Raw genomic sequence first — 55,925 nt, forward strand, 5'->3', positions numbered from 1 at the left:
GCTGAACCGCGAGAAGATCAGCTCCCTGCCGGATCTGCTGCCGCTGCTGGAGAAGATCGCGGAGTCGGGCAAGCCGGTCGTCATCATCGCCGAGGACGTCGACGGCGAGGCGCTGTCCACCCTGGTGGTCAACGCGATTCGCAAGACCCTCAAGGTCGTCGCCGTGAAGGCCCCGTTCTTCGGTGACCGCCGCAAGGCGTTCCTGGACGACCTGGCCATCGTCACCGGCGGCACCGTGGTCAACCCGGACCTGGGCATCACCCTGCGTGAGGCCGGCCTGGACGTGCTGGGCAAGGCCCGCCGCGTCGTGGTCACCAAGGACGAGACCACCATCGTCGAGGGCGCCGGCGCGCAGTCCGACATCGACGGGCGAGTTGCCCAGCTGCGCAAGGAGATCGAGAACACCGACTCCGACTGGGACCGCGAGAAGCTGGAAGAGCGCCTGGCCAAGCTGGCCGGCGGCGTCGCCGTCATCAAGGTCGGCGCGGCCACCGAGACCGAGCTCAAGGAGCGCAAGTACCGCGTCGAGGACGCCGTCGCGTCCGCCAAGGCCGCGGTCGCCGAGGGCATCGTCCCCGGTGGTGGCACCGCCCTGGTGCAGGCCGCGTCCACGCTGAACGCCCTGCGCGACTCGCTCTCCGGTGACGAGGCGGTCGGCGTCGAGGTCGTGCGTCAGGCCCTGCTGTCGCCGCTGTTCTGGATCGCCAGCAACGCCGGCGTCGACGGCGCGGTCGTCGTGTCCAAGGTGTCCGACGGCAAGCACGGCTTCAACGCCGCCACCCTCACCTACGGCGACCTGGTCGCCGAGGGCGTCATCGACCCGGTGAAGGTGACCCGTTCCGCGGTGGAGAACGCCACCTCGGTGGCGCGCATGGTGCTCACCACGGAGTCCGCGATCGTCGACAAGCCGGTCGAAGAGCCCGCCAACGCGCACCACGGCCACGCCCACTGACCCAGCCCCGCTGACGTCAGCTCAGGCCCCCGGACAGCCCGCTGTCCGGGGGCCTCGCCGTCTCCGAACCCTTACCGCGCCACCCGACTTCCTCCGGCGCGATCCGGCCGTCGGCGCGACTGCGCCACGCCCCGCACCGCCATGGTGACGCCCGCACCGCCATGGTCCCGCCCGCTGCCATGGTGACGCCCCGCTTGCTGTGGTCTCGCCCGGACTGCATTGCGCCACTGTCATTTTCGGGCCGCCGCGCCGTGTCCACCGAGGCAGTGCCGGCCTCGCTCGATGAAAGTTCCAATGCCCGAACGGAATCCGACCGCCGCGAGGTATCGGTCCGGGTATGCGGGCCCGCATTGGTTTTCGGATCCGCGCGGGAGTCAGCGCGCCGGGGAGTTCGTCAGCGTGGGCCCGGGGTAGGAGTCGGTCGGTGACGGCGTCAGCCAATTCGGGCCCAGCGGCCCGGAGACGGGCGGGAGTGGGATGGCGGGGGATGGGTCCCGGAGATCGCCCGAATGGGAGTCGGTGAAGGCATAGAGACCCCCGATGACGAGGGTGACAGCGGCCAGTCCCGCGAGGCCACGGCGGTAGGAGCGAATGAGGATGCTGAGGAGTCGCATACGAATCGGTCTTTACCGGCAAAGCATGCAGCCGAAACTGGTCAGGCGACCTGAATCGGCGGCAGGCAATGGGGCCTCGCGGGCGTGACGGGTTCGGGACCTCGTACTTCGGGAAATGAGCTCTCAGTCGTGGATCGGACTGGGGGAGCGGCCGTTTCCGTGGTGGAGACCGGGGTGGGAGCGGTGGATCGTGTTCGGCGGTGCCTGGTCTGTGGCTATCGCGGCGAGAAGGCGATCGCGGAGCGCGGGCGGTGGCGGTACGGCCACCGCGGACGCGGCCAGCATGATGGCTTCTCGGGTCTGCTGCACTTCCTGGGTGAAGGCGGCGCGCAGTACGGCGTCGTCGGTATCCAAAAGGTCCGCCACTGCGCGCTGATCTTCGTCGCCGATCGATCCGAGCGCGACAGTGTGCGCGAGATCGATCTGGCTTTCTTTCATCTCACGTCACTCCCAAACTTTTCTTGAGTCGTGTCAATCCATCCCGTATACGGGACTTGACGGTCGGCAACCCCACGCCCAGATGGGCTGCGACTTCGGCGTACGTGCGTCCGCCGAAGTACGCGAGGGAGATGGCTTCCCGCTGCGTCTCCGTCAACGTCGCCAGGCCGGCGAGCACCGCCTGCTGTTCCAGCCGACGCCCGACCTCCTCGGTGACTTCGTCGAATTCGTTGCCGAGGGTGCTGGTGCCGTACGCGACCTCGCGCAGGGCGTGCGCCTGCTCGGCTCGAACCCGGTCGACCGCGCGCCGATGGGCCAGCGTCATCAACCAGGTGACGGCCGAACCCTTGGACGGGTCGAAGTTGGCTGCCGTGCGCCAGATCTGGAGATAGACCTCCTGCGTGGTCTCCTCCGCATAGCCCGGATCATGTAGCACGCGTAGAACCAGGCCGAACACTCTCGCGCTGGTGCGGTCGTACAGCTCGGCGAACGCCTGCTGATCCGACTGCCCGCAACGCTCGAGGAGTGCGGCTAGTTCCAGACTTTCGGCTGCGCGCGCCGTCACCGCAGAGTCCACGCTGGGCGTTTCCGCCCCTCCGTCCCTCGAACTCTGGAACGAGTTGCCCTCTGCGGCAGGCGGCCGCGCTGTCACAACGCTCCGTTCTGTGTCATCGGCCACGAGGGTAGCGTGCCGCTATAACCTCCTCTCGCGTGGGGGTATCGGCAAAGAGACTGTGGCAGAGTGGCTTTCCAGTTGACCGAACCGTCGCATACATGACATTCGAGACATGCCGTGACGCCGGTCGTCGCCGACCCTCTCGAGCGGTGCCGGGTGTTTGCTAGACATTCGGCACGCCATCGCTGTCGGATGGGAGGAATCTCGAGCGCACCCGGTCGCCGGCCTCAGTGATACCGCTGGTGAACACCAGTCACGCGAGTTTGCCTGGAGCGCAGAACAGGTGGGTCAGGCGACGATGCGCCGGCGGTTGCGGCGGGCGTGTAGCTCGCGCTCGGTCTCGGACATGCCGCCCCAGATGCCGTAGGGCTCGCTGACCTTCAGCGCGTGCGACCGGCACTGCAGCAGCACCGGGCAGGACTTGCAGATCTCCTTGGCGCGTAGCTCGCGCTGGGCCCGGGCGCGGCCGCGTTCGCCGTCCGGGTGGAAGAACACCGCGGAGTCCTGGCCGCGGCAGGATCCGCGCATCTGCCAATCCCAGACATCGGCGTTCGGACCTGGGAGGTGGGTCGGCATAGGCATGGTGAACTCCTCATGGTGCGAGCTCGTCGGCATTGTCGAGCGGTGCTGGTGGCAAACAGGTGGCCGCATCGCCGTGGCCCGGCGATCGCACTTCGTCGGCTCCGCAATTCGACACGACGCCAACGACGGCGATGACGTACGTTAGGTCGGACAACGAATTCGAGTCAATAGCTTCATTCGACTCGAGCCGAATACGTGCACATTAGAGAATTAACATCCTCGCTATTTACAAAACCGCCTACCTGTGGTGATACTGATCGGTTGCCCAGCGCCGTGACCAACCCGTGATAGCCCATCTGTCTGGTCGAAGTGCCTGGTAGCAGCAGCTTTTCGAGGGTCGATACCTGTCACTCGATCTATGCAAGAGTCTCGATCAGAGTGATCTCAGCCATTGGACATCTCGCGCTGAGTAGGGTAGAGATGGCCGATTCGCGGCCGTCAGGTTAATAGCGCGAAACGCTATACGAATTCCTTACGGGCGTGCTGGGCGATAGCGAGAACAGATTTACGGAGTGGAAACACAAAGGCGCTGGTGAATGCTGATCGATAGCTGGGGGCCTATGGTATGGCAGCTGCCCGCACTTGCCCCGGCACTGGTTACAGTGCGGCTGTGCCTGTGCTCGAAGTGAACTCCGAACTCGCCGACGCCGCTTTCGGCGCCACGCCAGAACGCGCTGCCACCGGTTTGCCCGCGGCCGCCGACGCCGCCGAATCCTGGATGCGAGCAGTCTCGCTCAGTGGAATCGGACACTACGCCGCCGCGCGCGCCGAGCTCGCCCGCGCCCGCCGCGCCACCACCGACCCCGCGCTGCTGTCGCTCACCCACAGCACCGAGGCTTCGTTGCTGCGCCAGCTCGGCTGGCACGGCGACGCCGCCGTGGCCGACGGCCGCGCGGCCGCCCTCGCCCTGCCCGCCGTCGCCGGCGATCGTGCTCCCGTGGCCGCGCCCGCCGCGACCCCGGCGGAAATCAGGCGCGCCGAAGCGGTTTGCGATGCGTTGACCGGACTCGCCGCCGATGCTCTCGGCACCCTCCGCCCGGCGCTTGCCGCCCGGCTGCTGGATCGTTGCCATGAACACCTCGACGTTCATCTGACCGATGCCCCGAGTGCGTGGCGCCCGCGTGTCCGTCTGCACTGGGTGGCTGCCGAGACGGCGCTGTCGGCCCCCGGCTCCGGTTTGATCTCCGTTCCCGCGGCCGAGCTCGCGGCCGGCGGTCGCCCGGCTCCGGCCGATCCCGCCCTGGCCCACGCCGAGGCCGCCCTCGCCCTCGCGGAAAACTCGCCCTCGCTGCGGCATCGAGTGAAATCCCGGCTACTGCTGGCCGCCGCCAGCGCCGCCGCCGGCGACCTCGACCGATCCCGGGCTCTCGCAACCGAAGTCGATCGCGCCTGCGCCGAACATGAGCTACTGCCGCTGCGCTGGGCCTGCGCCATGCTGCGCTCCGGCGTCGAACCCGGAGGTGACGGCGCGATCGTGGCCGCCGAGTGCGCGCGGTTGCTGGCCGCTCGCGGCGGGCGATTGCGTTCGGCCAGCGGCCTTCTCGGCCATCCCTGAGCGCCCTCCGGGACTTCCCTGAGTCGTCCCGGAGAAGGACCCCGTAACAGCTGGCATCAATGCGCCAGCCGCTATTGTTGGACCGTTCCGCCCCCATCGGCGGAAGCACCGGCTCTCCCGCCGCCGTGCCACTCTCGAAAACGCCAGGAACAGCTCTGACGATGAACAACACGGGTGAGGAGTTGGATCCCGCAGTCGTCGCTGCCGCAGCGCAGGGCGACCGGGCGGCCCTTTCCCAGGTACTGGTGAGCATCCGCCCCCTCGTGGTGCGGTATTGCCGTGCGCGCATCGGATCGGCCGAACGTGGCCAGCTCTCCGCTGACGACGTCGCGCAGGAGGTTTGTCTGGCCGTCATGACCGCCCTCCCCAGGTACCAGGATCAGGGTCGGCCGTTCATGGCTTTCGTCTACGGCATCGCCTCGCACAAGGTCGCAGACGCCCACAGAAATTCCGCCCGTAACAAGGCGGACGCCATGGCCGAAGTACCGGATGTCATATCCACCGACCAGGGACCGGAGCAGCGAGCTCTCGAATCCGAAACGAGCCGGCAGATGAACGCTCTGCTGGCGACCTTGCCGGAAAAGCATCGAGAAATCCTGATCCTTCGCCTGGTCATGGGTCTGTCGGCTGAAGAAACTGCAGTCGCCGTGGGCAGTACGGCGGGTGCTATACGAGTCGCCCAGCACCGGGCACTCGCGAAACTCAAGTCTCAAGTGGCGAGGGCAGGTGAAATGTATGGCTAGGGATGGCGAGCGCGGTCGGGGCGACTGGAAGGCGCGACCTGGATCGCAGAACAGCGGTCCCTACGCCGAGGCGTCCGGTGATACCGGGCCGGTGGACATTGCCGCGGTGCGACGCGACGATGCACTGATCGACGCCATCTCCGGCGACGGCCCCGTGCAGACGGGTACTTCGGAGGAGTATCAGCTCGCCGCTTTGCTGGCGGACTGGCGCGCGGAGATCGTGGCCGAGCCGTTGCCGGCCGGACCGGACCTGGATGCCATTGTCGCCGCGGTCAACCAGGAGATCGGCGCACGGCAGGCCAGAATCGGCGCGTCGAATCGCGGGCGACTAAGGCTCGTCCGGCCCATCCTGGGTGCGGCGGCGGCCATGGCGCTCGTCATCGGAGGTCTGACGGCGTTCTCCTACAACGCGAGTCCCGGCGATCCGCTCTGGCGGGTCAAGGAGGTCGTGTTCAGCGAACAGGCCCAATCAACGGTTGTCTCGCGGGCGGACAGTGATCTGGTGCAGGCGCAGCAGCTCATCGCGCAGGGCAAGGCCGACGAGGCCAAGCCGCTGATGGAGCGTGCCGCCGACAATGCCTCCCAGGTCAACGACTCCGGCAAGAAGGACAACCTGACCGACCGCTGGCAGCAGCTGTACGCGGTGCTGCAGCAGAAGGCGCCCGAGGTGGCCAGCTCGCTGGCGTCGATCGCCCCGACCAGCAGCACCACCAAGGTGCCGGCCGTGACGACCACGCCGAATCAGCCGGTGCCGCCGGTGAATCCGCCGACCAAGACGGATGGCAGCCCGTCGACGACCGTCGATTCGCGGCCGCTCGAAACCGTGCCGAGCCCGAATCCGGGCGCCGGAGGCGGAATTTCGACGGTGCCGACCGTTCCGCCGGTGACCACCGTGCCCTCCCTGCCGCAGGAATCCGAACCGCCGGTGGTGCCGCCGACCGGTGGCGGCGGGAACCCGACGTCGGTCGTGGTTCCGAGCGGAGGCAATACCGGAGGCGGTACGACGGGTGGCGGTCCGACGAGTGGCGGTACGACGGGTGGCGGCCTGCAGCCGCCGCCGGTCGAAAAGCCCTCGCCCGTCGCGCCCGTCCCGTCCACGATCGTCCTGCCGACCGGCGGCGGCCTGCTGCCGCCGGTTCCGTTGCCGGGGACGCACTAGGACACCCGCTTCACCCGATCGTCGTGCGCCGATCGGGTTTTCACGTCAGCGGGGCGGAACGGCCTTCGCGGGACATGCGAAAAGGGCCTGCATCCTTGGGATGCAGGCCCTTTTCGAGGAATCAGACGTCGAACCCGTCGAATCCGTCGCCGTGCAGTGCCTCGTTCATGGAAGCGTCCGCGTAACCGCGGCAGTAGTCCCAGGTGACGTAGGCCTCGGGCGTCGGGTCGTAGGCGGGCTCGTGCGGTCGCACCGTGCCGTCCACCAGTAGCTGGAGGAGGTTGGCGCGCAACATGTCCCAGTCGTGGTAGTGATCCTGCCGGCAGTCCTCACAGCTGACCACGAGACCGCGGATGCCGCGGTGGGCCAGCAGCGCCTCGTAGACCGCGAGGTCGGCGAGATCCTCTTCGACCGCTAGGCGCTCGTGAGGATCCAGCGGCTCCCCCGGCTCGATGGCATCGAGCGCGGCCGACGGGTCGGAGGGGTCTCCGGCGAACGGATCCGGCGGCAAGCCAGGTGGTAGATGGTCACGCACAGTCCCACGGTACGCAGAACCACCCCATGTGCGCCAGCGCTGAAGGGGATTTGCCCTCACTTCGCTGGTGGTGCGGCGCACAGTGCGCTCTCGGTGTGGCGCGCGGTGTTGTCCTGGGCAGGCACAGTGGTTGTCCTGGGCAGGTGTCGTGATGTCGTGGCTGCCGACACAGTAATGGCACGGCCGGCAAACCGCAGCGGATGTGCTCGTCGATACGGTGCTGTCAGGCCCACTGACGCGGGGTCGGGCGGGGTGCGGCGTGGAATTGTCGAGCCGATACCATGGTTGACCAAAGGCCGGGTAGCAAACGCCGGCATTGCCATTCATCCACGCGTCCATCGGTGCCCGGTCCGGTGGATGTTGCCGAGGTCCAGGAGGGGTCGATCCGAATGAGCAGTCCCGTGACGGGCGAACGAAACACTGGCCGCCCCCATACGGGCGGCGACGATCCCGACAAGATCGCCATGCTCGGTCTCACCTTCGACGACGTGCTGTTGTTGCCCGCGGCCTCGGATCTGATTCCGAGCTCGGTCGACACCTCGAGCAAGCTGACGCGTGAGATCTCGCTGCGCACCCCGCTGGTGAGTTCGGCCATGGACACCGTCACCGAGGCGCGCATGGCCATCGCCATGGCGCGCGCGGGCGGTATGGGCGTGCTGCACCGCAATCTGTCGGTGGAGGCGCAGGCCGCGCAGGCCGAGACGGTGAAGCGGTCCGAGGCGGGCATGGTGACCGATCCGGTGACCTGTCGCCCCGATGACACGCTGGCCGAGGTCGACGCCATGTGCGCCCGCTTCCGCATCTCCGGTCTGCCGGTGGTGGACGAGCGCGGCATGCTGGTCGGCATCATCACCAACCGCGATATGCGGTTCGAGGTCGATCAGGACCGCAAGGTCGCCGAGGTGATGACCAAGGCGCCGCTGATCACCGCCCAGGAGGGCGTCACCGCCGAGGCCGCGCTGGGCCTGCTGCGCCGCCACAAGATCGAGAAGCTCCCGATCGTGGACGGCAGCGGCAAGCTGCGCGGCCTGATCACGGTGAAGGACTTCGTCAAGACCGAGCAGTACCCGAACGCCACCAAGGACCGTGACGGCCGCCTGCTGGTCGGCGCCGCAGTCGGTGTCGGCGAGGACGCCTGGGTCCGGGCCATGACGCTGGCCGAGGTCGGCGTGGACGTGCTGGTGGTCGACACGGCGCACGGTCACCAGTCGGGCGTGCTGCAGATGGTCTCCAAGGTCAAGGCCGAGGTCGGCGACCGGGTGCAGATCGTCGGCGGCAATGTCGCCACCCGCGCGGGCGCCCTGGCGCTGGTCGAGGCGGGCGTGGACGCGGTGAAGGTGGGTGTGGGCCCCGGCTCCATCTGCACCACGCGCGTGGTCGCCGGTGTCGGCGCGCCGCAGATCACCGCGATCCTGGAGGCCGTGGCGGCGTGCAAGCCGCACGGTGTGCCGGTCATCGCCGACGGTGGTGTGCAGTACTCCGGTGACATCGCCAAGGCCATCGCGGCCGGCGCCTCGACCGTCATGCTCGGTTCGCTGCTGGCCGGTACCGCCGAGTCGCCCGGCGATCTGATCCTGGTGGGCGGCAAGCAGTTCAAGAGCTACCGCGGTATGGGTTCGCTGGGCGCCATGCAGGGTCGCGGCGAGGCCAAGTCGTACTCCAAGGACCGCTACTTCCAAGACGACGTGCTCTCGGAGAAGAAGCTGGTGCCCGAGGGCATCGAGGGCCGGGTGCCGTTCCGCGGCCCGCTGGATCAGGTCATCCACCAGCTGGTGGGCGGTCTGCGCGCGGCCATGGGCTACACCGGTTCACAGAGCATCACCGATCTGCAGGCGGCGCAGTTCGTGCAGATCACGGCGGCGGGCCTGAAGGAGTCGCACCCGCACGACATCACCATGACCGTCGAGGCTCCCAACTACACCACCCGTTCGTAGCCGGACATAACCGGCAAATACCAACGCCCACAAGGTTCGCGGCGCGTCTCGTTCTGGACTGACGGAGCGGGGGAGCGAAGCGGAGGAGCGGAGAAGGGAAGAACGAGACTTCCAGCGCCGCGAACCCGCCCGGAGCGAAGCGGAGGGCAAATCAGACACAGGAGGACTGACGATGCGCGATATGGTCGAGATCGGCATGGGCCGGACCGCCCGGCGCACCTACGAACTGGACGATATCGACATCGTGCCGTCCCGTCGGACCCGCTCGTCCAAGCAGGTGTCGCTGTCCTGGCAGCTGGACGCCTACCGCTTCGAGATCCCGTTCCTGGCGCATCCCACCGACGCGCTGGTGTCGCCGGAGTTCGCCATCGAGCTGGGTAAGGCCGGCGGTCTGGGCGTCATCAATGGTGAGGGCCTGTGGGCCCGGCACACCGATGTGGCCGCCAAGATCCAGCAGCTGACCGAGGTCGGCGAGAAGGAGGGCACCGAGGCCGCAGTGGCGCTGCTGCAGGAGCTGCACGCCGCCCCGATGCAGCCGGATCTGCTGGCCGCCGCGGTCGCGCAGGTGCGTGCGGCCGGTATCACCACCGCGGTGCGGGTGAGCCCGCAGAACGCGCGAGCGCTGACCCCGGCGCTGGTGCAGGCGGGCATCGACCTGCTGGTGGTGCACGGCACCATCATCTCGGCCGAGCACGTGGGCGACGGTGAGCCGTTGAACATGAAGACCTTCATCGCCGAGCTGGATGTGCCGGTGGTGGCGGGCGGCGTGTCCGATCACCGCACCGCGCTGCACCTGATGCGCACCGGCGCGGCGGGCGTCATCGTCGGCTACGGCTCCATGCAGGGCGCCACCACCACGGGTGAGGTGCTCGGCATCGGGGTTCCGATGGCCACCGCCATCGCCGACGCCGCGGCCGCGCGTCGCGACTACCTGGACGAGACCGGCGGGCGCTACGTGCACGTCATCGCCGACGGCGAGACGCTGACCTCGGGCCACATCGCCAAGGCGATCGCCTGTGGCGCGGACGCGGTCATGCTGGGCGTGCCGCTGGCCATGGCCCGGGAGACCCCGGGCAACGGCTGGTACTGGCCGTCGGCCGCCGCGCACCCGTCGGTGCCGCGCGGCGCCGTGCTGCCGTACGCCGTCGACGAGGAGCGCGTCCCGCTGGACCAGGTCCTCTACGGCCCCTCCAACGACCCGTTCGGTTCGCTGAATCTGGTTGGCGGCCTGCGTCGTTCGATGGCGAAGACCGGCTACAGCGACCTCAAGGAATTCCAGAAGGTCGGTTTGAACATCCGCGCCTGACCACAGAGCACGGCCTCGCGCCCTTGTACATTCACCCGAATGTGCAAGGGCGCGAACTGTATCCGACGTCCGTGCCACCGGTTGACCTCGGCCGCTGTCGAAGTCCTGGATCGGTCTCCGCCGCCTCCCCGTGCCTTCAGCGCCCGGCTCGGGAGCCGTCGACGGTCGTGCATGCGTGCCGGCGGTCGGGTGCCGAAACGATTTTGGACGTACCCGACGAGTTACCCGGATCGGTACGAAATCAGTTGTCACCTTTGCGAACGGAGTCAACGGCTCCCGAGCTGGGCGCTGAAAGCGCGGGGCGGCGGGGGAGTCAAGTCGCGGAGGAATTCTCGGACCGCGGTGTTGACGGCCACGGGGTGGGTCATGTTCACCGTTTGCCGGGCGCCTTCGATTTCGAGGTAGTGGGCATTGGGGAGGCGGTCGGCGAGTTCGCGGGCGTGGGAGCGGGGGACGCCGGAGCGGGTGGGGTGGATGACCAAAGCGGGGCAGGTGATTTCGGATAGTCGGTCCAGGACCGAGTCGCGGCCCAGCAGAGCGCCGGCGGCCACCTCGGTGGCAGTGGGGTCGCGGGCGAGCCAGCGTTTCACCCAGACGGCGCGGTACCAGTCGTCGTCGCCGATGAGCCAGCGGGCCAGGTATTCGGCGAGGGCCGGGCGGGGCCCGTCCTCATACCATTTGTCGAGGAACCTACGGGCGTTGGCGAGTTCGGCCGGGGTGGGTTCGTGCGCCTCGCTGGAGAGCAGGACGAGGGCGGCGACGCGACCCGGGGCCAGCAGCGCGGTGCGGAGGGCGATGAAGCCGCCCTGCGAAATCCCGCCCACCACGGCGCGTTCCGCGCCGAGCTGATCCAGTACGGTCAGCGCGTCCCGGGCGGAGGTCCAGTACGTGAACGGCAGCCCCTCGTCGCGGGTGCGGCCGTGCCCGCGCGCATCCCAGGTCACGATCCGGAACTCTGGTGTCAGCGCCGCCTGTTGCGATGCGAACATCGTTCGGTCCATGAGGAATTCGTGCCCCAACAGCACCACCGGGCCTCCGCCCCCGCTGTCCTCGTAGTGGATCTCGGCATCGATCGCACGGGCGAATGGCACGAGGTAGAGGATAGCCAGCACCGGTGACAATCCGGCGAGCTTTCCTGCGCACCGCGACGCTCGGTGCGACGGGTCGGCCGTGTCCCGACGCGACTGGCCGAGGTTCGCGAGGAATGGGCCGGAAGTCCCTATCGGTGACCCACCCGACGCGAATACCGTCCCGATGCCACCACTTCCGGGCCGGGCGCGGCCGCCGCTGCCGAGGCCGCGGCGGACTTCGGCCCGGGGTGGAGGTCCATTCCGCCTCCCCGAGACTTAGGCGGGCGGCTCGGTGCCGTTGACTGCCACGCACCCGGGCCGGCGGCTGGGTGCCGAACCGAATTTGGACGTACCCGGTGAGTTACCCGCCTCTCACAAGATCAGTTGCCACCTACCGATCCGCAGGTATATCCAGCGGATACCAAAGGCCGGGGAGGCGTGGTCAATGTGATGTGTATCGCTCACTAGACTATGGCCGTGGCAGAAACCCAGCGACCAGTCCTTGTCGTCGACTTCGGCGCGCAGTACGCGCAGTTGATCGCGCGCCGGGTGCGCGAAGCGAGTGTGTATTCCGAGGTGGTTCCGCACACGATCACCGTGGAGGAGATCGCGGAGAAGAACCCCCTCGCGGTGATTCTCTCCGGCGGGCCGAGCAGCGTGTACACCGAGGGCGCGCCGCAGCTGGACGCGCGGCTGTTCGATCTGGAGTTGCCGGTCTTCGGTATCTGCTACGGATTCCAGGCCATGGCGCAGGCGCTCGGCGGGACGGTGGCGCACACCGGGACTCGCGAATACGGCCGCACCGAGCTGAGCGTGGACGGCGGCATCCTGCACGGCGGCCTGCCGACCCGGCAGCCGGTGTGGATGAGCCACGGCGATGCCGTCACCGATGCCCCCGCCGGGTTCGAGGTGACCGCGACCTCCGCGGGCGCACCGGTCGCCGCGTTCGAGGACCGGGCGCGCAAGCTGGCGGGTGTGCAGTACCACCCGGAGGTGCTGCATTCGCCGCACGGTCAGCAGGTGCTGAGCCGGTTCCTGCACGAGATCGCCGAGATTCCGGGCGCGTGGACGCCCGCCAATATCGCCGACGCGCTGATCGCCCAGGTGCGCGAGCAGGTCGGGGACGGGCACGCCATCTGCGGGTTGTCCGGCGGCGTGGACTCCGCGGTGGCGGCGGCGCTGGTGCAGCGGGCCATCGGTGATCGCCTCACCTGCGTGTTCGTCGATCACGGTCTGCTGCGCGCGGGTGAGCGTGAGCAGGTGCAGCGTGATTTCGTCGCCGCGACCGGGGCCAAGCTGGTCACCGTCGACGCGGTGGAGAAGTTCCTGGGTGAGCTGAAGGGCATCACCGATCCGGAGGAGAAGCGCAAGATCATCGGCCGGGAGTTCATCCGGTCGTTCGAGGACGCGGTCTCCGAGGTGGTCGGCGAGCAGGGCGAGACCAAGGTCGAGTTCCTGGTGCAGGGCACGCTGTACCCCGACGTCGTGGAGTCCGGCGGCGGTGCGGGCACCGCGAACATCAAGAGCCACCACAATGTCGGCGGTCTGCCCGACGATCTGGAGTTCGCGCTCGTCGAGCCGCTGCGGCTGCTGTTCAAGGACGAGGTGCGCGCGGTCGGCCGCGAGCTGGGCCTGCCGGAGGAAATCGTTGCGCGCCAGCCGTTCCCGGGTCCGGGTCTGGCGATCCGCATCATCGGTGAGGTGACCCACGACCGGCTGGAGCTGCTGCGCCAGGCGGATGCCATTGCGCGCGAGGAGCTTACGGCCGCCGGTCTGGACAAGTCGATCTGGCAGTGCCCGGTGGTGTTGCTGGCCGATGTCCGCAGCGTGGGCGTGCAGGGCGACGGCCGCACCTACGGCCACCCGATCGTGCTGCGCCCGGTCTCCAGCGAGGACGCCATGACGGCCGACTGGACCCGCCTGCCCTACGACGTGCTGGAGCGCATCTCCACCCGCATCACCAATGAGGTGGCGGAGGTCAACCGCGTGGTGCTCGACGTGACGAGCAAGCCGCCGGGGACCATCGAATGGGAGTGAGTGTCTCCCATTGACACGCGAAGGCCCCGCACCCGGAAGGGTGCGGGGCCTTCGGCCTTCTCGGAAGGGCAGTTCCTTGAAGGAACGTGCGCTACCCCGGCGAGGGGAAGGGGCAGCGCGGTCGGCTCGCTAGTCCCGGTTCTTCCTCGGGGTGAGAACCAGGACGATGCCGACGACTATGGCGGCGATCACCACGATCCAGCCCAGGGACAGTCCGCCGGAGACGGGCCAGAAGTGGGGGCCGACGAAGGCCCACACGCTCACGCCCAGGCCCAGCAGGCCGGCCAGCAGGAGTCCGAACGAGGGACGACGGTTCTTGTTCTGGTTCTCAGCCACGGTTCACCTCCGCATTTCCCATCTGCACATCGACGGTCAGGTTCAGGACGGGACCCGTCGCCGGGCCGGACATTCCGCTCAGGCAATTCGAATCGCCTATGCGGACAGTGCATGTCGTATTGACGCGCAGGTTGGGCGGTAGCACCACGCGGGCGTCGCCCATGCGGACCTTCACCGCGACGTCGCGGTCCTCGGTCAGCTGCAGCCTGCTCAGGTCGAGGGTGCCCGAACCCATGCTGACGTGGTACTCGGGCAGGAGCTCGGAAGCCGTTGCGGCGGCCCACCGGTGGTCGCCCATCGCGCCCTGATCGAATTCGATGGGACCCACCAGCGAGGCCAGGATGACGAATCCGGCCAGCGGGGCGAGGAGCACCATGAGGCCGTGGCCGCGGCGCAGGAACGCGCCGATGATCAGACCGAGCGCGATCACCGCGAGCGCCGCGGACCCGATCCGGGCCGGGGTCATCCAGTCCACGCCCGAGGCGGCCACGGAACCCGCTGCGGCGGCGGCCAGGATCGCGAGGCCGATGGTGACCGCGGTCAGCCGGGAGCGCGGCCGGCGCGGGGGCGCCTGCACGGCGGTCTGCTGCAGCGGCATGCCCGGCTCGGGGAGCTCCCAGGCCAGCGGGGCCACGCCGAGCGGATCCCAGCCGGGCGGGGTGGGCCCGAAGTCGGGGGAGATGGGCGCGGGCCCGAATCCGGCCCGGGGGCGATCGGTGGCCGACGGAATCTGGTGCAGCACACGGGGTTCGCCGATCTGGGGGAGGGCGGGCGTCTCGTTTCCGCCGGTGTTCCAGTCGTCGGTCGGTGCGGGGTTGTTCGGGGCAGGCGTGGCAGGGGATCCGGGCTTGCTCATGTCGACCGGTGCGGCCGGACCTGTGCTGCCGGGCTGCCCGGAATCCGCCCGCTGGTTCCCGGCCGGGCCCTGATCCGGGGTCCCGGTCCGGGCGGCGTCGGCCGGCTCTCCGGAAGTGCCCGGGCCCGAGGGGGATCCGGACTTCTGTAGCACCACGGTGTCGGCCACGGAGGATGCTGGGGCGTAGCGCGTATCGAGCACCTCGGTTACCGCGGCGTCCGGAAGATGCTGCGGGGTAGGCGATTCCGGGTGCAGGACGGCGGTGCCGGCGTCGGGCGGGTTGGCGCGGAGTACCGCTGTGCCGGCGTCGCCGCCCAGGGCGGGCTGCTGTTCCGTGCCGGGCGGCGACATGGGCTGGGCGGCAGCGGATTCCGGCGCGGGCGCCTGGTTCGGATCGGGCTCGTAGTGGTCCGGGAGGGTGGTGTACGGGCCGTAGGTCTGGAAGGTGACGGCGTTGGCGCCCGGGTAGCCGGTCCAGTACGGGTTGGTGGTACCGGGGTAGCCGGTGTTGAGGAGGCTGTCGGCGGCCGTCTGGTCGAAATAGGCGGCGGGCGGCTGGGTTTGGCGCTGGTAGAGCAGCCACCAGCCGGCCAGCATGAGCGCGAAGCTGATGACGCCGGACCCGCCGAGCCCGACGCCGACGGGTCCCATCGTGCTCACGGCGATCCCCAACGCCACCATGAGCACGATGGTCCGGGACGAGTTCTGCGAGGACTGGCCGCGGCCGAACAGCGATTCCGCCGGCGAGGACTGGTCGCCCGCCTGCGGGAGCAGCAGCCAGCCGAGCAGGTAGAGCACGATGCCCGCGCCGCCGAACAGCGCCGACACCACGAACGCCACCCGCACCAGGACGGGGTCCACGTTGTAGCGGCGGCCGAAGCCGACGGCCACGCCCGCGAGCGGTCCGTCCTTCGGGAAGCGCATCGGCCGGGTCTGCCACAGATCGTGAAGCTGATCGGAGAAGCCGGTACGCCCGGCGCTCTTGGACCAGTCGCTCGTTCTCGTCATGGCTTCCATCGTGCTGTTCGGCGTTGTCCGGGCGCATCGGGGATCACCCTGAATGGGTACCTGAACTTCGGCCCGGAGCCGTGCCCTACCGGCGGCGTTGGGTGCGGTCCCGGGCCCTACAGGGTGATGGGGTCGCCGTAGACCGCGCCGCTGCCGCCGTCGGGTCCGGAGTCGGCGCTGATGAGCGTGTAGGGCCGGATGGTGAGTGGTCCGCCGCAGTCGCCGACCATGAGGTGGAAGTCCTGGATCAGCAGTGTTCCGGTGCCGCCGTTGCCCGGCAGGTCCTTCTCCCCGGCGACCACGTCGGCGATCTTGCCCGGGGCGATGGAGATGTCGACGCCGACGCCGCCGGTGACCGTGGGTCCGACGCTGAGGTCGACGCCGGCGTGCGGGCCGAGCGAGGTGTCGAGCCCGGCAGTGGCGGTGACGGTCGGGTTGAGGTCGAGTTCCGGGTCGATGTGCAACTTGGCGTCGATGTCCGCCTGGCAGGCCACGTAGTACCCGGTCTTCAGATGTCCGGTGGCTCCCGCGGGCACGGTCCCGTAGGAAGTGCTGTCCAGGAACACTTCTCGATTGGTCGGCATGCCGTTCAAGGGCGCGATCGGCCGGGCGTCCAGGTCCCGCTGTCCGACGGTGAACGCGAATCCGCTTGCCGTCGAATAGGTTTTCTCGTGCGGCGCGTAGGCCGCGCTGGCGTGTGCCGTGATCATTGCGTATCCGGCGGCTGCCACGACAGCCGCCAGTACCCGTGCGCCCTGCATTGTTCTCCCCGCGATCCTGCCCAAATCTGCGGCACGCTGCGCGGGCCGTTGTCGATGATCAGCGGCGAATCTCCATGATCACTGCGGGTTTCCTGGGAGTCGGCTGTGGGGATCGGCGGCAGGGCGGGCAGCCCGGTTGTCAGCTCGCCTGCTGCTCCTCCTCGCCGGAGTCCCAGCGGCGAGCCGCGCGGCGCAGTGCGCGCACATCGGAATAGCCGAGACGGTGGGCCAGCGACGACTTGGTGGTGGTCTCGGCGGCCTGCCGGGCCACCGTCTGCCGGGCGAGGTCCAGTTCGCGCCGCCAGGTGGTGCCGGATTCGGCCAGATGGCGTTGCAGGGTTCGCGGGCTCACGGTCAGGCATCGCGCGACGGCGTTCAGTGAGACGTCGTCCCCACCGAGCATCTCCCGTAGCACCCGCTGCACCTGCTCCGGCCAGGAGAGCGCGTCGAGCAGCGGAGCCGACAGCGACTCCGCGTGCCCACGCACGATTTCCGCGAGTACCGGATCGGCGGTGCGCAGCGGCAACGCCAGGTCGCAGGTCCGCAGCGTCACGCTGTCGAACGGGGCGCCGAAGTCGATGGCCGCAGTACCGAAGGCGTCGACGAACGCGCCCATGGCCCGAGGTGGCTGCTGTCGCAAGGTGATTCGGGCCGGGGTGATCGATGCCCCGCTGGCGTGCCGGATGCGAGCCAGCGTGCTGGCGTAGGCGGCCTGGATGGTCAGATCGGCGCCGCGCCCCTCGCCGTCGATCATCTCCAGCACCATGGTGTGCTCGCTGTCGCCCGAGTCCGGAGCCGACCTGTAGTGGTGATTGGTGGTGGCCATCAACGCGCTGCTGCGCCGCACCGCGGCGAGCCCTTCGGCGACGGTGGCGGCCGTGCTGAACAGGTAGTCGAAGATGCCGAATCGGCCGATCCGGTACGTCGTGGCGATCCGCAATCCGACTTCCGGTGCATCCTGGCGGAATTCGGCGTTCTCCCACAGCCGCAGGTAAGCGCCGCTGGACACCATGCCGTGCTCGGTCGTCAGCACCGACTGCGGCAGGCCGGCGTCACGCAGCAGCATGCGCGTGTCGACTCCTTCGCCCGCCGTGTTCAGTACGCATCGGGCCAATACTGCGCTATAGGCGGGCACCGAATCGAACACATGGTCATCGTAAGCGCTGACCGGAATCCGACGCCCGGGTCACGCTCTCGGCGAAATCGGTGGTGGATCGCCTGCGCCGCGGCGGCCGATCGAGGATGACGCATTCGGTTCCCTACCTGACATGAACGGTCCTTCTGCGAGTCGCCCCTGGTCGGCAACGCTGAGGCGGTGTCAGAGACTGGAACCGGGGAACCGCGGCGGCTGGTGGTGGGAATCAGCGGAGCGACCGGAATCGCCTATGGCATCCGGGCCTTGGAACTTGCGCGCAAGGCCGGGGTGCAGACCCATCTGGTGGTGACTCCCGCCGGGCAGCAGACCCGGGCCTACGAAACCGGGTTCAGCGCAAAGGATCTCGCGGCCATGGCCGACGTGGTCTACCGTCCCGCCGACATCGGGGCGGCCATCGCATCGGGCTCGTTCCGGACGGCGGGAATGCTGGTGGCGCCGTGCTCGATTCGCACGCTGTCGGCCATCGCCTACAGCAACGGTGACAACCTGCTCACCCGCGCGGCGGACGTGACCCTCAAGGAACGGCGCCGGCTGGTGCTGATGGTGCGCGAAACCCCGCTGACACTGGGCCATCTGCGCGCGATGACCGCGGTCACCGAATCCGGCGGCATCGTGATGCCGCCGGTGCCCGCCTTCTATCTGCGCCCCGACAGCATCGACGAACTGGTCGATCACACCGTCGGCCGGGCGCTGGATCTGTTCGGCATCGATCTACCGGATATGCCCCGCTGGGGCGAGTGACCCCTCCTCGAAGGAATCATCCGTGAAACATCTGAAGAGCCTGCGCGAATTTCTCTCCGAGCTGGAGCGGATCGGCGAGCTGCAGACCATCGATCACGAGGTCGACTGGGATCTGGAGATCGGTGCGGTCACCCGGCGCTCCTACGATCTGCGGGCTCCCGCACCGCTTTTCACCAACGTCACCGGATACGGCGATACCGGGTTCCGGGTGCTGGGCGCCCCCGGCGCATTCAGCAGCGCCGAACATCAGTTGGCGCGCATCACGATGGCGCTCGGGCTACCCGCCGAGGCGAAGGGCCAGGAGCTGATGGAGGCGCTGGTCGAGGCCCGCAGCAAGCCGGGTATTCCGCCGGTGGAGGTACCCAGGGCGGGTGCTCCGTGCAAGCAGAACATCCTGCTCGGTGACGACGTCGACCTGACGATCTTCCCGACGCCGCGCATTCACGGCAACGACGGCGGTCGCTACATCGAGACCTGGGGCATCAATATCGCCCGGACCCCGGACGGGTCGTGGACGAACTGGTCGGTCAACCGCATGATGATCCACGACCGCAAGAGCCTGGCCTGTCTGATCGCTCCGGTGCAGCATCTGGGCATCGTCCGCTCGAAGTGGGCCGAGATCGGCAAGCCGATGCCGATCGTGCTGGCGCTGGGCGTGGAGCCGGGACTGCCGTTCGTCGGCGGAATGCCGTTGCCGGACGGCGTATCCGAGTGCGACTTCATCGGCGGCTATTTCGGTGAGGGCATCGAGGTGGTGCCGGCCGAGACGGTCGACCTGCTGGTGCCCGCGACCGCGGAGATCGTGATCGAGGGCTTCGTGTCGATCGACGAAACCGTCATGGAGGGCCCGTTCAACGAATTCCCGGGCTACAACGCCACTGTCGCTTCTCCGAAGGCGCGTTTCGATGTCACCGCGATCACCTATCGCGACGGTGCCATCCTGCCGGTGGTCGCCGCGGGCCCGCCGGTCGAGGAAGACCACACCTGCACCGCCACCATGCACGGCGCGGAACTGCTCTACCAATTGCGTCAGGCCGGGTTGCCGATCTCCTCGGCCTGGCACACCCCAGAGGCCGCCATGCACTGGCTGACCCTGTCGGTGCGCCAGGACTGGCACCGGACTCTCGGGATCTCCTCGGCCGAATTGGTACAGCGGGTCGCCGATGTGGCGTTCACCGGCAAGGCATCGGTCAACGCACCCAAGATCCTGCTGGTCGAGGACGATGTCGACATCACCAACCTCGACGAGGTGGTGTGGGCGTTCGCGACCCGGTCGCACCCCGACGTGGAGCGCGGTGAATTCCATTTCCCGCACAAGCTCAGCGACGACCTGCCGGTGTACCTCGACGACGAGGAGAAGCACACCTTCATGGCGGGCAAGGTGGTCTACAACTGCCTGCTCGCCGACCTCTACCCGGAGGGCAAGCGCCCGGTGAAGGGCAGCTTCGAAAACGGCTGGCCCGCAGAGATTCAGCAGCGCGTGCTGTCGAACTGGCAGAAGTACGGCTACCGCTGATCCGTATTCCGAGAAACGAAGGAGAAAATTGATGAGCAATCCCGAAACCACCCACGCCACCGGCCGGATCACCGTCCACAAGTACGAGCCGGCGGCCTACGAGGAGCCGGCCGAGGGCCCGGTGCTGACCCGGATCCACGTCGAGGAGAGCTTCAGCGGCGACATCTCCGGTGAGGGCGTGGTGGAGTTCCTGCAGTCCGCCAATGCGGACGGCAGCGCCAGCTTCGTCGGCATCGAGCGGGTCACCGGCACCATCGCCGGCCGGGCGGGCACCTTCCTGCTGCAGGACCAGGGCAGCGTCGCCGACAATATCGTCAGCGGTGAGTGGTTCGTGGTGCCCGAGTCGGGCACCGGCAAGCTGGCCGGCTTGCGGGGCACCGGTGGCTTCAAGGCCAACCTCGGTGAGAACGCCGAGATCTGGCTCGACTACTGGTTCGAGTAGAAGGTAAGGGACACCGCATGTCTGAATCACTGGCCGGCAGAACGGCCCTGGTGACCGGGGCGGCCACCGGTATCGGCACGGCCATCGCCCGCGCCCTGGCGGCCGCGGGCGCGCAGGTGGTGATCAATCACCCGCACACTCCCGAGCTCGCCAAAGCCGCTGTCGCCGAGATCGAATCGGCCGGCGGCAGCGCGATCGAGATCGCGGCGGATGTGACGAACGCGGACGAGTACCGGGCGATGGTGGAGCAGTTGCTCTCCGCCTTCGGCCGCTGGGACATCCTGGTGAACAATGCGGCGGTGGCCATCACCAAGCCGTTCGACCAGGTCACCTCCGAAGAGTTCGATCGCAGCTTCGCGGTGAACGTCAAGGGCGTGTTCCACGGTCTGCAGCTGGCCTGGGACCACCTGGCCGACGACGGGCGCATCATCACGATCTCGAGTTCGACGACCGGATTGATGTTGCCCGGCTACGCGGTCTACGACGCCACCAAGGGCGCGGTCGAACAGTTCACCCATATCCTGTCCAAGGATTTCGGCAAGCGCGGCATCAGCATCAATACCGTCAGCCCCGGCGCCACGGAGACCGAGACCTACCGGATCGGCAAGAGCGAACAGTTCCTCGCCGGCCTGGAAGCGTTGAGCGCCTTCGGCAGGCTCGGCCGGCCCGACGAGATCGCCGCCGTGGTCGCGTTTCTCGCCTCCGACGCGGGTGGCTGGGTGACCGCCCAGAACATCCGCGTCAACGGCGGCACGGTCTAGTACTGCCGCTGCCTTCAGGTGAGTGGGTGGCCTCGTCGGCCTTCGCGGTCGGCGAGGTCACCTTTCCCGCAATGGTTTTCGTGGCCGCCGGTATTCTGCCCACGAGACCCTCCGTCAGGCCGCCTTGGACGAGACAGCCTCTCGAAACCTGTTGAGACGGATCGCAAGGGAGTACGCACCGTGAACGCCCACCTGCCCAATGCACAGTGGTTCAAGAGCAGCTACAGCCAGGCCGGTGGGGAGTGTGTCGAGGTCGCATTCCTGAATGAGGGGAAGGTCGGCGTTCGTGACTCGAAGGACGCCGATGGCCCGGCGCTGGTGTTCACGCCTGGCGAGTGGGATGTGTTCACCCGTTGCTTGGACAGCGGCGGGCTCGACTGCCCGAGGAGTTGACCGACAGTCGAAAGGTCAGCGGCCCATTCGATTTCGGGCCGTCGACCGTCGAGGCCGCGGTCATGCGGAGGTGGCGATCTTCCAGAGGTGGCCGTCGGGGTCGGCGATGTAGCCGAAGTAGCCACCCCATTGGGCGGCGGTGGCGGGCTTGACGATTGCGCCGCCGGAGGAGATGGCGGTGTCGATCACGGCGTCGACTTCCTCGGTGGTGTCGACGATGTGGTGGAAGGAGACGCCGCGGAAGCCGGTGCCCTCCGGGGAGACTCCGGCGTCGCCGGCGGCGTGGGCCACCGGGTAGATGCCGAGGGCGGAACCGCCGTCGAGTTCGAACGAGGCGAAGTTCGGGAAGTCCTGGCCGAGCTTCGCGCCGAGGGCGACGTAGAACTTCTTGGAACGCTCCATGTCGTCGACTGCCAGCATGATGGTGGTGACCTGCAGAGCCATTGTCTTCTCTTTCCTGCCGTTGTTTGCGGGTTCACTCTCTCGACCGGCCACGTCGGCCATATGTGACAGGCAGTGGCATGGATCACACCGGCGGAATTCGGGTGCGATCGGCCGAGTGAACTACCTTCGGCACCAAAGTTGTTACGCGCCTGCATCATTCACAGCCAACTGGCACCGGGCGCCGATCGTCCTCGCATCTTCGGGTGATTGGCTCGAGCCGACGGCGCGCCGGGCTGCGGCGGGCCAGGATGATCGTAGGAGAGCAGTTGTCCAGTCCACTCGTGTCCCGTACCAGCAGAATTTTCGCCGCTGCCCTGATGGCCGCCGCACTCGCCGGGGCTCCGGCCATCGCCGCCGCAACCACCGGTGACCCCGGCGGCACCGCGAGCACACCAGCTGCCACCACACCCGACGCCACCGGCACGGGCGGCGGCACTGCGGCGGGCACCGGAGCGGGGACGGGAACTGGGGCAGGGACCAGCTCGACTCCCGGGTCTCCGGACGGGTTGAATCCCGGTGGGCCCGGTATCCCCTCGTCCCCCGCCCCGGTCGCCCCGACGCCCCCGAGCTCGACGGCGACACCGACACCCGTGCCGACTCCCCCGACCTCGACACCGACACCTGTGCCGACTCCCACGACACCGAGTCTGACCGAACCCTGCGATCTGACCGACACCGCCTGCCTGATGGCCAATCCCCAGGATCCCAACAGCCCCTTGAACCCTGACAACCCGGCGAGCCCGTACTACTCCCAGAATCACCAGCAGGATGACTCGACGATCCCCGGTGCCGGACAAGACGATTCGGACACCCCCGGTACCGGACGGGGCGGTTCGAACAACCCAGGACGCGGGCTGGGCGGACTACTGCCGAGCCTCAGCGGCTAGCTCGAGCTTCAAAGCTCTGCCGTCAGGTGGGATCCGCTGTTTGTTTCAGGCGGTTTCGCGGTACACCGCGATCACGGGAATCTTGCGGGTCGTCTTGACCCGGTATTCGGCGAACACCGGCATGAGCTCGACCATGCGGTCATAGAGCTCGTCGGCTTCCGGCCTGGTGACGAATTCCGCCTTGCCCGTGAATGTTTCGTCACCGACCTCCACCGTGAGCCGGGGATCGGCACGCAGGTTGTGATACCAGGCGGGATGCTTGTCCGCGCCGCCGTTGGACGCGATGAGAACGATGCGCTCACCGTCGGGGACGTAGACGAGCGGATTGGTGATCGCCCGGCCGGATTTCGCCCCGGTCGTGGTGATCAGCACCATATTGGTCCGCCCCTCGAACGTCCCGCCGACCTTCCCGCCGTTGGCCCGAAACTCCTCGATCACGGATTCGTTGAATGCGTTCATAACCCCTGTCCTGTTCCAGATCTGCTGCTGCCAACCGAGCGGGCCGTGGAGAAATTCCGCTTCGTCAGTGGGCGGGGCAGGGAGGCTGCGGTCCGGTCGTAGCTCGGGGGCGGCCATCCGGTCCGGTCGGGGCGCGATCGGCCGCGGGACCGGAGGACCCCGGGCCGCATCCGATAGCCGACCAGGTCAGCGTGTCTTTCCCGTCCGGTCCGGACAAAACGGCGCCTCAGGGATCGAATCGGGGTGTTTCCCGATGTCGGGTGTCACCGGGCCGTGCCAGTATCGAAGGCATGTATCCGTCCGCGCCCCTGTACGACCCTGCCCGCGGGGCGGTCACTCCCGTGACCCAGCCCAAGCTGGTGCGGCGTACCGGCGGGCGCATCGTGGGTGGGGTCGCGGGCGGGCTCGCCGATCACCTCGGGATCGACGTGTTCAAGGTGCGGATCGGTTTCGTGCTGCTGTCCGCGCTGGCCGGGGCCGGGATCGTGGCCTACGGGATGCTGTGGATCTTCACGCCCGCCGGGGGTGACGCGGCTCCGCCGACCGGGTCGGAGCGGCGGCAGGCCATCGGATTGGCGCTGCTCGGGATGGCTTTGGCGGTCGCCACCGCGTGGGTGTTCAACGGGACGGCCGCGCATGTGGTGGGGCCGATCATCGTGGTGGCGGTCGGTGCGGCGCTGGTGTGGCGCGAATTCGACGCGGACGGGCCGAGATCCGTCATCGGGCTGCCCGCCAAACCCTCGGTGGTCACCTGGGCGCGCATCGTCGGCGGGGCCACCCTCATCGTGGTCGGGCTGGGCGTGGTGGTGCTGGGGCGGATCAACCTCAGCTCGCTCGGGTCGGCGCTGCTGGCGGTGGCGGTGACCCTGGTCGGGGCCGGGCTGCTGACCGTGCCGCTGTGGCTGCGCATGATGCGCGCGCTGAATGCCGAGCGCTCGGCGCGGATCCGCAATGACGAACGCGAGGAGATCGCCTCGCACCTGCACGATTCCGTACTGCAGACGCTGGCCCTGATCCAGCGGCAGGCCGGCGACCCGCAGGAAGTGGTGCGGCTGGCCCGCAGTCAGGAACGCGAGCTGCGCAAGTGGCTGTTCGAGGACACCGGGCCCGCGCAGTCCAGCCTGGCCGCCGCGCTGCGTACCATCGCCGGCGAGGTGGAGGACCAGCACGGGGTGAAGGTCACCCCGGTCACCGTGGGCGACGTGTCCATGGACCTCGACGACAGCGGAATCGGGCTGCCCAAGGAACATTTCACGGCGCTGCTCGGGGCCGCCCGGGAGGCGCTGGTCAATGCCGCCAAGCACGCCGGGGTGCCGACCATCGACCTGTACGCCGAGGTGGAGCCGCATCAGGTCAGCGTCTTCGTGCGCGACCGCGGCAAGGGCTTCGACCCGGACGCGGTGTCGAAGGACCGGCAGGGCGTGGCCAAATCCATCCACGCCCGCATCGAACGCCGCGGCGGGCACGTGGAGATCAAGTCCGCGCCCGGCAACGGCACCGAGGTGCGAATCTTCATGCCGCGCAAGGACGGTGGCGACGAACGGCTGGTGGTGCAGACCGACACCCCGGAAGACGCCACCCAGCTGTGAGCCGCGGAGTGTGGTACCGATGGGGTCAGGGTTCGGTTCGGCGTCAGGTGAGGAGTCTTAGGTGAGCGTCCGGGTCTTTCTGGTCGACGATCATGCCGTGTTCCGGTCCGGGGTGCGGGCGGAACTGAGCCGCGAATCCGATATGGAGGTCGTCGGCGAGGCGGGCGGGGTGGCCGAGGCCATCGCCGGGATCAAGACGACCGCGCCGGACGTGGTGCTGCTGGACGTGCACATGCCCGACGGGGGCGGGGTCGCGGTGCTGCAGGGCATCGATCCGGGACCGGTGTGCCTGGCGCTCAGCGTCTCCGACGCGGCCGAGGACGTGATCGCGGTGATCCGGGCGGGCGCGCGCGGGTACGTCACCAAGACCATCTCGGGGCCGGAGCTGGCCGACGGGATCCGCCGGGTCTCCGGTGGCGACGCGGTATTCTCGCCGCGGCTGGCCGGCTTCGTACTGGACTCCTTCACCGGCAGGTCGCCGGTGCCCGAGCCCCCGCTGGACCCGGAACTGGACTCACTGACCCCGCGCGAGCTCGAGGTGCTGCGCCTGCTGGCGCGCGGCTACACCTACCGCGAGATCGCGGAGACCCTGTTCATCTCGGTGAAAACGGTCGAGACGCACGCGTCGAACGTACTGCGCAAGACCCAGCAGTCGAACCGGAACGCCCTCACCCGCTGGGCCCACCGACGTCGTATCGACTGAGCTCCCCCGCCTCCCCGAGCCTCCAGCGCCCGGCTGAGTGCCGTTGCCCGTTTCGCATGCGTGCCGGCGGTTGGGTGCCGAACCGATTTCGAAGGTACCCGACGAGTTACCCTCGCCGCGCGAAATCAGTTGTCGCTTTGGGCGTCTGAAAACCTCGGCGGCCAGCAGCCGCTAGATCACGACCAAGATCACGATGATGATCAGCAGGCCGATGAGCAGGCCGATCGCCACCGCGAGCGGGCCCGCGTTCGGGCCCAGGGCGCTCAGGTCGAAGCCCTTCGACTTGGGTTGCGGGGCAGCCGGAGCCGCGGCCGCCTGCCGCTGCGGGCGGGGGAGCGGGCTGGAGTGCGGGCTGCGCAGCCCGGCGGCGGAATTGCGGGCCGCCCAGGCCGGGATCGTCCCGTCCTCGGTGCGGACCGGCGCGCCCAGGATGTAGGGCGCGGTGCCGGGACCGAAGGCGGCGGTGAGGATTTCGTTGCGCGCCTCGGTCATGGTGGGGCGGCGCTGCGGGGCCGGCTCCATCATGTGCAGCAGCACCTCGGTGAGCGGGCCGCTGCGGGCGGGCGGGGTGATCTGGGCCATGGCGGCGCGTTCCACGATGACATCGCTGTCCTCGTCGAAGCCGTAGGGCGGCCGCCCCTCGATGGCGGTGTACAGCGTTGCGCCGAGGGAGAATACGTCGCTGGCGGTGGTGGGGCGGGCGCCGCGCGCGACCTCCGGCGGCAGGTAGGCCGGGGTGCCGGTGATGACGTCACCGATCTCCTCGGTGGCGTCGTTGGCGCCGCTGGAGATGCCGAAGTCGCTGAGCTTGACCTTGCCGACCTCGTCGCCGCGATCGGCGACCAGGATATTGCCCGGCTTGATGTCGCGGTGCACGATGCCGGCGGCGTGTGCGGTCGCCAGCGCGTCCGCCACCTGCGCGCCGATCTGCGCCACCTCGATCGGGGACAGCTGATCCACCAGCGCAAGGGCTTTGGCCACACTGCGCGAGGGCAGATACTCCATCACCAGCCAGGGCTCACCGGCCTCCAGCACCACGTCGTACACGGCGATGGCGTGCTCGTGCGACAGCTTGGCCGCCACCCGGCCCTCGTGCATGATCCGGCTGCGGACCTCCTGCGCCTCCTCCTCGCTGAGCCCCTGCGTGGTGAGGACCTGCTTGATGGCGACATCGCGGTGCAGCAGCCGATCGGTCGCCAGCCACACGGCACCCATGCCACCACCGCCCAGCTTCGACTGCAGGCGGTAGCGGCCGGCCACCAGATAGTCGGGGCCGACAATGGGACGGGCGCGTTCGGTCACGGGTGCAGGGTAGCGGAAAACCATCTTGACTGGCCTGCTTCGAAACCCGAGGTTTGCTGGGCATCCGGGTGCAGACCTGGGTATTTCTTCCAGACCCATACGGACACAGCGCGTTTCGCTTCTCGGCGCCCGCGCGCCCGGCCTGGAGAGAATCTTGCGGGCCTGCTGGCTTTCCGGGTGAAACTGACCGAACGGCGACAGTCACCGCCGCCGCGACAGTCCTCGGAGGCTCGCGCGGACCCGCCTCTTATCACAATGTGCAGTGAAGGGGCCCGCCCCTATTTTTCGGGGGTTTCTTTTTGTGGCCTTGGACTCGATGACTCGTCATATTCGTGAACATGTCGCACGCTACTGAGCGAACTCTAATTCCGAACCTGTAATTCGCCGGCCGGCCGTCACGCGAATTGCCTTATATGGTCGACCTCTACTGCGGTGGCGGGTTTCGGGGCGGCGCCGCAGCTGGCCTGGCGAGGCGAGTAGGCGAGGGTGCGGGTGGTGACCAGCCAGCTGCGCCCATCGCGATGGGTGACCCGGGCCGCGCCCGCGAAAGTGGCCGGGTCGGTCGCGTATTCGGTGTCGCCCGGGGCCGGTTCGACGGTGAGGTCGTCGATGCCCGCGGTCGGATCGGCGTCCCCGGGGACCGTGGTCGCCAGCCCGCTGTCGTCGAGGAGCGGGGTGGTCAGGGTGTAGGAGGCATCCGCGATGCGCTGGCGGACCGCGACTTCCGCGACCTGCTCGACCGGGGTGTAGCAGCTGCGGCCGCGCAACCCGGTGAGCGAGACCTCGCCCTTGTCGGCGGCGGCGAGCATGGCGTGGGCCGAATCCTCGTCCAGGCGGCCGTAAGTGAGCCCGGTGGGGAGGACGATGACGGCGGGGGCGAAGCGGTGGCCGCCGGTGTGCGAGCACTCCCACACCCGGTCGGGGTGGGCGGCGGACAGGCTCGCGGCGATGGGGCGGCCCAGCAGCGCGCAGCACTGATCGCGTTTGCCGTGCGCGCAGACCAGGACCAGCGGATCCGTCACGGCCGCACCGATTCCCGGGGCCGGGCCGTTGAGCAGGTGCAGGTCCAGATCCAGCAGCTCACGCAGGTCACTGATCTCGAGGCGCTCGCACCAGGATCCCTCCGGCCGCGAACTGGCGAGCAGAACCGTTCGCACACCCGTGAATTCCTGGCGCCCGGGCCGCCGGATCAGGGTCGGCCGGACGTGCGCCGCCTTGGTGCGCGCCGCCAGTTCGGGCGTGATGTCGGGCCCGAGCACCTCGTCGCCGATCACATCGCGACCCCACGCCCCGGGCTGCTCGACGCACAGCCAGCCGGTGATGCGGGTCGCGCTCCCGGGTAGCGGGACCTCCAGCGCCGCAGCCGAACACGACAATCCCTCGAACCCCGTCACAATGGCTTCCCGTCGATCAGCTTCCGGATCACCTGCGCCAGCCGCCGCGCTCGCGCCTCCGGCCGCACCGCGCTGCCCAGGTGGTAGCCGACCGCGATGCGCGACTGCGTGGGCAGCGTTTCGAAGAAGGTCGCCGCCTCCGGATGCCGGGCCAGCGCCGCGAGGAAATCCTCCGGCAGATCCCGGCCGACGGCATTGTTCCAGCGGCCGTCCGCCCTGGCCCGGTCCACCTCGGCCTGCCCGGCCGGATGCATGAGCCCGGTCGCGATCAGTTCGTCCACCAGCCCGACATCGCGCTGCGACCACTGGCTGCGCGGGCGGCGCGGCGTGAAACCCATGACGAAGAAGTCCTCGTCGAGCTTCTTGGACTGCCCGTCGATCCAGCCGAAGCGCAGGGCCTGCCGCAGCGCGCCGTCATAGTCCAGCGAGGCGTACCCGGAGCCCTTCTTCGCGAACTTCAGCCAAATGCCGTCCACCGCTGCGTGATTGGCCGACAGCCAGTCCTGGAACGACTGCTCGTCGGGAAACCACAGCGTGGGACGCTCGGATGCGGACACCGTTCAACTGTAGATTCCGGCAGCTCAGTGCCCCAGAAAGGGGAGCACTTCGGCCTCGAACCGGTGGTAGCGGTCGCGGTGGATGCTGTGCCCGCACCCGAAGGTGCGAATCGTGCAATCGGGCAGGCTCGCGCGCACCTGCTCGAGCTTGTCCGGGTCCACCATGCCGCCGGGTCCGCCGCGCAGGAACAGCGTGGGCGCGGTGATGTCGGACAGCCCCTCCCACCACTCCGGATAGGGCTTGCGGAACTGCTCGAGCGCCACCCCGGTCATGGAGCGATCGAAGGCCAGCACCGCCCGCGGATGCCGGATGATGCTGGTGGTGGCGTGCCACAGTTCCGGGATCGACGGCAGCCTGCGCGTGAACCGCATCTGCTCGCCGCCGGAGCGCAGCGGCAGCGGCTGTTCCTCGATCACCAAGCGCCGCACCAGGTCCGGGCGTTCCATTGCCAGCCACGAGATGGCGTATCCACCGAGCGAGTGGCCGACCAGATCCACCGTTTCCAGTCCGAGCCGATCGCACAGCCGCAGCAGGTCGGCCCCGAATTCCGGGAATCGGTAGGAGGCGGTGTGGGCGCTGCGTCCGTGCCCGCGCAGGTCGGGGATGATCACCCGGCGTCCGCGCCGCACCAGCTGGGTGGCGAATCGATCCCAGGTGTGCCCGTCCCCGCCCATGCCGTGCACCAGCACCACGGGGGTGTCGCTGTAGAGATGCCCGCCCGTCGCGCCGGAATCCCGGTAGGCGATCCGGACGTCTTCGAACTCGACCCGGGTGACCGCTGACTCCACGATGGTCCAGAGTACGGATAGGGGTCCGGGCGGCGCCCCAGTTTGTGTGCAGCGCCATATCGATTTACCGATTCGGTTGCCTATTCATTCGGATGGCGAATGATGGCGAAACCCTGCACATCCTGGCGTGATATCCGCTTGCTACGGCATGTGAAATAGATCACTTTCACATTGTCGATAATCGGTCAACCGTGACGGTAGCGTCATTGCCCGATTCACCAATAGCTTTTCTGCCGGGGAAATATGGTTCTCAATGCTGCCGCCCCCGCGGTCGATCTCCAGGATCTCCAGGAACCGAGCCCGCCGCGGCCCACCTTCGCTACGGCGTGGGTCCTTCTACTAGCCGTACTCAGCGGGGCCTTTCTCGCCGTCCCCACGCTGCGCTACGACTTCTTCGGCGACGAACTGTATTTCGTCGCCGCGGGCGCGCACCGCAGTATCACCTACGCCGACCAAGGCGTGCTCATACCGCTGATGGCCCACCTGGCCGACGCCGTGGCGCCCGGCTCGGCGCCCGTGTTGCGATTGCCGGCGGTCCTGATGACCGCGGCCGCGGTCGTGATCAGTGCCGCGGTCGCCTACGAACTGGGCGGCTCGCGCACCGCGCAACTGCTCGCGGCCGCCGCCTACGGGGTCTCGCCACTCGCCGCGACCCAGGCCGTCCAGCTGAGCACCTTCTCCTTCGACGCCACCCTGCAGGCCGCCGTCATCTGGCTGCTGATCCGCTGGATCCGCACCCGCGACGACCGGCTGCTCGTCGCGCTCGGCCTCGTCGCCGCCATCGATCTGCAGGTCAAATGGTTCATTCCCACGATCCTGCTCTGCCTGGGCGCGGGCGTGCTCGTCGCGGGACCGCGGCAGCTGCTGTGGCGGCCCGCGCTGTGGCAGGGCGCGGCGATCTTCGCGGTCTCCGCGGTGCCCGGTCTGTGGTGGCAGCACACGCACGGCTGGCCGGCGCTGGCCATGAGCAAGGTGATCGGCGCCGAGCAGGACGCGGCCGGCGGCGGGCCGCTCGCGTGTATGCCGCAGATGATCGGACTGACCGGCTTGCTGGGCGGGCTGCTCGTCGGCTGGGCTTTCTGGTGCCTGGCCCGGCAACGCTGGCTGCGGCCCTACCTCTTCATGCTCGTCGCCTCGGCGCTGCTGGTGCTCGTTGTCCTCGTCGGGCACGGACGGCCTTACTACACAGCGGGATTCCTGCCCGTGCTGTTCGGCATCGGCGCGGCCTCGCTGCCCTACTCGGTGAACGACCGCGGCGGCCGCTTGCTGCGAGTCGTCGCGCCGCCGATCGTGGTGCTGTCGCTGGCCATCATCGCCGCGCTCGTGGTCACCCTGCCGCAGCCGCCCTCCCGTGTGCACGGCGCCATCCGGAACCAGGCCGACTTCGCCATGCGGACCAGCATTTTCGGCTCCTCGGGATGGTCCGATCTGACCGCGAAGGTCGCCGACGCCTACCGGCAGCTCCCGGAGGCGGAACGCCCGAAAGCGATCATCGCCCAGAACTATTGGCAGGCGGCCGCGATCCAGAACTTCGGGCGCGACTACGACCTGCCGCCCGTCTACAGCCCCAACCGCGGCTTCGGCTACTTCGGCCCGCCGCCGTCGGACACCGACGCCATCCTCTACGTCGGCCTCGACAGCGCCGAACCCACCCTGCGGCGGCAGTTCGGCGAGGTGACAGTCCGTGCGCACCTGAACATCCCGAACGGATTCCCCGGCGTGAACACCGATATCGCCATCGCGGTCTGCCGCGAACCCGTGCATCCCTGGGCCGAACTCTGGCCCGCCATGATGGATCTGCGCCTGCCGCTGGGCATTTGAGCGGCGCCTACTCGTAGAGCCCCTCCACATGCCAGGCGCTGTTGTAGCCGAGCAGGAGCAGCGCGCGCAGGCGGGTGGCGTCCTCGGCGTCCAGCTGCACCTGGGCGCGGGCGGCGAAGCCGTGCTCGAAACGGTGTGTCCACCAGCGATCGTCGACCGGCCAGGGTCCGGCCCAGCCGGTCAGCCGCCAGGAGCTGCTGCCCCAGTGCAGGTGGGCGGGATCGGCGGTGAACAGGCCGCGCTCGGTGACCCAGATCGGGGAACCGTCGGCAGCCTCCAGGCGCACCTCCGGATGATGGGTGAGCACCAGTGCCGGAGCGGGCTCGGGAAGCCGGCCGGGCCAGGGCTGGGCCGGATCGGTCGCGGGGACCGGCTCGTCACCGAGGGTGACCATGGTGATGCGCTCCCCCGGGCCGCGACCGCCGCTGAGCACACCCATGCGCACGGCGTCACCGCCCAGCAGGCTCTGCACCCGGATCAGCGCGCGGCGTGCCCGCTCCTCGTCCTCGCCGACCCCACCCCACAGACCGAGCTGCAGGGCGCCGGCCGACACCACCTCGACGGGTTCCAGGCGCAGGAGGGTGACGGCCGCGTTCGGGCCGGCATCCCAGTCGTCGTGTGCCTCCGGCGAATCGGGAGCAGCGGCGCGGGTCCGGCCGCGATCGAGGGCGCGGCGGGTGAGCCAGCCGTCGAGCTGCCAGCGAATGCGGTCGGCGGTGCTGTCCGGGGTGAGCGGTTCGGCGCAGCGCCAGATGCGGGAGAACTCCTCGCCCGCTTCGGTTTCGGCGTGGATGACCAGGCGGGTGCAGGCCACGGCGGCGGCGGACAGCTTGGTGTGCAGCTCGGTGGCGAGCAGGCGGCCCGCGAAGGCGGCCATGTCGACGCGGTCGATCGGGGGATCGCAGCGGTGCTCCACGGTCAGGTCGGCGGCGGGCAGGCGAGCGGCGGGCGGGCGCTCCGGGACCGCGCGGGCGCAGCGGTGCGCGATGATCGCGTCCGCGCCGAACCGCGACGCCACCTCGGCGGGGGTGAGGGCCGCGAAGTCGCCGATGCGGCGCAGGCCCAGCCGGTGCAGCAGATCCACCAGTTCGACGCGCTGCGGCGCGGCCAGCACCGGTTCCACCGCTAGCTCCGAAACCGGCATGGGCGCAAGGAATTCCGCGCCTCGGCCGGACGGGACCAGGGTGGCGCGGCGGGCGGCGAAGACCGCGGTGGACAGCTCGTCGGCAATGCCGATCTGGCATTCCACGCCGACCGCCGCCACGGCGTCCACCAGGCGCTCGGCGGCGGCCTCCTCGGAGCCGAAGAACCGCGCCGCGCCGCGCGCCGAGAGCGCCAGCATGCCCGGGCGCAGCACCTCCACGCCCGGCACGGTCGCGTCCACGGCCGCCACCACGGGTTCGAACAGACGGGCGTCGCGATCCGGATCGTCCTGTGCCACCAGCAGATCCGGGCAGCGGCCCTGAGCCTCCCGCTTCCGCAGACCCCGGCGGATCCCTTCCGCCCGTGCCACCGCCGTACAGGCCACCACCCGGTTGGCCGCGAGCACCGCCACCGCGCGAGTGGCCTCCGCGCCCGCCTCGGCGGCCGCCGCCACCGCGGGCCAATCCGGGCACCACACCACGAGCACCCGCCGCGCCTTCACGACCGGCCTGCTCTCGCGGCACTACCGCAGCGGTCGGCAGCCGGACGACAATCGCGGCGGTCAGCCCGCGACATGACGCCCGCCCACACCAGGGGGCACCCGGAAGGCGCGGGAAATCCGCTGCGCCGCAGGCGCTATCGCCTGGCCTGAGGTGGTCGGGGCGGCGGTCGGCAATCGGTCAGGACGCGGCATGACGCGCCGGGCGCAGTGGTTCGGGAGCGGCGGCGGGCCGGGCGGGGCCGGGGGTGGCGACCCATTCGACGCGGCCGTCGGCGGGGCTGAGGGCCAGGTGGCCGGAGCGGGGTTGGGCGGAGCGGCCGCGGACGGAGACGTCGAGGCGGACGGTGCGCAGGCGGCCGCAGCCGCGGCCCAGGCCGCTGTATCCGGCGACCCGGGTGTCGATGTGCAGGGCGGAACCGGACCAGGAACCGTTGGTCACCATCAGGGTGGAGTTCTTGCTGCGGGCGCGGGCGGCGAGGATACGGGCGCGGGACATGGGGACGGCGAGACCGTTCAGCCCGAGCACCACCAGGTCCAGGCCATCCAGCAATACGGAGGCAACTTCGAGCGGGTCGGGTCCTGGATCGGAGACCACCGCCAGCCGGTCGAGCCGGGCCCCCATCTCCGCGGCGGCCAGCAACCCCAGCCGCGGCAGCCCGACCACCGCGGCATGCCCCCCGGAGCCCGTCACCGCGGCCAGCAGCCCCGAGATCAGCGACCCCGCGCCGTTGTAGACGACCACCGACCCCTTGGCCAATCCGCCATCGGGTAAAAGGTTTTCGAGCGCCCCCGGCACCGGCAAGGACTCCCGTCGCGGCTCCTCGGACACGGGCACATGGGCCGCCACCTCGGCCCCGCGCGCGGGCACGGCGGCCATCCGCCGCCGCAACTCGGCCAACTGCGCCCGCCTGGCCTCCGCAGCCGCACCCATCCAGTGACCACCTCTCCCAGTCGACGGGACCCAACCCTCGGCAACGCAAGCCAGCACCGAGCCAGCTACCTAACATAATCGAAAGTTTGTTCGATCAATGCACAGTAGAACTCGAATCCCAGGACGCGTCAAGAGGCGTGTGATCAAGCGTCGTATCCGTCACGCTGCCCGAGCGTCAGGAGTACCGCCGCGACCGGCGTCACGCGAGGTGGTTGCGGAGCCGGGCGGTCATGAGGGGGAGGACCTCGGGAAGCTTGGAGGCGGCGACGTGACCGGTGCCTGGAATTCGCCGTGCCGGGTTATTTCGATGCTGGTGCCTGCCGGAGCTTCGGCCTTCGGCGCACCCGCGGCTGCTCGAGGCCGACAACATCAGGTGGGCAACGCTTTTCCCGCGTGACACCCACCCGGGTGCGGCCCTGAGCAGGGCGGTTCCCGGGTCAGCGGGTGGTCACCAGTAGGTGCCCGGGACCAGCCGGGCCGCGCGGCGCAGGGCGGTTCCGGTGACGCGGACCGCGGGCGGGACGGTGCGGCGGCGTTGCGGGACAACGATGTCCACGTCGGCCGTCTCCGATTCGGGCACCGCCTCGCCCTTGGCGGCGGGGGAGTCGGGGATGGCGCGGTAGTAGCGGTGCAGGACCCGCTCCTTGATGCCGGGCGCGAACATGGAGCCGTACTCGGCCAGGGTGCCGAGCGGCACGTCGATGCGGCGGGGGCGCTCGGTGAGGGCCCGCACGATGAGCGCCGCCGCCCACTCCGGGGATTGGGTGCCGGTGCCCTGGTCGCCGCTCGGGGTGATCATGGGGGTGCGGACCAGCGGCATGTGGATGGTGGTGAAAGTGATGTTGCTGGAACGCATTTCGGCCGCGGTCACCTCGGCGAACTTATCCAGGGCGGCCTTGCTGGCCAGGTAGGCGGCGAAGCGCGGGGTGGCGACCTGGACACCGGCGCTGGAGATGTTCACGATGTGACCGTCGTGGCGCTCCCGCATGCCGGGCAGCAGGCCCAGGGTCATGCGCACCGCGCCGAAGTAGTTGACGGCCATGGTGCGCTCGAAGTCGTGCATGCGGTCGGTGGAGCGGTGCACGGCACGGCGGATGGAGCGGCCGGCATTGTTGACCAGCATGTCGACGTGCCCGTGGGTGTCGAGTACGGCCTGCAGGGTCCGGTCGACCGAGTCCTGGTCGGTGACATCGCACGGGTAGCCGAACGCGGCGCCGCCCGCGGCGGTGATCTCGTCCACCACGGTGGACAGCTCATCGGCGCGGCGGGCCAGCAGGATGACGACCGCGCCCTTCTCGGCGACGGCGAGCGCGGCCGAGCGGCCGATGCCGGAGGATGCGCCGGTGATGACGACGTGCTTGCCGGCCAGATCGCGGCGGGCGCGCCGTCGGGCCAGGTAACCGGTGCCGTTGTCGCCCGGGGTTTCAGTCATCGCTGCTCCCTTGCAGGTGGAATTGCCTGTAACTTACTCCAAAGTAAGTTAACGCGCCACGGTGTGGTTGCCCACCCCCGAATCGGCCTCCGGGGATTTGGTGCGTGCCGCTGTAGAGACCAATCGGTTTCGAATGTATGTTCGATACTCGAGACCGGTCGGATTGCGGAGGAGGTGCGTCATGGGCTGGCACAACGGCCCGCCTTCGTGGGCGGAGATGGAACGGGTGCTGTCCGGACGGCCCGATCCCGCGCGCAGGCCGGTCGACGGCGACGGCGGCGACAGCCCGGCCTGGTCGCGGAAGCGGGAGAAGTACGAGGCCGGAGAACTCGGGCGGGTCGCGCGATCGGCGGTGCCGTACGCCGAGCTGCACACGCACTCGGCCTACAGCTTCCTCGACGGCGCCAGCCAGCCCGAAGAACTCGTGGAGGAAGCCGTGCGACTGGGCCTGGAGGCCCTCGCGCTGACCGACCACGACGGGTTCTACGGCGTGGTGCGGTTCGCGGAGGCGGCGCGGGAATGGCGGATGCCGACCATCTTCGGCGCCGAGCTGTCCATCGGCACCGCGGCCCGCGCCGGTGCGCACCTGGCGCCCCGCGGGCGGCGGCGCGGTCGCGAATCCGAGTCGGACGCACTGAATTCCGAGCCGCGCACCGGCACACCCGACCCGGCCGGACCGCACCTGCTGGTGCTGGCGCGCGGGCAGGAGGGGTACCGGCGGCTGTCGCGGGAGATGGCCGCCGCGCACATGGCGGCGGGGGAGAAGGGCATCCTGCGCTACGACCTGGAACGGCTCACCGCCGCGGCGGGCGGGCACTGGCACATTCTCACCGGCTGCCGCAAAGGGACTGTGCGACAGGCGCTTCGGCAGGGCGACGCGGCGGCCGAGGCGGCGCTGCGCGATCTGATCGAACGGTTCGGGCGCGAGCACGTGAGCGTGGAGCTCACCCACCACGGCATCCCCGAGGACGATGAGCGCAATGCCCGGCTCATCGCCCTCGCCGACCGGGTCGGGCTGCCCGTACTCGCCACCACCGGAGCGCATTTCGCGGCCCCGCCGCACCGGCGCCGAGCCATGGCGCTGGCCGCAATCCGGGCCCGCTCCAGCCTCGACGACATGGCCGGCTGGCTGGCCCCCACCGGCGGCGCGCACCTGCGCTCCGGCGACGAGATGGCGCGGCTGTTCGCCGCCTGCCCCGAGGCGGTGGCGAATGCCGTTGCGCTGGGCCGGGACTGCGCGTTCGACCTGCGGCTGATCGCGCCCCGACTGCCGCCCTTCGACGTGCCGGACGGCCACGACGAGAACTCGTGGCTGCGCGAGCTCACCCTCCGCGGCGCGGCCCGCCGCTACGGGCCCCGGGCCGGGAGCCCGGACGCCTATCGGCAGCTGGAACACGAACTGGACGTGATCGCCACCCTGAACTTCCCGGGCTACTTCCTGGTCGTGCACGACATCGTCAGCTTCTGCCGCGACAACGACATCCTCTGCCAGGGCCGGGGTTCCGCGGCCAATTCGGCGGTCTGCTACGCCATCGGCATCACCAATGTGGACCCGGTCGCCAACAAGCTGCTGTTCGAACGGTTCCTGTCGCCGGAGCGGGACGGGCCGCCCGACATCGACGTGGACATCGAATCGGATCGGCGCGAGGAGGCCATCCAGCACGTCTACGCCAAGTACGGGCGCGAATACGCGGCGCAGGTGGCCAATGTGATCACCTATCGCGGGCGCTCCGCGGTGCGGGATGCCGCACGCGCCCTGGGCTTTTCGACCGGACAGCAGGACGCCTGGAGCAAACAGGTGAGCCGCTGGACGGGCGTGGCGGAAGAGCAGCACACCGACATCCCCGGCGACGTCCTCGCGCTGGCCGGTGAATTGGAGGGTCTGCCAAGGCATTTGGGCATCCACTCCGGCGGAATGGTGATCTGCGACCGGCCCATCGCCGACGTGTGCCCGACCGAATGGGCGCGCATGGCCGATCGCAGTGTGCTGCAGTGGGACAAGGACGACTGCGCGTCGGCGGGACTGGTCAAGTTCGACCTGCTCGGGCTGGGCATGCTGTCGGCGTTGCACTACATGATCGACCTGGTGGCCGAGCACAAGGGGCACACCGTCGAACTGCATCGGCTGGACCTGGGCGAGGAAGCCGTCTACGACATGCTGTGCCGCGCCGACTCCGTCGGCGTCTTCCAGGTGGAGTCCCGCGCGCAGATGGCGACCCTGCCGCGCCTGAAGCCGCGGAACTTCTACGACCTGGTGGTGGAGGTGGCGCTCATCCGGCCGGGACCGATCCAGGGCGGGTCGGTGCACCCCTACATCCGTCGCCGCAATGGCAGGGAGAAGCCCGATTACGACCATCCGGCACTGGAGAACGCGCTGGAACGCACTCTCGGCGTCCCGCTGTTCCAGGAGCAGCTCATGCAGATGGCCGTGGACGTCGCCGGATTCACCGCCGCCGAGGCCGATCAGCTGCGCCGCGCCATGGGATCCAAGCGGTCACCGGAGAAGATGGAACGGCTGCGGGCCCGCTTCTATCAGGGCATGAAGGACCTGCACGGCATCACCGGCGAAGTGGCCGACCGCATCTACGAGAAGGTGTACGCCTTCGCGAATTTCGGTTTCCCGGAAAGCCATTCGCAGAGTTTCGCCTCACTGGTGTTCTACTCGGCGTGGTTCAAGCTGCATCACCCGGCCGCCTTCTGCGCGGGACTGCTGCGCGCCCAGCCGATGGGGTTCTACTCGCCGCAGTCGCTGGTCGCCGACGCGCGACGGCACGGGGTGGTGGTGCATGGGCCCGACATCAACCACAGCCTGGCCGAGGCGACCCTGGAGGCACAGGGCCTGGAGATCCGGCTGGGGCTGGCCGCGGTCCGGCACATCGGCACCGAGCTGGCCGAACAGATCGTGGCCGCCCGCGAGATCGGGCCCTACACCACGTTTCTCGACCTCACCGGGCGCGTGGAGCTGAGCGTGCCACAGGCCGAAGCGCTGGCCACCGCGGGCGCGCTGACCAGTCTCGGCGGCACCCGCCGCGAGGCGCTGTGGGCGGCGGGCGCGGCCGCCGGGGAACGGCCCGACCGGCTGCCCGGCACCGGCGCGGCCACCGCCGCACCCGCCCTGCCCGGGATGAGCGCGCTGGAGCTGGCCGCCGCCGACGTGTGGGCCACCGGCGTCTCGCCCGGCAGCTATCCGACCGAATTCCTGCGCGAGCGCCTCGACGCGCTCGGCGTCATCCCCGCCGCGCAGCTGCTCGACATTCGTGACGGCACCCGGGTTCTCGTCGGCGGCGCGGTCACCCACCGGCAGCGTCCGGCCACCGCGGGCGGGGTCACCTTCCTCAACCTGGAGGACGAGACCGGCATGGTGAACGTGGTCTGCTCGGTCGGCCTGTGGGCCCGCTACCGCCGCCTGGCCACCACCGCGCCCGCCCTGCTCATCCGCGGGCGGGTGCAGAACGCCGAGGGCGCGGTCACCATCGTCGCCGACCATCTGCAGCGCATGGACCTGCGCATCGAGGGCCGTTCCCGCGACTTCCGCTGAACGCGGCCGCCGGCACCATATTTCGGTTGTCGCATCGAACGGCGCGCCCGCGCTTCGGGTGAGAGGCAGCGCGCGCCAAGGGTTTTCGCCTGAATTGGCGAACGGCTAGAAGTCGCCGCCGCCGGAATCGCCGCCGCCGCCGAAGTCACCGCCGCCACCGGAGTCGCCGCCACCGAAATCGCTGCCGCCGCCGAAGTCGTAGTCGCCGCCGCCTCCGCCCCACTCCTGGGGGCCGGGGTCGTAACCGCCGTAGCCGCCGGATTCGGGGGGCGGGCCGTATTCCGGGCCGCGGTCGCGCTCGTGTTCGCCTTCCATCCGGCCCAGTTCGTAGCCGAGCAGGCCGCCGCCCAGGGCACCGCCGACCGCGCCGAGACCGGCCGCAGCACCGGGGCTCATACCGGGACGGCCACCGCCGTAGGGCGGCGCGGGCGGGCCGCCGTAGCCCGGGCCACCCGGGGCGTAGCCGCCGCCGAAACCACCGCCGCCGAACGGGGCGGGCGGCGGCGGGGTGCCGCGGCGACGGCGGAGGAACGCGACGACCGCCGCGACGATGCCGCCGATGACCAGGATCGGGCACAGCAGGCCCAGCCAGCCCCAGCCGCTGCTCTTGCTCTCGGGCTTGGCGGCGGGCTGGTGCGCGGGGGCCGGGTTGCCGGCCTTGACGCTGGTGGGCGCGGCCTGATCGGCGGCCGTCTTCAAGGCGCCCAGCGCCGCGATGGTCGCACCCGTGTAATCGCCGCTGCCGAGCGCGTTTCCGAAGGCGGTCCCCGCGGGCGTGGTGTCGCGGATGTGGGAATTCGCGCCGGTGCGGATGGTCAGCCACTTGGTCTTGGTATTGACGGCCAGCACCACGTCGGTCGGATTCTTGACGTGGGTCTGGGTCTCCGTGTCGAATTTGGCCCGATCGTCGGAGTACTTCTCGGTGGTGAAGATCTGTACCGGATCCGTCAGCTGCAGCGCGGCATTCGTCACCTTGGTGACATCGAGCACCTTGGAATCGTCGTGAACGGTGACCGGCCCGGCCGCGGCCGTACCCGTCGCCAGCAGGATCACCCCCGCCACCGCCGACAGCAGCAACAGCAAACGCTTGACCATCTGAACTTTCCTTCCCGGGCGACCTTCCTGCCGCCGCGGCATCGCCTGCGACACTACGACGTCCCCGCCTCGATCGCTGCCCTCGAGTCTGTGCGCTGTATCGCAGGCCCCGCCCGTTGACCCGGACCCCCTCCGCGACAATGGGGTCGGGCGCGGGAAGGGAGTGCGGCGTGTCGACAGTGGTCCGGGCGACCATCAAACCCGGCAGCAAGAAGGGGCCCCTGGTCGAGATCCTCGACGATGGCGCGCTGCAGCTGTACGTCCGCGCCCCGGCGGTGGAGGGCAAGGCCAACAAGGCAGCCATCGAGCTGCTGGCCGCCCACTACGGCGTCCCCAAATCCGCGGTCCGCCTGACCGGCGGCGCGACCTCCCGCTTCAAGCGCTTCGAAATCGACGACTGATCCCGGAGACTCAGACCGCGCCCGGAAAACCCAGCTGCCGCCAGGCCTCGTACACGGCGACGGCCGCGGCATTGGACAGATTCATCGAGCGCCGGCCCGGCAGCATCGGGATGCGCAGCTGCTCGGTGACGCGGGGATCGGCGAGCACCTCCTCGGGCAACCCGGTCGGCTCGGGCCCGAAGAGCAGCACATCGCCCGAGCGATAGGCGACATCGGTGCTGTGGGTGGTGGCCGTCGCGGTGAAGGCGAAGACCCGCTCGGGCCGAATGGCATCCCACGCGGCGGCGAGACTCTTGTGCACGGTGACGACGGCCAGGTCGTGGTAGTCCAACCCGGCCCGGCGTAGCTTCGGCTCGGATAGGTCGAAGCCGAGCGGTTCGATCAGGTGCAGTTCGCAGCCGGTGCCGGCCGCCAGCCGAATGGCATTGCCGGTATTCGGAGGGATGCGAGGTTCGAAGAACACGAGATGGAACACGGGCTCCAGCATCGCAGAGGGCCGGATAAGCTCGTCCGGTGACTCCAGCCCATGCCGCACCCGAGAGCCGTAGCAGTCGTGCGGGGGAGTTCGTCCGGGGCAATCTGCCCATACTGCTGGTAGCGGTGGTGCTGGTGGTGGCCGTGGTCTTCCTGGCCTGGGACCGCTGGCGGCGCGGCACCTTCTTCTTCGGCGGCGGGACGCTGCTGGCGGCGGCACTGCGGCTGATTCTGCCGACCGACCGGGCCGGTCTGCTCGCCGTGCGCAGCAAGGGTTTCGACGTCGCCTGGCTGACGGTGCTGGGCGGCGCGATCATCGCACTGGCCGCGACCATCAGCAGCCTCGGCGTCACCTAGACCGCGCCGAGGTCGGGGCCGCGACCGGAGTCGCGGCACTGAATGTTCGATCGGAGGGTGGCCGCGAACCCGCGGCGCTGGGGGATTGCTAGACCGAGGTTATGCGGCGGCCGAGTTCACGGCGCAACACTTCCTGGTCCGGGAGTCTGTGCAGGACACGGAGTATGGCCGGGCGAAGTTCACGCTGCTCGTCCTCGGAGAGCAGATCGACGAGATCGCGTAGATCCATGTCATCGAATGCGGCGGTCATGCCTGAATACATTACGGGTGCCGAGCCTTGCGCACACGTATTCCGGGCCGTCGGTTACGGAGGTGTCATGTGCGCGAAACCGGAAGCGCGTCACGGCAATTCGCGTGAAACGGACACGATACGCGAGGTAACGCGCCTCCGGTGAGGCAGCGGAGATGCAGCGGACGGGCAGCGTTGTTTCAGCGGTCCGACTCGCGCTGGGCGCGGGCCAGGTCCATCGTCTCCAGCATGAGCTTGCCGACCGCCTCGGTCTCGGTCAGGAACCCGTCGTGACCGTCCCGGGACCGGATGATCTCCAGCCCTTTGGAACCCGGCAGCAGATCGGCCAGCTCCTGCTGGGTACGCAGCGGATACAGTCGATCCGAGTCCACCCCGCCGACCACGCACGGCACCGGCGTGGACCCCAGCGCCGCCACGACACCGCCGCGGCCACGGCCCACGTCGTGGCGGTTCATAGCCTCGGTGAGCAGCACGTAGGTGGCCGGGTCGAACCGCGAGATCAGCTTGTCGGCCTGGTACTCCAGATAGCTCTCCACCGCGTAACGCCCACCCGCCCACGGGTCCTCGTCGCCCTGGGCATGGTTCTCGAAGCGGTGGTCGAGCTCGAACTCGGTGCGATAGGTCAGGTGCGCGATGCGCCGGGCGACGCCCATGCCGGTCATCGGGGCGCGCCCGGTGCCGTGGTAGTTGCCACCCTGCCAGTCCGGATCGGCCGTGATGGCCGCGATCTGGGTGGTCTGGGTGCCGATCTGGTCGGCGGTGCCGCGCGGGCCGACCGCCAGCACCAGGGCCGCCCCAACCCGTTCGGGCCGGGCGATCATCCATTCCAGCACCCGCATGCCGCCCATGGAGCCGCCCACCACGGCGGCCAGGCGGTCGATGCCGAGCAGGTCGAACAGCGTGATCTCGGCGGTCACCTGATCGCGGATGGAGATCTCGGGAAATCGTGCGCCCCAAGGCTTTCCGTCCGCCGCCAGCGAGGACGGCCCGGTGCTGCCCTTACATCCGCCGAGCACATTGGTGGCGATGACGCACCACTCGTGGGTGTCCACCGGCGCGCCGGGGCCCACGATGCCGTCCCACCAGCCGGCCTGGCCGTGGTGCACGTCGGCGGGGCCCACCACGTGCGAATCACCGGTCAGCGCGTGCTCCACGAGCACCACGTTGTCCGCGTTCGCCGATAGTTCGCCCCACCGCTGCACAGCCAGCGTGACATCGGGAATGACGGCTCCGGTCTCGAGCTCGACATCCCCGATGGCAATGCTGCCGAGCGTCCCGTCGGGCGGCGGCAGCAGCAGCTCCGCCGCGTGCCGGGACGTGTTCGATTCGATGTTCACGGTCAATTTGCCGCCGCCGTCAGTCCGGCGCGCAGATCCGCCAGGATGTCACCGATCCCCTCGATACCCACGGCCAGCCGGACCAGACCAGGTGTGACACCGGAAGCCAGTTGCTCGGCGGGCGTCAGCTGGGAATGCGTGGTGGAGGCCGGATGGATGACGAGCGAGCGCACGTCCCCGATGTTAGCGACATGGCTGTGCAGCACCAGCGCCTCCACGAACTTCTTGCCGGCGTCCACGCCGCCGGCCAGCTCGAAGGAGACGATGGCGCCGACACCCTTGGGCGCCAGCTGTTTGCCCCGCTCGAACCACGGGGAGCTGGGCAGTCCTGCGTAGTAGACCTTCTCGACGCCGGGCTGCTCGGTCAGGAACTCGGCCACGGCCTGGGCATTGGCCACGTGCCGTTCGACGCGCAGGCTCAGCGTCTCGATGCCCTGCGCGATGAGGAAGGCGTTGAACGGCGACACCGCCGCACCCAGATCGCGCAGCAACTGCACCCGCGCCTTGAGCGCGTAGGCCGGTGCGCCGAGATCGGCGAACACGGCGCCGTGGTAGCTGGGATCCGGGGTGGTGAAACCCGGGAAGCGGGACTCACCCGCCGCGTCCCGCACGGTCCAGTCGAAGTTGCCGCCGTCCACGATCACGCCCGCGACCGCGGAGCCGTGCCCGCCCAGGTATTTGGTGGCCGAGTGCACGACGATGTCCGCGCCCAGTCGCAGCGGCTGGATCAGGTACGGCGTGGCGACGGTGTTGTCCACGATCAGCGGCACGCCCGCCGCGTGCGCGACCTCGGCGATGCCGGGGATGTCGAGCACCGAGCTGCTCGGATTGGCGACGGTCTCGCCGTAGAACGCCTTGGTGTTGGGCCGCACGGCCGTGCGCCACTGCTCGAGATCGTCCGGATCCTCGACGAAGCTGACCTCGATGCCCAGCTTGGGCAGCGAGTAGTGCAGCAGGTTGTAGGTGCCGCCGTACAGGTGCGGGCTGGCCACGATGTGGTCGCCGGCCTGCGCCAGATTCAGGATCGCGTAGGTTTCCGCGGCCTGACCGGAGGCCAGCAGCAGCGCGGCCACACCGCCCTCGAGCGCGGCGATGCGCTGCTCCACCGCGTCCTGGGTGGGGTTCATGATGCGGGTGTAGATATTGCCCGGCTCGGCGAGCCCGAACAGCGCGGCGGCGTGATCGGTGTCGCGGAAGGCGTAGGAGGTGGTCTGGTAGATGGGCAGGGCGCGGGCTCCGGTGGCCGGATCGGGAGCCTGTCCGGCGTGAATCTGCTTGGTCTCGAAGGACCAGCCGGCCGGATCCAGGGTGCCGTCAGCCGAGACGGCCGCGGGCGCGGTCGAGTCACTCATGTGTTCTGCTCCAAAAACAAGGTCGCCGAATGGCGGAAGTTTGACGTTACCGAGAGGCGAATGGGCTTCGACAACAACACATTTCGGTAGACCTCCTAGTTGCGCTTGCGTTCGGCCTTCGAACGCCGGGTCTGCACCCGGAGCACCCCACCGCAGCTGGAGGGTTGCCGATCAGCAAGCCGGGGCCTTAACGCTGATGCTCTTGACCTGTTGCGCGATTCTAGCGGGCGGACGCCGCTGTTTCGGAAGTGGGGCTGGCCACAGCGGGCCCCGCGCAGGTGCGCACGAATTCGTGATACGCGCCGACCACGGCCTCCGCCATGCTGCGCGGTGACTCGATCAGACGCTCGTCGGCGAAGCCGGAATCGGAGTCCGATTCGGTGCCGGCCCGCATGATGGCGTGGAAGGTGCCGAGCAGCAGCCGAACTCGCAGATCCGCGACGGTGGTGCCGAGGCGTTCGGCCAGCACCTGCGCGGTCTGCTCGGTCTTGTTCTCGGTGGCGGCCATGCTGCACGCCCGCACCGCGGCGGTGGACCGGATGATGCGCTGCATCTGCTGGAACCAGCGGAAGGGCAGCGGTTCGTCGTGGTCGACGACGCGGTCCACAATGGACAGGAAGCTGTCCAGCAGCGCTTTCAGCTCGTTGCCGGTGCTCGGCTGCTCGCGCAGCGCGTCCGCGTGTGCCCGCGCCCAGTCGGCGATGGGCGCGATGACGATGTCTTCCTTGCTGTCGAAGTACCGGTTCACGGTGCGCGGCGAGACGTCGGCCTCGTCGGCGATCTGTTCCACGGTGGTGGCGTCGAAGCCCTGGGCGTCGCACAGCCGCAGGGCGACGTCGATGATCCGCGCCCGGGTCTGTTCCTTCTTCCGCTCACGCAGGCCCGGCCGGTGACGTGCGATCACACCGAGGTGAGTTGACAACTCCGACATACCTCCATGGTAGGGGTTCGGGCGCTTCTCACGTCCCATTATGCCAAATGTCGCAGCACGACAAATTTCTCTTGACGTCAATTGGCCTTGAGGGTCAAGATTGTCGAGGGTGTCCCGGACCGTCCGTGAGGAGACGACATGACCGCCGCGACAGAAACACTCGAAGACCGATCACACAGCTCGGACCAGCGCGGAGCCGCGCGCTGGTGGGCCCTGGGCGTACTCGCCATGGCCCAGCTGATGGTGGTGCTGGACGCCACCATCGTCACCATCTCCATGCCGTTCGCCCAGCGTGACCTGGGCATCAGCGACGGCGACCGGCAATGGGTGCTCACCGCCTACACGCTGATCTTCGGCGGCCTGCTGCTGCTCGGCGGCCGCCTCGCCGACTACCTGGGCCGCCGCCGCATGTTCCTGATCGGCCTGGTCGGCTTCGCCGGGGCGTCGGCGCTGGCCGGGCTCGCGCAGAACGGCGCGGAACTCTTCGCCGGGCGCGGGCTGCAGGGCGCGTTCGCCGCCCTGCTCGCGCCGGCCGCGCTGTCACTGGTGTCGGTCACCTTCACCGAGGCCAAAGAGCGCGCTCGCGCGTTCGGCGTCTTCGCGGGTGTGTCCGCGGGTGGCGCGGCCATCGGCCTGATCGTGGGCGGCGCGCTCACCGAATACGCCAACTGGCGCTGGTGCCTGCTGGTCAACACCCCGATCGCGCTGATCGCCTTCCTCGGTGCGCTCGCCTTCGTGGTCCGGGACGTGCCCGCGCCGCGCACCGGCGGCTACGACCTGCCCGGCGCGGTGACCGCCACGCTCGGCCTGGTCTCGGTGGTCTACGGCTTCAGCCGCGCGGCCTCGGACGGCTGGACCGCGAGCACCACCCTGGCCCTGCTGATCGCGGGCGTCGCGCTGCTCGCCGCCTTCGTCGCCATCGAGCGGCGGTCCTCGAATCCGCTACTGCCGCTGCGTATTCCGGGGGAGATCAACCGGGGCGGCTCGTTCCTGGTGGCGCTGCTGCTGCCGATCGCCATGTTCGCCATGTTCATCAACATGAGCTACTACTTCCAGATCACGCTGGGCTGGTCGGCGCTGAAGGCGGGGGTGGCGTTCCTGCCCTTCCCGATCGGCATCGTCGTCTCCGCGGGCGTCGCGAGCGGGTTGCTGCCGCGGATCGGGCCGCGGCCGCTGATGATCACCGGTTCGGTGCTGGGCATGGCCGGGCTGCTGTATCTGTCGCGGCTGAGCTTCGGGGACAGCTATGCCGGGGGCGTGCTGCCGGCAGTGATTCTTATCGCGCTCGGCATGGGCGGGCTGTTCGTGGCCATGCAGACCACGGCGCTACATCAGGTCGAGGAGCGTGACTCCGGTGTCGCGAGTGCGCTGCTCAATGCCGCGCAGCAGGTGGGCGGCGCGATCGGCACCGCGCTGCTGTCGACGATCGCGGTGCAGGTGGCCGAGCGGTTCGCGAAGAACAATCCGGGCGTCGACCACGTGATGGCCCGGGCCGCGATTCATTCCTATGACATCGCGTTCCTGATCGGCGCGGGATTCTTCCTGGTGACCATTCCGATCATCGCGTTCATGGTGCGGGACAAGCCGGAGAATCTGCTCGAAGGTTCCGAGCACGTGCACGTGGGCGTCTGACCCACCGACTATTCACCCGCGGGTCGCGGCAACATATATCCCGCGGTCCGCGGGTTTGGGGTTGCCGCGGGCCGCGGGTTTTCGCATCCTGGAAAGTGCGTAAAGTCACGCGAAAAGCTACTTATCGGTAACCGCACTGAATCCCGCACAGCGGGGGCCACCCGAGCGGTGAGATCGATAGCAGCAGTACGCTTGTCTTGCTTGACGCCACAGCGTACGTGGACTTGGCACCACAGGTCCCGTGCCGAGCGCCATGCGTATACGTTGTCTGTTGAACAGCTGGGGTCCGCTACAAGCGGTGCTCACCGGCCGTGCAATGGGAGCACCACCTTCCTAGGAGGACACGAAGATCCATGTCCAAGATCAAGGTTGAAGGGACCGTCGTCGAACTCGATGGCGACGAGATGACCCGGATCATCTGGCAGTTCATCAAGGACAAACTGATCAACCCGTATCTCGATGTGAACCTCGAGTATTACGACCTCGGCATCGAGTATCGCGACAAGACCGATGATCAGGTGACCATCGACGCCGCCAACGCCATCAAGAAACACGGCGTGGGTGTGAAGTGCGCGACGATCACCCCCGATGAGGCCCGCGTCACGGAGTTCGGTCTGAAGAAGATGTGGCGGTCGCCGAACGGCACCATCCGCAACATCCTCGGCGGCACCATCTTCCGCGCGCCGATCATCATCTCCAATGTGCCGCGTCTGGTTCCGGGCTGGACCAAGCCGATCATCATCGGCCGCCACGCCTTCGGTGACCAGTACCGCGCCACCGATTTCAAGGTGCACCAGGCGGGCACCGTCACCCTGACCTTCACGCCGGAGGACGGCTCCGAGCCGATCCAGCACGAGGTCGTCCGCATGCCGGAAGACGGCGGCGTGATCATGGGCATGTACAACTTCAAGGACTCGATCCGGGACTTCGCGCGGGCCTCGCTGAACTACGGCCTGCAGCAGAACTACCCGGTGTACATGTCGACCAAGAACACCATCCTCAAGGCCTACGACGGCATGTTCAAGGACACCTTCCAGGAGGTGTACGAGACCGAGTTCAAGGACGAGTTCGACGCGGCCGGTCTCACCTACGAGCACCGCCTGATCGACGACATGGTCGCCTCCGCGCTCAAGTGGGAGGGCGGCTACGTCTGGGCCTGCAAGAACTATGACGGCGACGTGCAGTCCGACACCGTGGCGCAGGGCTTCGGCTCGCTGGGTCTGATGACCTCCGTGCTGCTCACCCCGGACGGCCGCACCTGTGAGGCCGAGGCGGCGCACGGCACCGTGACCCGGCACTACCGTCAGCACCAGCAGGGCAAGCCCACCTCCACCAACCCGATCGCCTCGATCTTCGCGTGGACGCGTGGCCTGGCCCACCGCGGCAAGCTGGACAACACCCCCGAGGTGATCGGCTTCGCCCAGACGCTCGAGGATGTCGTCATCCAGACGGTCGAGTCCGGTCAGATGACCAAGGACCTCGCGCTGCTGGTCGGTGGCGACCAGGGCTACCTGACCACCGAGGAGTTCCTCGGCGTGCTGGACGCCAACCTGGCTCGCGAGCTGCGCTAGAAAAGAAGTTCCCCACTCTCGGGACTCTCAGGGGCAAGCCCCTGAAACCCCAAGGGCAAGAGGTTGTTCAGGGGCCACCCCTGAAACCCCAGGAGCGCAAGCTCCCACGCGCCGACGAACGTGAACAGCGCGAAGCGGTGAAGATGGCGGCCGGGACCACAGTCCCGGCCAGGACCATCCACCGCGCCACACGGGCACCTGCCCCCACCGGAACCGGTGGGTGGGCGGGTGCCCGAACTGTTTCCGGGGTTGTCCCGGCCGTGATCACGAAACGTTCACACGGTCCTTGCCAGCATGGCCGCGTGCCAACGGGTTAACGCACCCGGCCGGACGGTCAATACCCCTGTGACAGACGGGGTTCGGCCGCGGTACGCGCGGCGGCGAAGGAGGAGCGAGCGATGACGGCGATCGGTGGCGAGCTGCGCACTGTGGTGCGGGGCCGGGTGCTGGTACCCGGCGACGAGGGTTTCGAACAGGCGAGCACCCCGTGGAATCTCGCCGTGCGGCAGCGGGTTTCGGCGGTGGTGGAGGTCGCGGACGCGGCGGACGCCGCGGCGCTGGTGCGGTTCGCGGCGGCGGCCGAACTGCCGCTGAGCACGCGGGCGACCGGGCACAGCCCCGCCACGGCGGCGGACCGGACCGTGCTGGTGACGACCCGGGCGCTGGACGGGATCGAGATCGACGTCGCGGCGCGGGTGGCGCGGGTGCAGGCGGGGGTGGCCTGGCAGCCGGTGCTGGAGCGGGCCGCCGCGCACGGATTGGCCGGGGCCTGCGGCAGTTCCGCCGTGGTCGGGGTGACCGGGTACACGCTGGGCGGCGGTATCGGCTGGTTCGCGCGCAGCCGCGGCTACGCCGCGCACGCGGTGCGAGCGCTGGAGGTGGTGACCGCGGACGGCGATCAGCGCCGGGTGACCGCGGACTCCGAGCCCGACCTGTTCTGGGCACTGCGCGGCGGCGGTGGCGATTTCGCGCTGGTGACCGGCATGGAATTCGAATTGTTCGACGCGACCGAGCTTTTCGGCGGACGCATCCTGTGGCCGGCCGAGCGGACCGAGGCGGTCGTCGCGGCCTTCCGGCAGGCCACCGCGGAAGCCGAAGAGGGACTGAGCCTTTGGCTGACTCTCCTGCAATTCCCGCCGTTTCCAGAGATTCCCGAGATGCTGCGCGGCCGGACCATGGTGGCCGTGGACGTGGTCGCGCTGGGCGCGGTCACCGGTCCGCTGCGGTTGTTCGACGAGATTCCGGGTGCGGTGCTGGACACCCGGCGGCCGCTGGATGCCGCGCAGGTCGGCGGCGTCTGCATGGAGCCGACCGACCCCAGCCCGGCCCGGGTGCGCGGTGAGCTGCTCACCGAGTTCTCCGCGCGGGTGAGCGACGCGCTGCTGGCCGCCGCCGCGCCGCAGGGCGGGGTGGGGCCGCTCGCGCTGGTCCAGGTCCGGCACCTGGGTGGCGCGCTGACCCGGCCGCGCGCCGACGCGGGCTGCGCGGGCGGGATCGCCGAGCCGTACCTGCTGTCGCTGCTCGGCCCCGCGCCGACCGCGGACGTCGAGGCGGCCGTCGTCGAGCGCAGTGACGCTGTGGTGGATGCGCTGCGTCCGTACCTGAGTGGCCGGAAACCGTTCACCTACTTGGATTCCGGTGAGACCCCGGCCGCGGTCTTCGATCCGGTCACGCTGGCGCGGTTGCTGGAGATCAAGGACCGGTTCGACCCGGATGGCTTGTTCCGCAGCAACTTTCCCGTCATTCCGCCGCTCGGCGAGGCGGATCCCAGCCGGGTCGCCGCACCGGTCACGGTCTGACCGGGGGCGCGCGGGCAGCCCGCCGGGACCAGCGTCCCGGCGGTCGCGTGGCGTGGGCCGGCCCATGATCCGGGCCGGTCGGTGAGTGAAATCACCGGACCGGACGGTATCGGGACCGTTCGCCACTGTGTTGCGCTTGGTTGTGCCCGAATCCGTGTCCGCAGCCACCACCGCATCCGCCGACGAGATGAGCCTCGACGGGATGGACCGTCCCGTCGGCTCCGCGCCCGAGGCCTTCGGCTCCGCGCCCGAGGCCGTCAGCTCCGCGCCCGAGGCTGTCAGGCCCGAGGTTGTCAGCTCCGCGCCCGAGGCGGGGCCACGTGGGCGGTGGCATGTGCCCGCCATGCTGGCGCTGGCCCTGGGCGGGTTCGGGATCGGTACCACCGAATTCGTCACCATGGGTTTGCTGCCCGATATCGCCGGCTCCATGAAGGTCTCCGAACCGACTGCCGGACACATTGTTTCGGCCTACGCCCTGGGTGTGGTCGTCGGTGCGCCGGTGATCGCGGCGCTGTGCGCGCGGGTCCCGCGCAAGCGGCTGCTGATGGCGTTGATGGCGGCATTCACGCTGGGCAATGCGGCCAGCGTGATCGCGCCAGGCTTCGCGACGCTGACCGTGGCGCGGTTCGTCTCGGGCCTGCCGCACGGCGCGTACTTCGGTGTGGCGTCATTGGCGGCGGCCTCGCTGGCGCCGGTGGGGCAGCGTGCCAAGGCGGTTGCCGCAGTTATGCTGGGCCTGAGCGCCGCCAATGTCGTCGGCGTTCCTGCAGCCACCTGGCTGGGCCAGCACCTCGGCTGGCGGAACGCTTTCGTGGTGGTCGCCGTGATCGGCATCGCGACCGTCGCCGCCATCTCCCGCTTCGTGCCGGACCTGCACGGCATTCGCATGACCGACCCCCGCACCGAACTGACGGCCCTGCGCCGCCCCCAGGTGCTGCTCACCCTGCTGGTCGGCGCCGTCGGCTTCGGCGGCATGTTCGCGGTCTACACCTACGTCACCACCACTCTCACCGATGTGGCCGGCCTCCGCGTCGGCCTGGTTCCGCTGGTTCTCATGCTCTTCGGCCTGGGCATGGTCGCGGGCAATATCGCCGGCGGCGTCCTCGCCGACCGCGGCGTGGACCGCGCGATCCTCCTCTCCCTGCTGGCCATGGTGGTGATCCTCGCCGGATACGTTGTGGCAGCGCACAATCCCTATACCGCGGCCGTTGGCGCCTTCCTGGTCGGTGCATCCGGCGCGGCCCTGGCCCCCGCCCTGCAGACCCGTTTGATGGACGTGGCCCACGACGCCCAGACCCTCGCCGCCGCTCTCAACCACGCGGCACTGAATATCGCGAACGCGGCAGGTGCCTGGCTGGGTGGTCTGGTGATCGCGGCGGGGCTGGGGTACACCGCGCCCGCCGCCGTGGGCGCCGGTCTCGCGGTCCTCGGCACGCTGCTGTTCGGGGTGACCGTGGTTGCGGCGCGGCGCGGCGGTGTGCTGCCGCATTGACGCGGTGCGCCGGCCAGAAATAGCATCGCCCACGATGTATCTGGTCCGTATTTGCATCCATCACCCCGGGCGGTATCGGCGGCCGGGGCTCAGGCAGGAGATTGTCCAATGTCACCGAAATCCGCGGGATTGAAGAAGGTGCTGCGGGCCGCCGGTCAAGCGGCTCTGGGAGCCGCGCTCCTCACGGCTGGAACGGGTCACCTGACCTTCCAGCGCAAGGAATTTCGGGCGCAGGTCCCGCACTGGCTGCGCCTGGATCCCGACTTTGTCGTCGTCACGTCCGGTGTCGTCGAGATCGGACTCGGCGGGGCCCTGCTCGGTACCTGGAAGCAGCCTGCACGGGGCTTCCTCGGTGCTACGACCGCCGCCTTCTTTGTCGCGGTCTTTCCCGGCAACGTCGCGCAACTGGTCAATCGCGCTGACGCCTTCGGTCTCGACACCGACACCAAACGCGCGGTGCGGCTGCTCTTTCAACCGCTTCTCGTGGCCGGGGCGCTCGCGGCGACCGACGCCCGCGGACTGCTGCGCCGGGGCGAACAGTGAGATCGAGATAGCGCCCGTGGGCCGTGGAAATGTATGCGGCACACCGGTGTAAACCTCACATTCAGGATGAAAGACTCACAGCCTTCCTCGAGCGGAATTCACAGCGAACGGGGCTAATCTCGTCGAGTTATCGGCCGAATACGAGCGCTCTCGACCGGGCACCTTCTTCTTTTGCAGAAAGGACGTATCCGTCATGCGTGCTGTTCGAATCGCCGTGCTCGCCGGAGGTGTGCTGCTCGGACTGGCAGTGCCCGCCGTCGCCTCCGCCGACCCGGTGACCTGCGGTAGTGACCTCAACGGCTGTGCGATCAACTGTCGCCAGACCATCGGCAACCAGAACATCCGGCTCAATGACTGCGTCATGACCGACTCCGGCTGGTCCTGCAGCGCCTGTCTGTACAACTCCGAGACGTAGTCTCGCCCGCTGCCACGGTGCGGGCCGGCTCCGGCCCGCAACCCCGGCGCGAACATACACGATTGTATGTAAGTGTACGATCCTCCCATGACCAGCTCCGCCGTCTCGAAACCCCCGCGCCGCACCCAGGAACAGCGCAGCAGCGAGACCCGGACGCGACTGCTGGACGCCACCATCGACTGCCTCGTCGAGTACGGCTACGCCGGGACGACGACGCCGCGGGTGGCCGAGCGCGCGGGTGTGACCCGGGGCGCGCAGGTGCACCATTTCGGTTCCAAGAGCGAGCTGGTGGTCGCGGCGATCAGTCATCTGGCGCAGCGGCGCACCGAGGCGGCCATGCAGGAGATCCGGCGGGTCCGCAGCGGCGACGATCCGATCGGCGCCGCCCTGGAGGCCATGTGGGAGCTGCATCAGGGCCCGCTGTTCATCGCGGCCATCGAATTGTGGGTGGCCAGCCGCACGGATCGGGTGCTCGCGGTCGAGATGGAGAAGGTCGAGCCGTTCGTGAACAACGCGGTGCTGCTGGCCGTCGCGCAGTTGGTGCCGAATGAGCTGGATCGCAAGAACGTTCGCGATTTCGCCTACACCGCGATGGACACGCTGCGCGGAATCCTGGTGACCAACTTCATTTCTCCCGATCCCGAGCGGGCGCACCGGCGCTGGCTGCGGGCCTCGGCGCAGTTGCGCCTGGCGGCCGAGGCGCGGATGCCCGACTTCCGGATCGCCGACGAATAGCTGATCGATTCGGCCCGAAGGCCCTCGCCGCGGTGTGCGGCGGGGGCCTTCGCCGTTTGTGCGGGTGGGTCACCGCATCGGCGGTATGTCCAGGCGTACCGGCCGGAGCTGCCGATCTTGTGCTCGATGTCGATAATCGCAGCCCCCTCTTGCCTACTTACATACAGCTTTGTATGTTTGTTTTCGTTCCCCTATGTGAGGAGTTCGATGACGAACAAGGTCTACGTCGTCGGCGTCGGCATGACGAAGTTCGAGAAGCCGGGGCGGCGCAAGAACGAGGACGGCAGTGACTGGGACTACCCGGACATGGCCCGGGAGTCGGGGACCAAGGCCCTCGCCGATGCCGGAGTCGACTACCGCGAGATCGAGCAGGCCTATGTCGGCTACGTCTACGGTGAATCCACCTCCGGCCAGCGCGCCGTCTACGAACTGGGCCTGACCGGCATTCCGGTGGTCAATGTCAACAACAACTGCTCCACCGGCTCGACCGCGCTCTACCTTGCGGCACAGGCGATCCGGGGCGGGCTGGCCGACTGTACGCTGGCGCTGGGCTTCGAGAAGATGCAGCCGGGCTCGCTCGGCTCCACCTGGGACGATCGCGAACAGCCCATGGCGCGCCACATCATGGCGCTCGCGGAGATCTCCGAGGTGCTGTTCCCGGTGGCCCCGTGGATGTTCGGCGCGGCCGGGCGCGAGCACATGAAGAAGTACGGCACCACCGCCGAGCACTTCGCCAGGATCGGGTACAAGAACCACAAGCACTCTGTGAACAACCCGTATTCACAGTTCCAGGACGAGTACACGCTCGACGACATCCTGGGCTCGCGCATGATCTACGACCCGCTCACCAAGCTGCAGTGCTCGCCGACCTCCGACGGGTCCGGCGCGGTCGTCCTGGCCTCGGAGGAATTCGTGGACCGCCACGACCTGTCGCGGCAGGCGGTCGAGATCGTCGGCCAGGCCATGACCACCGACTTCCAGTCCACCTTCGACGGCAGCGCCAAGAACCTCATCGGCTACGACATGAATGTCCGGGCGGCGGAGCAGGTGTACGCGCAGGCCGGACTCGGCCCCGAGGACTTCCAGGTCATCGAGTTGCACGACTGTTTCTCCGCCAACGAGCTGCTGCTGTACGAGGCGCTCGGCCTGGCCCGGGAGGGCGAGGCCGGACACCTGATCGACTCCGGCGCGACCACCTACGGCGGCAAGTGGGTGGTGAACCCCTCCGGCGGGCTCATCTCCAAGGGACACCCTTTGGGTGCAACGGGTTTGGCGCAGTGCAGTGAGCTCACCTGGCAGCTGCGCGGCGCCGCCGGCAAGCGGCAGGTCGGCAACGTCACCGCCGCCCTGCAGCACAATATCGGGCTCGGCGGCGCGGCCGTCGTCACCGCCTACCAGCGCGCCGAACGCTGATCCGCACCCTCCATCCCCGACTACGAAGAGGTAATCCCGTGGGACACATCGAAGCTTCCAAGGACCTGACCGCCACCCCCGACGGCCTGTGGGCCGTGGTCTCCGACCCGCAGACCTGGGACAAATGGTTCTCCATCCACGAGCGCTGGATGGAGGAGCCGCCGGCCGTGCTGGCGCCGGGGGCGAAGCTGACCGCAAAGATCATGATGCTCGGCATGGCCAACAAGATCGAGTGGGTGGTCGAGCGCGTCGAGACCCCGAACAGGCTGGTGCTCAGCGGCACCGGCATGGCCGGGGTGAAGGTGCAGTTCGCCTTCGACATCACCCCCGAGGGCGCGGGCAGCCGCTTCTCGGTGTCCGGTGATTTCGAGGGCGCACTGATCAAGGGGGCGCTGGGCAAGGCGGTGGAGAAGGACGGCCTCACGCAGCTGGACAAGACTCTCGCCGCGCTCGATGCGCTCGCCACGGCGGCCTGACGGCGAGCGGACGCACGAGATGGCTTCCACCGCTGTCGAATTCGACGAGTCGGGGCTGGGTTCCTGGTCCGACGAGGAGGCGTTCGAGGTTACGCGCGAGCGGATCGCCGAATATGCCGCGGCCACCAACGATCCCATTCCCGCGCACCTGAAAGGCGATGCGGCTCCGCCGGTCTTCGCCATCGTGCCGGTCTTCGAGGCCATGATGATGCCGGTCATCGAGGTGGCCCCGATGAACATCTTCGGGCGGGTGGTGCACGGGGAACAGGACTTCCACTTCCACCGGCCCATCCGGCCCGGCGACAAGCTGGTGTCGCGGGCCAAGGCCATCGGGTTCGAGGGCAAGGACAACGGCTCGACCATCACCATCCTCATCGAATGCCGTTCCGAGGCCGGGGAACTGGTCAACGAGCAGTATCTGACCGCGTTCTTCCGCAATGTCGACGCGGGTAAGCAGGCGGGTGAGCAGGCTCCGGCGCACCGCTTCGATCCGGCACTGCTGGAGCGGGCGCCGCTGGCCACGGTGGCCGCGCACGTCGACGCCGATCAGACGTACCGGTATTCGCCGGCCTCCGGTGATCCGGTGCCGC

General features: G+C 69.0%; 55 protein-coding genes and 1 riboswitch (2 of these 56 cut by a window edge). Of the genes, 29 read left to right on the forward strand and 26 right to left on the reverse strand.

Annotated features, from left to right (window positions below):
• A protein-coding gene (gene groL, locus ACWEKS_RS02335; protein ID WP_452338420.1) for a chaperonin GroEL crosses the window boundary here: on the forward strand, positions 1-952 show its 3' portion. The gene continues 656 nt to the left of window position 1, outside the view; only the last 952 of its 1,608 coding nucleotides appear in the window; its start codon lies beyond the left edge, outside the window; its stop codon occupies positions 950-952.
• Between the two features lie 16 nt (positions 953-968).
• Here the strand turns inward: groL and ACWEKS_RS02340 are convergent, their stop codons facing one another.
• From ACWEKS_RS02340 to ACWEKS_RS02360, 5 genes are all read right to left on the reverse strand, one after another.
• The gene (locus tag ACWEKS_RS02340) at positions 969-1,172 is read right to left on the reverse strand and encodes a hypothetical protein (RefSeq protein WP_452338421.1); all 204 of its coding nucleotides are present in this window, start codon (positions 1,170-1,172) and stop codon (positions 969-971) included.
• Positions 1,173-1,326: 154 nt separating this feature from the next.
• Positions 1,327-1,566 carry a hypothetical protein gene (locus tag ACWEKS_RS02345; protein WP_452338422.1) on the reverse strand — a complete coding sequence of 80 codons (240 nt, stop codon included), beginning with the start codon at positions 1,564-1,566 and terminating at the stop codon, positions 1,327-1,329.
• 123 nt (positions 1,567-1,689) lie between these two features.
• A complete protein-coding gene (locus ACWEKS_RS02350; RefSeq protein WP_379425686.1) occupies positions 1,690-2,004 on the reverse strand; it encodes an RskA family anti-sigma factor in 315 nt (104 codons plus the stop codon).
• Position 2,005: 1 nt separating this feature from the next.
• Positions 2,006-2,581, reverse strand: coding sequence for a sigma-70 family RNA polymerase sigma factor (locus ACWEKS_RS02355; RefSeq protein ID WP_364605372.1), 576 nt, complete (start codon positions 2,579-2,581; stop codon positions 2,006-2,008).
• A gap of 387 nt (positions 2,582-2,968) precedes the next feature.
• Positions 2,969-3,262, reverse strand: coding sequence for a WhiB family transcriptional regulator (locus ACWEKS_RS02360; RefSeq protein ID WP_040855647.1), 294 nt, complete (start codon positions 3,260-3,262; stop codon positions 2,969-2,971).
• A gap of 610 nt (positions 3,263-3,872) precedes the next feature.
• Here ACWEKS_RS02360 and ACWEKS_RS02365 point away from each other — a divergent pair.
• The 3 genes from ACWEKS_RS02365 (at position 3,873) to ACWEKS_RS02375 (ending at position 6,719) form a co-directional block, all read left to right on the forward strand.
• The gene (locus tag ACWEKS_RS02365; protein ID WP_452338423.1) at positions 3,873-4,817 is read left to right on the forward strand and encodes a hypothetical protein; all 945 of its coding nucleotides are present in this window, start codon (positions 3,873-3,875) and stop codon (positions 4,815-4,817) included.
• A gap of 161 nt (positions 4,818-4,978) precedes the next feature.
• A complete protein-coding gene (locus tag ACWEKS_RS02370; protein ID WP_213557917.1) occupies positions 4,979-5,560 on the forward strand; it encodes a sigma-70 family RNA polymerase sigma factor in 582 nt (193 codons plus the stop codon).
• Positions 5,553-6,719 carry an anti-sigma-D factor RsdA gene (locus ACWEKS_RS02375; RefSeq protein ID WP_452338424.1) on the forward strand — a complete coding sequence of 389 codons (1,167 nt, stop codon included), beginning with the start codon at positions 5,553-5,555 and terminating at the stop codon, positions 6,717-6,719. Before ACWEKS_RS02370 ends, ACWEKS_RS02375 begins: the two co-directional genes overlap by 8 nt.
• A gap of 121 nt (positions 6,720-6,840) precedes the next feature.
• Here ACWEKS_RS02375 and ACWEKS_RS02380 read toward each other — a convergent pair whose 3' ends face one another.
• On the reverse strand, positions 6,841-7,254 hold the full coding sequence (locus ACWEKS_RS02380) for a DUF5319 domain-containing protein (protein WP_029923780.1): 414 nt from the start codon (positions 7,252-7,254) through the stop codon (positions 6,841-6,843).
• A 389-nt stretch (positions 7,255-7,643) separates the two neighbouring features.
• On the opposite strand from ACWEKS_RS02380, the gene guaB reads away from it, so the two are divergent.
• Both guaB and ACWEKS_RS02390 read left to right on the forward strand, forming a co-directional pair.
• Positions 7,644-9,188 (forward strand): IMP dehydrogenase, encoded by a 1,545-nt coding sequence (guaB, locus tag ACWEKS_RS02385; RefSeq protein ID WP_354830311.1) that lies wholly within the window; start codon positions 7,644-7,646, stop codon positions 9,186-9,188.
• 172 nt (positions 9,189-9,360) lie between these two features.
• Positions 9,361-10,494, forward strand: a complete 1,134-nt coding sequence (locus ACWEKS_RS02390) for a GuaB3 family IMP dehydrogenase-related protein (RefSeq protein ID WP_452338425.1) — start codon at positions 9,361-9,363, stop codon at positions 10,492-10,494.
• A gap of 266 nt (positions 10,495-10,760) precedes the next feature.
• On the opposite strand, the gene ACWEKS_RS02395 is transcribed toward ACWEKS_RS02390, so the two are convergent.
• On the reverse strand, positions 10,761-11,585 hold the full coding sequence (locus ACWEKS_RS02395) for an alpha/beta fold hydrolase (RefSeq protein ID WP_452338426.1): 825 nt from the start codon (positions 11,583-11,585) through the stop codon (positions 10,761-10,763).
• Between the two features lie 450 nt (positions 11,586-12,035).
• Here ACWEKS_RS02395 and guaA point away from each other — a divergent pair, with 450 nt between their 5' ends.
• The gene (gene guaA / locus ACWEKS_RS02400; protein WP_452338427.1) at positions 12,036-13,601 is read left to right on the forward strand and encodes a glutamine-hydrolyzing GMP synthase; all 1,566 of its coding nucleotides are present in this window, start codon (positions 12,036-12,038) and stop codon (positions 13,599-13,601) included.
• 129 nt (positions 13,602-13,730) lie between these two features.
• Here guaA and ACWEKS_RS02405 read toward each other — a convergent pair whose 3' ends face one another.
• From ACWEKS_RS02405 to ACWEKS_RS02420, 4 genes are all read right to left on the reverse strand, one after another.
• A complete protein-coding gene (locus ACWEKS_RS02405) occupies positions 13,731-13,937 on the reverse strand; it encodes a hypothetical protein (RefSeq protein WP_354830305.1) in 207 nt (68 codons plus the stop codon).
• Positions 13,930-15,801, reverse strand: a complete 1,872-nt coding sequence (locus tag ACWEKS_RS02410; RefSeq protein ID WP_452338428.1) for a PspC domain-containing protein — start codon at positions 15,799-15,801, stop codon at positions 13,930-13,932. Before ACWEKS_RS02410 ends, ACWEKS_RS02405 begins: the two co-directional genes overlap by 8 nt.
• A gap of 116 nt (positions 15,802-15,917) precedes the next feature.
• Positions 15,918-16,511 carry an MspA family porin gene (locus tag ACWEKS_RS02415; protein WP_452338429.1) on the reverse strand — a complete coding sequence of 198 codons (594 nt, stop codon included), beginning with the start codon at positions 16,509-16,511 and terminating at the stop codon, positions 15,918-15,920.
• Between the two features lie 190 nt (positions 16,512-16,701).
• Positions 16,702-17,709, reverse strand: a complete 1,008-nt coding sequence (locus ACWEKS_RS02420; protein WP_452338430.1) for an AraC family transcriptional regulator ligand-binding domain-containing protein — start codon at positions 17,707-17,709, stop codon at positions 16,702-16,704.
• A gap of 168 nt (positions 17,710-17,877) precedes the next feature.
• On the opposite strand from ACWEKS_RS02420, the gene ACWEKS_RS02425 reads away from it, so the two are divergent.
• The 5 genes from ACWEKS_RS02425 (at position 17,878) to ACWEKS_RS02445 (ending at position 21,571) form a co-directional block, all read left to right on the forward strand.
• Positions 17,878-18,459 (forward strand): UbiX family flavin prenyltransferase, encoded by a 582-nt coding sequence (locus ACWEKS_RS02425; RefSeq protein WP_452338431.1) that lies wholly within the window; start codon positions 17,878-17,880, stop codon positions 18,457-18,459.
• A 22-nt stretch (positions 18,460-18,481) separates the two neighbouring features.
• On the forward strand, positions 18,482-19,975 hold the full coding sequence (locus tag ACWEKS_RS02430; protein WP_452338432.1) for a UbiD family decarboxylase: 1,494 nt from the start codon (positions 18,482-18,484) through the stop codon (positions 19,973-19,975).
• A 31-nt stretch (positions 19,976-20,006) separates the two neighbouring features.
• Entirely contained in the window at positions 20,007-20,417 is a 411-nt protein-coding gene (locus tag ACWEKS_RS02435) for a DUF3224 domain-containing protein (RefSeq protein WP_452338433.1), read from the forward strand.
• A gap of 17 nt (positions 20,418-20,434) precedes the next feature.
• Positions 20,435-21,178: an SDR family oxidoreductase gene (locus ACWEKS_RS02440; RefSeq protein ID WP_452338434.1), complete on the forward strand. Its 744-nt coding sequence runs from the start codon at positions 20,435-20,437 to the stop codon at positions 21,176-21,178.
• Between the two features lie 180 nt (positions 21,179-21,358).
• Positions 21,359-21,571 carry a DUF397 domain-containing protein gene (locus ACWEKS_RS02445; RefSeq protein WP_452338435.1) on the forward strand — a complete coding sequence of 71 codons (213 nt, stop codon included), beginning with the start codon at positions 21,359-21,361 and terminating at the stop codon, positions 21,569-21,571.
• 60 nt (positions 21,572-21,631) lie between these two features.
• On the opposite strand, the gene ACWEKS_RS02450 is transcribed toward ACWEKS_RS02445, so the two are convergent.
• Entirely contained in the window at positions 21,632-22,015 is a 384-nt protein-coding gene (locus ACWEKS_RS02450; RefSeq protein WP_354830292.1) for a VOC family protein, read from the reverse strand.
• A 266-nt stretch (positions 22,016-22,281) separates the two neighbouring features.
• Here ACWEKS_RS02450 and ACWEKS_RS02455 point away from each other — a divergent pair, with 266 nt between their 5' ends.
• The gene (locus tag ACWEKS_RS02455) at positions 22,282-22,902 is read left to right on the forward strand and encodes a hypothetical protein (RefSeq protein WP_452338436.1); all 621 of its coding nucleotides are present in this window, start codon (positions 22,282-22,284) and stop codon (positions 22,900-22,902) included.
• A 45-nt stretch (positions 22,903-22,947) separates the two neighbouring features.
• Here the strand turns inward: ACWEKS_RS02455 and ACWEKS_RS02460 are convergent, their stop codons facing one another.
• Positions 22,948-23,361: a nitroreductase family deazaflavin-dependent oxidoreductase gene (locus ACWEKS_RS02460; RefSeq protein WP_452338437.1), complete on the reverse strand. Its 414-nt coding sequence runs from the start codon at positions 23,359-23,361 to the stop codon at positions 22,948-22,950.
• 290 nt (positions 23,362-23,651) lie between these two features.
• Between ACWEKS_RS02460 and ACWEKS_RS02465 the strand changes: the two genes are divergently transcribed.
• Together ACWEKS_RS02465 and ACWEKS_RS02470 are read left to right on the forward strand one after the other, a co-directional pair.
• Positions 23,652-24,950, forward strand: a complete 1,299-nt coding sequence (locus tag ACWEKS_RS02465) for an ATP-binding protein (protein ID WP_452338438.1) — start codon at positions 23,652-23,654, stop codon at positions 24,948-24,950.
• A gap of 61 nt (positions 24,951-25,011) precedes the next feature.
• On the forward strand, positions 25,012-25,653 hold the full coding sequence (locus ACWEKS_RS02470) for a response regulator transcription factor (RefSeq protein ID WP_356997136.1): 642 nt from the start codon (positions 25,012-25,014) through the stop codon (positions 25,651-25,653).
• A 171-nt stretch (positions 25,654-25,824) separates the two neighbouring features.
• Here ACWEKS_RS02470 and ACWEKS_RS02475 read toward each other — a convergent pair whose 3' ends face one another.
• The 4 genes from ACWEKS_RS02475 to ACWEKS_RS02490 all read right to left on the reverse strand — a co-directional run bounded on the left by ACWEKS_RS02475 (position 25,825) and on the right by ACWEKS_RS02490 (position 29,695).
• Positions 25,825-26,979, reverse strand: a complete 1,155-nt coding sequence (locus tag ACWEKS_RS02475; RefSeq protein ID WP_452338439.1) for a serine/threonine-protein kinase — start codon at positions 26,977-26,979, stop codon at positions 25,825-25,827.
• Between the two features lie 371 nt (positions 26,980-27,350).
• Positions 27,351-28,349 (reverse strand): sucrase ferredoxin, encoded by a 999-nt coding sequence (locus ACWEKS_RS02480; protein WP_452338440.1) that lies wholly within the window; start codon positions 28,347-28,349, stop codon positions 27,351-27,353.
• Positions 28,346-28,906, reverse strand: a complete 561-nt coding sequence (locus ACWEKS_RS02485; protein ID WP_452338441.1) for a YdeI/OmpD-associated family protein — start codon at positions 28,904-28,906, stop codon at positions 28,346-28,348. The genes ACWEKS_RS02480 and ACWEKS_RS02485 overlap by 4 nt, the downstream gene beginning before the upstream one ends.
• Before the next feature lie 24 nt (positions 28,907-28,930).
• A complete protein-coding gene (locus ACWEKS_RS02490; protein WP_452338442.1) occupies positions 28,931-29,695 on the reverse strand; it encodes an alpha/beta fold hydrolase in 765 nt (254 codons plus the stop codon).
• Between the two features lie 243 nt (positions 29,696-29,938).
• Here ACWEKS_RS02490 and ACWEKS_RS02495 point away from each other — a divergent pair, with 243 nt between their 5' ends.
• On the forward strand, positions 29,939-31,516 hold the full coding sequence (locus ACWEKS_RS02495; RefSeq protein WP_452338443.1) for an ArnT family glycosyltransferase: 1,578 nt from the start codon (positions 29,939-29,941) through the stop codon (positions 31,514-31,516).
• A 7-nt stretch (positions 31,517-31,523) separates the two neighbouring features.
• Here the strand turns inward: ACWEKS_RS02495 and ACWEKS_RS02500 are convergent, their stop codons facing one another.
• From ACWEKS_RS02500 to ACWEKS_RS02510, 3 genes are all read right to left on the reverse strand, one after another.
• Positions 31,524-33,161: a DNA polymerase Y family protein gene (locus ACWEKS_RS02500; RefSeq protein ID WP_452338444.1), complete on the reverse strand. Its 1,638-nt coding sequence runs from the start codon at positions 33,159-33,161 to the stop codon at positions 31,524-31,526.
• A 178-nt stretch (positions 33,162-33,339) separates the two neighbouring features.
• Positions 33,340-34,092 (reverse strand): hypothetical protein, encoded by a 753-nt coding sequence (locus ACWEKS_RS02505; protein WP_379394770.1) that lies wholly within the window; start codon positions 34,090-34,092, stop codon positions 33,340-33,342.
• Positions 34,093-34,540: 448 nt separating this feature from the next.
• Positions 34,541-35,524, reverse strand: coding sequence for an SDR family NAD(P)-dependent oxidoreductase (locus ACWEKS_RS02510; protein WP_452338445.1), 984 nt, complete (start codon positions 35,522-35,524; stop codon positions 34,541-34,543).
• Positions 35,525-35,705: 181 nt separating this feature from the next.
• Between ACWEKS_RS02510 and ACWEKS_RS02515 the strand changes: the two genes are divergently transcribed.
• Complete coding sequence (locus tag ACWEKS_RS02515; protein ID WP_452338446.1) at positions 35,706-39,062, forward strand: error-prone DNA polymerase; 3,357 nt, start codon at positions 35,706-35,708, stop codon at positions 39,060-39,062.
• A 105-nt stretch (positions 39,063-39,167) separates the two neighbouring features.
• Here ACWEKS_RS02515 and ACWEKS_RS02520 read toward each other — a convergent pair whose 3' ends face one another.
• The gene (locus ACWEKS_RS02520) at positions 39,168-40,157 is read right to left on the reverse strand and encodes a hypothetical protein (protein WP_452338447.1); all 990 of its coding nucleotides are present in this window, start codon (positions 40,155-40,157) and stop codon (positions 39,168-39,170) included.
• A gap of 140 nt (positions 40,158-40,297) precedes the next feature.
• On the opposite strand from ACWEKS_RS02520, the gene ACWEKS_RS02525 reads away from it, so the two are divergent.
• Positions 40,298-40,558: a DUF167 domain-containing protein gene (locus ACWEKS_RS02525; protein WP_379381855.1), complete on the forward strand. Its 261-nt coding sequence runs from the start codon at positions 40,298-40,300 to the stop codon at positions 40,556-40,558.
• A gap of 10 nt (positions 40,559-40,568) precedes the next feature.
• Here the strand turns inward: ACWEKS_RS02525 and ACWEKS_RS02530 are convergent, their stop codons facing one another.
• A complete protein-coding gene (locus tag ACWEKS_RS02530; RefSeq protein ID WP_379381857.1) occupies positions 40,569-41,033 on the reverse strand; it encodes a tRNA (cytidine(34)-2'-O)-methyltransferase in 465 nt (154 codons plus the stop codon).
• 38 nt (positions 41,034-41,071) lie between these two features.
• On the opposite strand from ACWEKS_RS02530, the gene ACWEKS_RS02535 reads away from it, so the two are divergent.
• Complete coding sequence (locus tag ACWEKS_RS02535; protein WP_379394784.1) at positions 41,072-41,389, forward strand: DUF3017 domain-containing protein; 318 nt, start codon at positions 41,072-41,074, stop codon at positions 41,387-41,389.
• An 88-nt stretch (positions 41,390-41,477) separates the two neighbouring features.
• Here ACWEKS_RS02535 and ACWEKS_RS02540 read toward each other — a convergent pair whose 3' ends face one another.
• From ACWEKS_RS02540 to ACWEKS_RS02555, 4 genes are all read right to left on the reverse strand, one after another.
• Positions 41,478-41,639 carry a hypothetical protein gene (locus tag ACWEKS_RS02540; protein WP_167659831.1) on the reverse strand — a complete coding sequence of 54 codons (162 nt, stop codon included), beginning with the start codon at positions 41,637-41,639 and terminating at the stop codon, positions 41,478-41,480.
• Positions 41,640-41,818: 179 nt separating this feature from the next.
• Positions 41,819-42,937, reverse strand: coding sequence for a homoserine O-acetyltransferase MetX (gene metX / locus ACWEKS_RS02545; RefSeq protein ID WP_452338529.1), 1,119 nt, complete (start codon positions 42,935-42,937; stop codon positions 41,819-41,821).
• A 41-nt stretch (positions 42,938-42,978) separates the two neighbouring features.
• Entirely contained in the window at positions 42,979-44,328 is a 1,350-nt protein-coding gene (locus tag ACWEKS_RS02550) for a bifunctional o-acetylhomoserine/o-acetylserine sulfhydrylase (RefSeq protein ID WP_452338448.1), read from the reverse strand.
• 96 nt (positions 44,329-44,424) lie between these two features.
• A riboswitch (SAM riboswitch) is annotated at positions 44,425-44,536 on the reverse strand.
• Positions 44,537-44,548: 12 nt separating this feature from the next.
• Positions 44,549-45,259, reverse strand: a complete 711-nt coding sequence (locus ACWEKS_RS02555) for a TetR/AcrR family transcriptional regulator (protein ID WP_452338449.1) — start codon at positions 45,257-45,259, stop codon at positions 44,549-44,551.
• Between the two features lie 138 nt (positions 45,260-45,397).
• Here ACWEKS_RS02555 and ACWEKS_RS02560 point away from each other — a divergent pair, with 138 nt between their 5' ends.
• From ACWEKS_RS02560 to ACWEKS_RS02605, 10 genes are all read left to right on the forward strand, one after another.
• Positions 45,398-46,891 (forward strand): MFS transporter, encoded by a 1,494-nt coding sequence (locus tag ACWEKS_RS02560; protein WP_452338450.1) that lies wholly within the window; start codon positions 45,398-45,400, stop codon positions 46,889-46,891.
• Positions 46,892-47,244: 353 nt separating this feature from the next.
• Positions 47,245-48,462 (forward strand): NADP-dependent isocitrate dehydrogenase, encoded by a 1,218-nt coding sequence (locus ACWEKS_RS02565; protein ID WP_452338451.1) that lies wholly within the window; start codon positions 47,245-47,247, stop codon positions 48,460-48,462.
• 398 nt (positions 48,463-48,860) lie between these two features.
• Positions 48,861-50,261, forward strand: a complete 1,401-nt coding sequence (locus ACWEKS_RS02570) for an FAD-binding oxidoreductase (protein ID WP_452338452.1) — start codon at positions 48,861-48,863, stop codon at positions 50,259-50,261.
• Between the two features lie 136 nt (positions 50,262-50,397).
• Positions 50,398-51,753: an MFS transporter gene (locus ACWEKS_RS02575; RefSeq protein ID WP_452338453.1), complete on the forward strand. Its 1,356-nt coding sequence runs from the start codon at positions 50,398-50,400 to the stop codon at positions 51,751-51,753.
• Positions 51,754-51,861: 108 nt separating this feature from the next.
• Entirely contained in the window at positions 51,862-52,296 is a 435-nt protein-coding gene (locus ACWEKS_RS02580; RefSeq protein WP_452338454.1) for a DoxX family protein, read from the forward strand.
• Positions 52,297-52,489: 193 nt separating this feature from the next.
• The gene (locus ACWEKS_RS02585) at positions 52,490-52,711 is read left to right on the forward strand and encodes a hypothetical protein (RefSeq protein ID WP_452338455.1); all 222 of its coding nucleotides are present in this window, start codon (positions 52,490-52,492) and stop codon (positions 52,709-52,711) included.
• Positions 52,712-52,798: 87 nt separating this feature from the next.
• Complete coding sequence (locus ACWEKS_RS02590) at positions 52,799-53,446, forward strand: TetR/AcrR family transcriptional regulator (RefSeq protein ID WP_452338456.1); 648 nt, start codon at positions 52,799-52,801, stop codon at positions 53,444-53,446.
• Positions 53,447-53,653: 207 nt separating this feature from the next.
• On the forward strand, positions 53,654-54,859 hold the full coding sequence (locus ACWEKS_RS02595; protein WP_452338457.1) for a lipid-transfer protein: 1,206 nt from the start codon (positions 53,654-53,656) through the stop codon (positions 54,857-54,859).
• Positions 54,860-54,897: 38 nt separating this feature from the next.
• Complete coding sequence (locus ACWEKS_RS02600; RefSeq protein WP_452338458.1) at positions 54,898-55,335, forward strand: type II toxin-antitoxin system Rv0910 family toxin; 438 nt, start codon at positions 54,898-54,900, stop codon at positions 55,333-55,335.
• Positions 55,336-55,354: 19 nt separating this feature from the next.
• A protein-coding gene (locus ACWEKS_RS02605) for a MaoC/PaaZ C-terminal domain-containing protein (protein WP_452338459.1) crosses the window boundary here: on the forward strand, positions 55,355-55,925 show its 5' portion. 299 nt of this gene lie beyond the right edge of the window; 571 of the gene's 870 nt are visible here — the first part of the coding sequence; it begins with the start codon at positions 55,355-55,357; its stop codon lies off the right edge, out of view.

It is taken from the genome of Nocardia sp. NPDC004711, assembly GCF_053601595.1.

What these genes read in the sequence shown, in the direction of transcription:
- ACWEKS_RS02590 (WP_452338456.1), top strand. Translation starts at nt 52,799, where the DNA reads ATGACCAGCTCCGCCGTCTCGAAACCCCCGCGCCGCACCCAGGAACAG.
- ACWEKS_RS02585 (WP_452338455.1), top strand. Translation starts at nt 52,490, where the DNA reads ATGCGTGCTGTTCGAATCGCCGTGCTCGCCGGAGGTGTGCTGCTCGGA.
- ACWEKS_RS02370 (WP_213557917.1), top strand. Translation starts at nt 4,979, where the DNA reads ATGAACAACACGGGTGAGGAGTTGGATCCCGCAGTCGTCGCTGCCGCA.
- ACWEKS_RS02475 (WP_452338439.1), bottom strand. Translation starts at nt 26,979, where the DNA reads ATGGTTTTCCGCTACCCTGCACCCGTGACCGAACGCGCCCGTCCCATT.
- ACWEKS_RS02450 (WP_354830292.1), bottom strand. Translation starts at nt 22,015, where the DNA reads ATGGCTCTGCAGGTCACCACCATCATGCTGGCAGTCGACGACATGGAG.
- ACWEKS_RS02495 (WP_452338443.1), top strand. Translation starts at nt 29,939, where the DNA reads ATGGTTCTCAATGCTGCCGCCCCCGCGGTCGATCTCCAGGATCTCCAG.
- ACWEKS_RS02440 (WP_452338434.1), top strand. Translation starts at nt 20,435, where the DNA reads ATGTCTGAATCACTGGCCGGCAGAACGGCCCTGGTGACCGGGGCGGCC.
- ACWEKS_RS02570 (WP_452338452.1), top strand. Translation starts at nt 48,861, where the DNA reads ATGACGGCGATCGGTGGCGAGCTGCGCACTGTGGTGCGGGGCCGGGTG.
- ACWEKS_RS02525 (WP_379381855.1), top strand. Translation starts at nt 40,298, where the DNA reads ATGGGGTCGGGCGCGGGAAGGGAGTGCGGCGTGTCGACAGTGGTCCGG.
- ACWEKS_RS02560 (WP_452338450.1), top strand. Translation starts at nt 45,398, where the DNA reads ATGACCGCCGCGACAGAAACACTCGAAGACCGATCACACAGCTCGGAC.
- ACWEKS_RS02515 (WP_452338446.1), top strand. Translation starts at nt 35,706, where the DNA reads ATGGGCTGGCACAACGGCCCGCCTTCGTGGGCGGAGATGGAACGGGTG.
- ACWEKS_RS02340 (WP_452338421.1), bottom strand. Translation starts at nt 1,172, where the DNA reads ATGCAGTCCGGGCGAGACCACAGCAAGCGGGGCGTCACCATGGCAGCG.
- ACWEKS_RS02580 (WP_452338454.1), top strand. Translation starts at nt 51,862, where the DNA reads ATGTCACCGAAATCCGCGGGATTGAAGAAGGTGCTGCGGGCCGCCGGT.
- ACWEKS_RS02435 (WP_452338433.1), top strand. Translation starts at nt 20,007, where the DNA reads ATGAGCAATCCCGAAACCACCCACGCCACCGGCCGGATCACCGTCCAC.
- ACWEKS_RS02375 (WP_452338424.1), top strand. Translation starts at nt 5,553, where the DNA reads ATGGCTAGGGATGGCGAGCGCGGTCGGGGCGACTGGAAGGCGCGACCT.
- ACWEKS_RS02465 (WP_452338438.1), top strand. Translation starts at nt 23,652, where the DNA reads ATGTATCCGTCCGCGCCCCTGTACGACCCTGCCCGCGGGGCGGTCACT.
- ACWEKS_RS02540 (WP_167659831.1), bottom strand. Translation starts at nt 41,639, where the DNA reads ATGACCGCCGCATTCGATGACATGGATCTACGCGATCTCGTCGATCTG.
- guaA (WP_452338427.1), top strand. Translation starts at nt 12,036, where the DNA reads ATGGCCGTGGCAGAAACCCAGCGACCAGTCCTTGTCGTCGACTTCGGC.
- ACWEKS_RS02520 (WP_452338447.1), bottom strand. Translation starts at nt 40,157, where the DNA reads ATGGTCAAGCGTTTGCTGTTGCTGCTGTCGGCGGTGGCGGGGGTGATC.
- ACWEKS_RS02390 (WP_452338425.1), top strand. Translation starts at nt 9,361, where the DNA reads ATGCGCGATATGGTCGAGATCGGCATGGGCCGGACCGCCCGGCGCACC.
- ACWEKS_RS02550 (WP_452338448.1), bottom strand. Translation starts at nt 44,328, where the DNA reads ATGAGTGACTCGACCGCGCCCGCGGCCGTCTCGGCTGACGGCACCCTG.
- ACWEKS_RS02415 (WP_452338429.1), bottom strand. Translation starts at nt 16,511, where the DNA reads ATGATCACGGCACACGCCAGCGCGGCCTACGCGCCGCACGAGAAAACC.
- ACWEKS_RS02555 (WP_452338449.1), bottom strand. Translation starts at nt 45,259, where the DNA reads ATGTCGGAGTTGTCAACTCACCTCGGTGTGATCGCACGTCACCGGCCG.
- ACWEKS_RS02360 (WP_040855647.1), bottom strand. Translation starts at nt 3,262, where the DNA reads ATGCCTATGCCGACCCACCTCCCAGGTCCGAACGCCGATGTCTGGGAT.
- ACWEKS_RS02410 (WP_452338428.1), bottom strand. Translation starts at nt 15,801, where the DNA reads ATGACGAGAACGAGCGACTGGTCCAAGAGCGCCGGGCGTACCGGCTTC.
- ACWEKS_RS02345 (WP_452338422.1), bottom strand. Translation starts at nt 1,566, where the DNA reads ATGCGACTCCTCAGCATCCTCATTCGCTCCTACCGCCGTGGCCTCGCG.
- guaB (WP_354830311.1), top strand. Translation starts at nt 7,644, where the DNA reads ATGAGCAGTCCCGTGACGGGCGAACGAAACACTGGCCGCCCCCATACG.
- ACWEKS_RS02510 (WP_452338445.1), bottom strand. Translation starts at nt 35,524, where the DNA reads ATGACTGAAACCCCGGGCGACAACGGCACCGGTTACCTGGCCCGACGG.
- ACWEKS_RS02565 (WP_452338451.1), top strand. Translation starts at nt 47,245, where the DNA reads ATGTCCAAGATCAAGGTTGAAGGGACCGTCGTCGAACTCGATGGCGAC.
- ACWEKS_RS02595 (WP_452338457.1), top strand. Translation starts at nt 53,654, where the DNA reads ATGACGAACAAGGTCTACGTCGTCGGCGTCGGCATGACGAAGTTCGAG.
- ACWEKS_RS02350 (WP_379425686.1), bottom strand. Translation starts at nt 2,004, where the DNA reads ATGAAAGAAAGCCAGATCGATCTCGCGCACACTGTCGCGCTCGGATCG.
- ACWEKS_RS02460 (WP_452338437.1), bottom strand. Translation starts at nt 23,361, where the DNA reads ATGAACGCATTCAACGAATCCGTGATCGAGGAGTTTCGGGCCAACGGC.
- ACWEKS_RS02505 (WP_379394770.1), bottom strand. Translation starts at nt 34,092, where the DNA reads ATGGGTGCGGCTGCGGAGGCCAGGCGGGCGCAGTTGGCCGAGTTGCGG.